General features: G+C 65.4%; 46 protein-coding genes, 2 tRNA genes and 1 pseudogene (3 of these 49 cut by a window edge). 22 read left to right on the forward strand and 27 right to left on the reverse strand.

Annotation, left to right across the window (positions count from 1 at the left end; genetic code table 11):
- On the reverse strand, positions 1-7 hold the beginning of the coding sequence (locus tag ATE64_RS05165; RefSeq protein WP_058454208.1) for an SDR family NAD(P)-dependent oxidoreductase. 749 nt of this gene lie to the left of the window's left edge; 7 of the gene's 756 nt are visible here — the first part of the coding sequence; the start codon lies at positions 5-7; its stop codon lies off the left edge, out of view.
- A protein-coding gene (locus tag ATE64_RS05170) for an AMP-binding protein (RefSeq protein WP_058454207.1) crosses the window boundary here: on the reverse strand, positions 1-2048 show its 5' portion. It extends 7 nt beyond the left edge of the window; only the first 2048 of its 2055 coding nucleotides appear in the window; it begins with the start codon at positions 2046-2048; the stop codon falls past the left edge of the window. The genes ATE64_RS05165 and ATE64_RS05170 overlap by 14 nt, the downstream gene beginning before the upstream one ends.
- Before the next feature lies 1 nt (position 2049).
- A complete protein-coding gene (locus ATE64_RS05175) occupies positions 2050-2601 on the reverse strand; it encodes a thermostable hemolysin (protein ID WP_058454206.1) in 552 nt (183 codons plus the stop codon).
- A gap of 220 nt (positions 2602-2821) precedes the next feature.
- Between ATE64_RS05175 and ATE64_RS05180 the strand changes: the two genes are divergently transcribed.
- Positions 2822-3361, forward strand: a complete 540-nt coding sequence (locus tag ATE64_RS05180; protein WP_058454205.1) for a phosphatase PAP2 family protein — start codon at positions 2822-2824, stop codon at positions 3359-3361.
- A 174-nt stretch (positions 3362-3535) separates the two neighbouring features.
- Here the strand turns inward: ATE64_RS05180 and ATE64_RS05185 are convergent, their stop codons facing one another.
- A complete protein-coding gene (locus ATE64_RS05185) occupies positions 3536-4702 on the reverse strand; it encodes a lactate 2-monooxygenase (RefSeq protein ID WP_058454394.1) in 1167 nt (388 codons plus the stop codon).
- A 292-nt stretch (positions 4703-4994) separates the two neighbouring features.
- On the opposite strand from ATE64_RS05185, the gene ATE64_RS05190 reads away from it, so the two are divergent.
- The 4 genes from ATE64_RS05190 to ATE64_RS05205 all read left to right on the forward strand — a co-directional run bounded on the left by ATE64_RS05190 (position 4995) and on the right by ATE64_RS05205 (position 10183).
- Positions 4995-5627, forward strand: coding sequence for a TetR/AcrR family transcriptional regulator (locus ATE64_RS05190; protein ID WP_231729038.1), 633 nt, complete (start codon positions 4995-4997; stop codon positions 5625-5627).
- A gap of 121 nt (positions 5628-5748) precedes the next feature.
- Positions 5749-8031: a TonB-dependent receptor gene (locus ATE64_RS05195; protein WP_058454204.1), complete on the forward strand. Its 2283-nt coding sequence runs from the start codon at positions 5749-5751 to the stop codon at positions 8029-8031.
- A 13-nt stretch (positions 8032-8044) separates the two neighbouring features.
- On the forward strand, positions 8045-8932 hold the full coding sequence (locus ATE64_RS05200) for an MBL fold metallo-hydrolase (RefSeq protein WP_058454203.1): 888 nt from the start codon (positions 8045-8047) through the stop codon (positions 8930-8932).
- Positions 8933-8950: 18 nt separating this feature from the next.
- Positions 8951-10183: a cytochrome P450 gene (locus ATE64_RS05205; protein ID WP_058454202.1), complete on the forward strand. Its 1233-nt coding sequence runs from the start codon at positions 8951-8953 to the stop codon at positions 10181-10183.
- A 4-nt stretch (positions 10184-10187) separates the two neighbouring features.
- Here ATE64_RS05205 and ATE64_RS05210 read toward each other — a convergent pair whose 3' ends face one another.
- The 4 genes from ATE64_RS05210 to ATE64_RS05225 form a co-directional block, all read right to left on the reverse strand.
- Complete coding sequence (locus ATE64_RS05210) at positions 10188-11162, reverse strand: NADPH:quinone oxidoreductase family protein (RefSeq protein ID WP_058454201.1); 975 nt, start codon at positions 11160-11162, stop codon at positions 10188-10190.
- Positions 11163-11180: 18 nt separating this feature from the next.
- Positions 11181-13139 (reverse strand): NAD(P)/FAD-dependent oxidoreductase, encoded by a 1959-nt coding sequence (locus ATE64_RS05215; RefSeq protein WP_058454200.1) that lies wholly within the window; start codon positions 13137-13139, stop codon positions 11181-11183.
- 73 nt (positions 13140-13212) lie between these two features.
- The gene (locus ATE64_RS05220) at positions 13213-14847 is read right to left on the reverse strand and encodes an AMP-binding protein (RefSeq protein WP_058454199.1); all 1635 of its coding nucleotides are present in this window, start codon (positions 14845-14847) and stop codon (positions 13213-13215) included.
- A gap of 47 nt (positions 14848-14894) precedes the next feature.
- Positions 14895-16073 (reverse strand): iron-containing alcohol dehydrogenase, encoded by a 1179-nt coding sequence (locus ATE64_RS05225; protein ID WP_058454198.1) that lies wholly within the window; start codon positions 16071-16073, stop codon positions 14895-14897.
- A 143-nt stretch (positions 16074-16216) separates the two neighbouring features.
- Between ATE64_RS05225 and ATE64_RS05230 the strand changes: the two genes are divergently transcribed.
- Positions 16217-17377, forward strand: coding sequence for a CaiB/BaiF CoA-transferase family protein (locus ATE64_RS05230; RefSeq protein ID WP_082657584.1), 1161 nt, complete (start codon positions 16217-16219; stop codon positions 17375-17377).
- A gap of 974 nt (positions 17378-18351) precedes the next feature.
- Here ATE64_RS05230 and ATE64_RS05235 read toward each other — a convergent pair.
- Entirely contained in the window at positions 18352-19860 is a 1509-nt protein-coding gene (locus tag ATE64_RS05235) for a site-specific integrase (protein WP_231729039.1), read from the reverse strand.
- On the opposite strand from ATE64_RS05235, the gene ATE64_RS22165 reads away from it, so the two are divergent.
- Positions 19859-20068, forward strand: coding sequence for a hypothetical protein (locus ATE64_RS22165; protein WP_231729040.1), 210 nt, complete (start codon positions 19859-19861; stop codon positions 20066-20068). The two genes, ATE64_RS05235 and ATE64_RS22165, sit on opposite strands and share 2 nt — an antisense overlap.
- On the opposite strand, the pseudogene ATE64_RS22390 reads toward ATE64_RS22165, so the two are convergent.
- The 7 genes and pseudogenes from ATE64_RS22390 to ATE64_RS05265 all read right to left on the reverse strand — a co-directional run.
- Positions 20030-20167: pseudogene (locus ATE64_RS22390) on the reverse strand (DUF6538 domain-containing protein); the annotation flags it as partial. The gene ATE64_RS22165 and the pseudogene ATE64_RS22390 overlap by 39 nt on opposite strands.
- Before the next feature lie 88 nt (positions 20168-20255).
- Positions 20256-20330 (reverse strand) — tRNA-Glu (locus tag ATE64_RS05240).
- Positions 20331-20396: 66 nt separating this feature from the next.
- Positions 20397-20472 (reverse strand) — tRNA-Glu (locus ATE64_RS05245).
- Between the two features lie 125 nt (positions 20473-20597).
- A complete protein-coding gene (gene recJ, locus ATE64_RS05250; RefSeq protein WP_058454197.1) occupies positions 20598-22364 on the reverse strand; it encodes a single-stranded-DNA-specific exonuclease RecJ in 1767 nt (588 codons plus the stop codon).
- The gene (locus tag ATE64_RS05255) at positions 22361-23875 is read right to left on the reverse strand and encodes a PH domain-containing protein (RefSeq protein ID WP_058454196.1); all 1515 of its coding nucleotides are present in this window, start codon (positions 23873-23875) and stop codon (positions 22361-22363) included. Before ATE64_RS05255 ends, recJ begins: the two co-directional genes overlap by 4 nt.
- Positions 23872-24399 (reverse strand): PH domain-containing protein, encoded by a 528-nt coding sequence (locus tag ATE64_RS05260; RefSeq protein ID WP_058454195.1) that lies wholly within the window; start codon positions 24397-24399, stop codon positions 23872-23874. The genes ATE64_RS05255 and ATE64_RS05260 overlap by 4 nt, the downstream gene beginning before the upstream one ends.
- A gap of 25 nt (positions 24400-24424) precedes the next feature.
- Positions 24425-26386: an alkyl sulfatase dimerization domain-containing protein gene (locus tag ATE64_RS05265; protein WP_058454194.1), complete on the reverse strand. Its 1962-nt coding sequence runs from the start codon at positions 26384-26386 to the stop codon at positions 24425-24427.
- Positions 26387-26448: 62 nt separating this feature from the next.
- On the opposite strand from ATE64_RS05265, the gene ATE64_RS05270 reads away from it, so the two are divergent.
- Positions 26449-26934 (forward strand): hypothetical protein, encoded by a 486-nt coding sequence (locus ATE64_RS05270; RefSeq protein ID WP_058454391.1) that lies wholly within the window; start codon positions 26449-26451, stop codon positions 26932-26934.
- A gap of 228 nt (positions 26935-27162) precedes the next feature.
- Here ATE64_RS05270 and ATE64_RS05275 read toward each other — a convergent pair whose 3' ends face one another.
- Positions 27163-27822 (reverse strand): YggS family pyridoxal phosphate-dependent enzyme, encoded by a 660-nt coding sequence (locus ATE64_RS05275; protein WP_058454193.1) that lies wholly within the window; start codon positions 27820-27822, stop codon positions 27163-27165.
- Between the two features lie 56 nt (positions 27823-27878).
- Here ATE64_RS05275 and ATE64_RS05280 point away from each other — a divergent pair, with 56 nt between their 5' ends.
- Positions 27879-28508, forward strand: coding sequence for a thiamine phosphate synthase (locus ATE64_RS05280; protein WP_058454192.1), 630 nt, complete (start codon positions 27879-27881; stop codon positions 28506-28508).
- On the opposite strand, the gene ATE64_RS05285 is transcribed toward ATE64_RS05280, so the two are convergent.
- Entirely contained in the window at positions 28481-29200 is a 720-nt protein-coding gene (locus ATE64_RS05285) for a hypothetical protein (RefSeq protein ID WP_058454191.1), read from the reverse strand. The genes ATE64_RS05280 and ATE64_RS05285 overlap by 28 nt on opposite strands.
- Positions 29201-29478: 278 nt before the next feature.
- Here ATE64_RS05285 and ATE64_RS05290 point away from each other — a divergent pair, with 278 nt between their 5' ends.
- From ATE64_RS05290 to holA, 4 genes are all read left to right on the forward strand, one after another.
- The gene (locus ATE64_RS05290; protein ID WP_058454190.1) at positions 29479-29940 is read left to right on the forward strand and encodes a DUF3576 domain-containing protein; all 462 of its coding nucleotides are present in this window, start codon (positions 29479-29481) and stop codon (positions 29938-29940) included.
- Positions 29941-29988: 48 nt separating this feature from the next.
- Positions 29989-32538, forward strand: coding sequence for a leucine--tRNA ligase (gene leuS / locus ATE64_RS05295; protein ID WP_058454189.1), 2550 nt, complete (start codon positions 29989-29991; stop codon positions 32536-32538).
- Positions 32538-33080 carry an LPS assembly lipoprotein LptE gene (gene lptE, locus ATE64_RS05300; RefSeq protein WP_082658283.1) on the forward strand — a complete coding sequence of 181 codons (543 nt, stop codon included), beginning with the start codon at positions 32538-32540 and terminating at the stop codon, positions 33078-33080. The genes leuS and lptE overlap by 1 nt, the downstream gene beginning before the upstream one ends.
- A gap of 151 nt (positions 33081-33231) precedes the next feature.
- Positions 33232-34263, forward strand: a complete 1032-nt coding sequence (holA, locus tag ATE64_RS05305) for a DNA polymerase III subunit delta (RefSeq protein ID WP_058454188.1) — start codon at positions 33232-33234, stop codon at positions 34261-34263.
- A 277-nt stretch (positions 34264-34540) separates the two neighbouring features.
- Here the strand turns inward: holA and ATE64_RS05310 are convergent, their stop codons facing one another.
- From ATE64_RS05310 to ATE64_RS05325, 4 genes are all read right to left on the reverse strand, one after another.
- Positions 34541-37330: a TonB-dependent receptor gene (locus ATE64_RS05310; RefSeq protein ID WP_082657585.1), complete on the reverse strand. Its 2790-nt coding sequence runs from the start codon at positions 37328-37330 to the stop codon at positions 34541-34543.
- Positions 37331-37488: 158 nt separating this feature from the next.
- A complete protein-coding gene (gene pdeM, locus ATE64_RS05315; RefSeq protein ID WP_058454187.1) occupies positions 37489-38199 on the reverse strand; it encodes a ligase-associated DNA damage response endonuclease PdeM in 711 nt (236 codons plus the stop codon).
- Positions 38200-38249: 50 nt separating this feature from the next.
- Positions 38250-39284: a retroviral-like aspartic protease family protein gene (locus ATE64_RS05320; RefSeq protein ID WP_058454186.1), complete on the reverse strand. Its 1035-nt coding sequence runs from the start codon at positions 39282-39284 to the stop codon at positions 38250-38252.
- Positions 39285-39379: 95 nt separating this feature from the next.
- A complete protein-coding gene (locus tag ATE64_RS05325) occupies positions 39380-41788 on the reverse strand; it encodes a ligase-associated DNA damage response DEXH box helicase (RefSeq protein WP_058454388.1) in 2409 nt (802 codons plus the stop codon).
- Between the two features lie 940 nt (positions 41789-42728).
- Here ATE64_RS05325 and ATE64_RS05335 point away from each other — a divergent pair.
- The 5 genes from ATE64_RS05335 (at position 42729) to ATE64_RS05355 (ending at position 46641) form a co-directional block, all read left to right on the forward strand.
- Entirely contained in the window at positions 42729-43628 is a 900-nt protein-coding gene (locus ATE64_RS05335) for an SPFH domain-containing protein (RefSeq protein WP_058454184.1), read from the forward strand.
- Between the two features lie 9 nt (positions 43629-43637).
- The gene (locus tag ATE64_RS05340) at positions 43638-43844 is read left to right on the forward strand and encodes a hypothetical protein (RefSeq protein ID WP_058454183.1); all 207 of its coding nucleotides are present in this window, start codon (positions 43638-43640) and stop codon (positions 43842-43844) included.
- 1 nt (position 43845) lies between these two features.
- Positions 43846-44088: a hypothetical protein gene (locus ATE64_RS05345; protein WP_058454182.1), complete on the forward strand. Its 243-nt coding sequence runs from the start codon at positions 43846-43848 to the stop codon at positions 44086-44088.
- A gap of 87 nt (positions 44089-44175) precedes the next feature.
- On the forward strand, positions 44176-44859 hold the full coding sequence (gene rpe / locus ATE64_RS05350; RefSeq protein WP_058454181.1) for a ribulose-phosphate 3-epimerase: 684 nt from the start codon (positions 44176-44178) through the stop codon (positions 44857-44859).
- Positions 44860-44862: 3 nt separating this feature from the next.
- Positions 44863-46641: a heparinase II/III family protein gene (locus ATE64_RS05355; RefSeq protein WP_058454180.1), complete on the forward strand. Its 1779-nt coding sequence runs from the start codon at positions 44863-44865 to the stop codon at positions 46639-46641.
- Positions 46642-46981: 340 nt separating this feature from the next.
- On the opposite strand, the gene ATE64_RS05360 is transcribed toward ATE64_RS05355, so the two are convergent.
- A complete protein-coding gene (locus ATE64_RS05360; protein WP_082657586.1) occupies positions 46982-49330 on the reverse strand; it encodes a TonB-dependent receptor in 2349 nt (782 codons plus the stop codon).
- Between the two features lie 185 nt (positions 49331-49515).
- On the opposite strand from ATE64_RS05360, the gene ATE64_RS05365 reads away from it, so the two are divergent.
- The 3 genes from ATE64_RS05365 to ATE64_RS05375 all read left to right on the forward strand — a co-directional run bounded on the left by ATE64_RS05365 (position 49516) and on the right by ATE64_RS05375 (position 53167).
- Positions 49516-50541 carry a phytase gene (locus ATE64_RS05365; protein ID WP_058454179.1) on the forward strand — a complete coding sequence of 342 codons (1026 nt, stop codon included), beginning with the start codon at positions 49516-49518 and terminating at the stop codon, positions 50539-50541.
- A gap of 197 nt (positions 50542-50738) precedes the next feature.
- A complete protein-coding gene (gene purH / locus ATE64_RS05370; RefSeq protein WP_058454178.1) occupies positions 50739-52331 on the forward strand; it encodes a bifunctional phosphoribosylaminoimidazolecarboxamide formyltransferase/IMP cyclohydrolase in 1593 nt (530 codons plus the stop codon).
- A gap of 182 nt (positions 52332-52513) precedes the next feature.
- Positions 52514-53167: a YqaA family protein gene (locus ATE64_RS05375; RefSeq protein WP_058454386.1), complete on the forward strand. Its 654-nt coding sequence runs from the start codon at positions 52514-52516 to the stop codon at positions 53165-53167.
- 3 nt (positions 53168-53170) lie between these two features.
- Here the strand turns inward: ATE64_RS05375 and ATE64_RS05380 are convergent, their stop codons facing one another.
- From ATE64_RS05380 to ATE64_RS05395, 4 genes are all read right to left on the reverse strand, one after another.
- On the reverse strand, positions 53171-53728 hold the full coding sequence (locus tag ATE64_RS05380) for a VOC family protein (RefSeq protein WP_058454177.1): 558 nt from the start codon (positions 53726-53728) through the stop codon (positions 53171-53173).
- Complete coding sequence (gene hppD, locus ATE64_RS05385; protein ID WP_058454176.1) at positions 53725-54813, reverse strand: 4-hydroxyphenylpyruvate dioxygenase; 1089 nt, start codon at positions 54811-54813, stop codon at positions 53725-53727. Before hppD ends, ATE64_RS05380 begins: the two co-directional genes overlap by 4 nt.
- Before the next feature lie 57 nt (positions 54814-54870).
- Complete coding sequence (locus ATE64_RS05390) at positions 54871-55389, reverse strand: hypothetical protein (RefSeq protein WP_058454175.1); 519 nt, start codon at positions 55387-55389, stop codon at positions 54871-54873.
- Between the two features lie 87 nt (positions 55390-55476).
- Entirely contained in the window at positions 55477-57360 is a 1884-nt protein-coding gene (locus tag ATE64_RS05395; RefSeq protein ID WP_058454385.1) for an ABC-F family ATP-binding cassette domain-containing protein, read from the reverse strand.
- 82 nt (positions 57361-57442) lie between these two features.
- On the opposite strand from ATE64_RS05395, the gene ATE64_RS05400 reads away from it, so the two are divergent.
- On the forward strand, positions 57443-57671 hold the 5' portion of the coding sequence (locus tag ATE64_RS05400) for a VOC family protein (protein WP_058454384.1). The gene runs 194 nt beyond the window's last position; 229 of the gene's 423 nt are visible here — the first part of the coding sequence; the start codon lies at positions 57443-57445; its stop codon lies beyond the right edge, outside the window.

Below are 57671 nucleotides of genomic sequence, written 5' to 3' on the forward strand. Positions count from 1 at the left end.
TGCGCATGCGCGGGCTCCAGTTCGATCGCAGCAAAGATGCCGCCGAACAGGCCGAATATCTCCTGCGCCATCGACAGGATGGCGTCGCGGTCCGCGGGATCGTCGAGCCCGTTCACCAGATTGGCGAAGAAGGTCATATGCTCCTGGTCAAGCGCACCGTGCGAGGTCAAATAGGTGAAGGCTTGCGGGGGAAGACCGAGCTTCTTGGCGACCGCCGCGGCCCCACGTGTCGCGAAGGCGACGCTGACGCTTTCGAGCACATAGACCATCCCGAAAAAGGCCATTGCATTGCCGTTCGCGATCCGGGCATAGGCGTGATCGACCATCGCCGCCGTGGCTGGTCCCGGCTTGCTGGCGCGCACAGCCTCGGCATCGCCGCCTGCTGCTGCGATGTCGGACAAGATCCATTCCTCATGCCCGGTTTCCTCGGCGATATAATCGTCGAGCGCGGCGACGATATCGGCGCGATCGGTCAGCCGTGCGCGCGCGGCCTGCATCAGAGGGACAGTGTGGCGAACATGGTGATAGGCCTGCTCCAGATAATCGAGATAGGCGCCGCGACTGATCGTGCCGTTGAGGCCCGCCTGTAATTGCGGAACTGCGAGGAAGCGCAGCCGTTCGCGGACGGTGCGCGCTTCTAGCTCGGTGAAGAAAAGGGGCGGACCATTCAAATAGGCGGCGGCGATTGCAGCGCGGCGCAGGCGGCCATTGCCCGTCAGTTGTCCGTTCATCGGCGTGAAGTGCGCGGCCTCGCGCCACGCGCTTATCTGGGCATAAGCGGGCAGCTTCTCATTTGCTCGTGCGACCGCTGCCGCGAGATCGGCGTCGGGATGGCTTGGCACCAGCAATGCGGCCGGCGTCGGCAACCCGTCGCCATAAACCATCGCCTGCATGACTTCGGGCTGCTCGACCAGCGCGGCCTCGACCCATTCCGGCGAAATATTGCGGCCGAAACTGGTGATGATCAGGTTCGATTTACGACCCTCGATATGCAGTCGGCCATCGCTGTCGATGGAACCGATATCGCCGGTTTGGAGCGGCGATCCGGGCGCTTCGCCGCCCACCGCGCCAAGGCAGACCGGGCCGTCAAGGATGATTTCGCCATCGTCGGCGACCCGTACGGTCATGTGGGGCAGGCAACGGCCGACCGAAGACGGATCGTCGTCGCCTGCGTCCTGAAGAGAGACGACCGACGCGCATTCGGTCAGGCCATAGCCCTGCCGGACGGGCAGGCCTAGCCGACGGGCGCGGTCCATCAAGGGGATCGATGTCCGCGCACCGCCGACCGCGACGAGCGTCAGTAGCGGCAGGCGAAGGCCCGTCGTCTCCATGACGCGAACCAGTCCCTCAAGATATTCGGGAACGAGGATCAGCGAGGTGATGCGCTGTTCGGCGATGATCGTCGCCGCCTTGACGAAATCGGGGCGAAAGGGATCGGCGAAGCCGATCATTGCCTGCGGCGGACAGACATAGCAGCCGCCTGCGAGCAGCGTCGGGAAGAAGCCGGCAACGGTCTCCAAAAGAATACCGGGCGGCAAGAGCGCGAGATGCCGCCCCGCATGTTCGGCGCCCACAGCTGCGACGATCGATTGCGCCACGGTGAGCATATGATCGGCGGAGAGGCAGATGCCCTTCGGCGTGCCCGTCGATCCCGAGGTGAAGGTGATCCGCGCCGTCCCGCTTGGCAGCGGGACGGACGCGGACCTGCGGGACCGGGCCGTTCCCAAGGGGCTTTGTATCGGGTCGGGATCGGCGCCGCAGAGGGCGATGGCGTGGCGCGATTGCTCGCGGGTGAAAAAGGCTGGCAACGACAGCACCGGGATCTTCGCTCGGAGCAGGGCGAGTTCGACGATTGACGTTTCCGCGCCGTGATCGCTTTGTAACGCGACTGCGCGGTCGGTCTCAAACCGAGCCATCATAGCGAGCGACCGCTCGCCCAACTCAGCCCACAAGGCGCCGTAAGTGATCGGAGCACCATCGAGTGCATCGAGTGCAATGCGCTGAGGATCGGCTGCGGCGTGGGCGGCAATGGCTTGGAATAACGGCATGTCAGGCAACCTCACGGCGAAATCGGCGGTCGAGAAAGGCGTTGATGGCGTGCTGACCGTCCGAAATGACGCCGGTGCAAATCCGGGGATCCTGATCGAAATAGCCGCCCCAGTCGGCCGCCGCTGGTCCGAGCCGGTCGGGACACGCTTCGGCGATATCGACGATCGGTACGCCGATGCGCCGGAACATGTGCCGCAAAGGACGCGTCAGGGTGGCGACCGCAACCTCGCCGAGCGCCGACAGGTCGTTCGCCGCGGCGCCCCACAGCAGGATCATCGCCTGCGGGCTGACTGCAGCGAAATTGCCGATCTCGATGATCTCGGTCCGCGCGACGGGGCGCGAATGAGCCGCGCTCACCAGTGCTTCGACCGGCTGATCCAGATAGACTTCTAGAAAGAGCGGATCGGTCCCGGCGCGGGCATAGCCAAGCGCTGCCGTCGATTCCCGCTCGGTACGGCAACTGATATAGGCGGCAAAGTTCGGCGAAAGGTTGGCCCCGAAGGCTTCGCGATAGCGGTGGCCGATCATCTGCAATTCTGCGTGGTGCGACATGCATATCTCCTTGCACTCACACGAACGACGCCGCCGCGCCGCCACCTCCACAGTCGGAAAAATGCAATCGCGGAAAAAAGTATCAGCGCGCGCTACCCTGCGCGGCGTGGTCGCAAGTCCTTGCTTTGCATATCCGCCGGTCTAATATCGCGCTTGGCAGTCAAGGGGCTTTGCTTGCCGTTTACGGGCCCCTTTGGTCCTCGAAACGAGGGATATTGCTATGCATAAATTACTGACTTTCGTCGGCGCTGCGACTTTGTTGTCGATCGCCACGCCAGCCCATGCCAGCGACAAGAGCTGGGACGATGCCGGTTCGATCGCGCGCGACGCGCTCGTCGTCGCAGCGTTCGGCGTACCCGCCGTGCAGGGCGATTGGGACGGCGCATTGCAGGCTGGCGGCAGCGTCGTCGTCGCTGGGGGCCTGTCCTATGGGCTCAAGGAAGCGTTTCCGGAGCGTCGCCCCGACGGGAGCGACAACAAGAGCTTCCCGTCGGGACACACGTCGGTGTCCTTTGCCGCAGCGGCGACGTTGCAGAATCGATACGGCTGGAAGGTAGGCGTACCCGCGCAATTGGTCGCAGCCTTCGTCGGTCTGAGCCGTGTCGAGGCGAACAAGCATCATGTCCATGATGTGCTGGTCGGTGCAGCGATCGGAGAAGCTTCCGGTTTCCTCATTACGCGCAAGGCCAATGATCGCATCGAGCTATTTCCTTGGGGTGACACCAAGAGCGGCGGCATCGCGCTAACGATGCGGTTCTGAAGCGCCTTAGAGGCATCGATAGTATCGCAATGATTTGTTGTCCTCGGCAGCGAACGCTTGCCTGCAAACGTCCGCTTTCGCTAATTCTCGATCCAAAGCCGACTGTCTCCTTGCGGCCACAAGCGCCATCACTCCGAAATTAATGGCCGTGGACGCAGAGCGGCCGCGAAGTTATCATTCCGCGGTTCGCTGCACTCCCGTCTCTCTCACCGCCCTGATGGTGGGATAGCCATTGACCGCCATGAGCAAGTCGGCTTCCGCGAGGATCGACCGGAGTACATGCGCGGCGCCATTCGCGCCGCCAATCGCAAGGCCATAGGCGTAGGGGCGACCGATCCCGACGGCCTTCGCTCCGAGCGCGAGCGCCTTCACGACGTCGCTCCCCGACCGGACGCCGCTGTCGAACAAGACCGGCGTATCGCCGGCGGCCTTTACCACGTCGGGCAGCATGTCGATCGCCGCAATGCCGCCATTGGCCTGCCTGCCGCCGTGGTTGGAGCAATAGATGGCGTCGATGCCATGGTCGACGGCCTTTCTGGCGTCGTCGGGGTGGCAGATGCCCTTCAAAACGATCGGCAAGCGGGTGATAGACTTGAACCAGCCGATGTCGCTCCAGGTCAGCACCTTGCCGAAATGTGTCGCCCAGGCTTGAACGGCAGCGGCGATGTCCTCTTCGGGCGGGCGCGCCAGCAACGATCGGAAGACCGGGTCCGAAAAATAATTCTCGAGCACCTTGCCGCGAAGCTGCGGAAAATTGGCTGAGTTGAGATCGCGCGGCCGCCATCCCGTGACCCACGTATCCAGCGTGATGACCAAAGCCTTGTAACCCGCGGCTTCGGCGCGGCGGATCAGACTCTCGGCCAGATCCGCATTCTTCGGGGTATAGAGCTGGAAGAATCCGGGCGTCTCGCCCGCCGCCTTTGCTACCTCTTCGAGCGGACTGTTCGACAGCGTCGACGCGCAAAATGGCACCCCGGTCAAGGCCGATGCCTTTGCCACCGCGATGTCGCCGCGGCGATCCTGTGTCATTTCGCCGTTCACGCCGATCGGCGCCATGAAAATCGGGGAGGGTAACTTCATCCCGAACAGATCGACTGACAGGTCTCGCGTCGTACAATCGACAAGCATCCGCGGCACCATGCCCCAGTGATGGAAGGCGTCGACGTTCGAGCGCTGCGTATGTTCGTCGCCGCATCCGCCTTGCACATAGTTCAGTATCGAGGGCGAAAGGGCATGTTCCGCGCGCTGTTCCAGTGTCGCGAAATCGACCGGATAATCGGGAAGGATCCCGCGCAGCCCGTCTTGATAGATCTGCGTTTGAAGATCGCCATAATGGCCCATCATTCCGTCTCCCTGTTTCGTCGGCGCAGCTTCGCGCGCGCCGACCCTCCGCTCGTCTCTTTGACCGATGCGGCCTCTTTTTGCACCGATTCACTGGGGCGCTCGATGCCGATTGGCGCACATTTCCGCTGACGGTCCAGGAAAGTTACCAGCATCATGTAAAAACTACTAGCAGGTAGATATTTTTTGCGGCATATGTCTTCCGACGGTCCGCCATCGACAGAATGGCGCCGCGGAGGGAGATATTGGTGTCACTATCCGGCTGCCTTGGGTCGATGCTATGACGGTGGCCGTGCCTGGTGATTCCCTGATCCGTCCGCGCCCCTCCGGTGCTTCGCTCAAGTCCGAGTTCGTTGCCTTCAAGGTCAACCGAATCGTCGAGGCGGCGAGCCGTCTTTTCTACGAGCGCGGCTACAGCAGTTGCACCCTCGACAATGTCGCGAGCCAGTTGAGCGTCACCAAGCCCTTCCTATATTCCTATTTCCGGAACAAGGAGGCGATCCTCGCGGCGATCTGCGAGGTCGGAATCAGCGAGGCGCTGGGGGTGCTGGAAGACGTCCTGGCGCATGAGCATGACAGCCATCGGGCGCGGCTTGCCGAAGTGGTCCGCAAGGTCGGACGGATTGTCATCGACCGGCAGGAATATGTGGTCGTCTATCAGCGCGAGATGAAGCATCTGAGCGCTGACGACTACAAGCGGATCCTGCGCCTTCGTCACAGTTTCGACCACCAGATCGGCGAAATGATCCGCGAAGGCGTCGCCAGCGGCGAGTTTCGCGAGGATATCGACCCATTCATCGCGGTCTGGATCGGCGGCCTCATCAGCTGGATTCCAACCTGGTACTCGTCCAGCGGCCAGCGGTCGGCCGAAGAAGTGATCGAATATCTCGTCCAGGCCGCGCTGCGGCTTGCGGGCGCGGAATAGCGTAAGAAGGATCTGGAAAAAGGCAGGAAGTGAGCGGGCAAACACTGCCCGACTGGTAAATCAGCAATTGAAGTACTGACGGGTAGAAAATTATAAGCCCGGTAGATCAGGGAGAGAAACGATGAATTTGACGTTCAAGCATCTGCTGTCGGCGACCGCCATGGCATCGCTCGCTGTCGCATCGCCGGTTTATGCCCAAGCGGCGAACCCGGATGACGCGGCGGACGGCAATGACGAAAATGCCATCATCGTGACCGCGACCAAGTCGGGAAAATCGCTCGAAGATACTGGGGCGGCGATTTCGGTGCTGGGCGCGGACGATGTCGGGGCGGGCGGCATCGAGGACGCCGGCGATCTTGCCGCCGCGGTGCCGAACGTGTCCGTCGGCGACCAGTTCGGCGTCAACCGCACCTTCATTCGCGGGATCGGCCTTACCAGCATCGATCTGGGCGCCGACGGCGCGGTCGCCTTCCTGCAGAACGGGGCGATCATCAGCCGCCCGGCTGCGCAGCTCAGCGGCTTTTACGACGTCCAGCAGATCGAAGTGCTGCGCGGGCCGCAGGGGACGACCTACGGACGCGGCGCGACCGGCGGCGTGATCAATATCGTCACCGCGCGGCCGACCCCCGAGTTCAAGGGGTTTGGCCGTGCGACCTATGGCAATTACGAGGCGCGCACGCTGGAAGCGGCACTTGGCGGGCCGATCGCCGGCGAAAGCCTGATGTTCCGCGTCGCGGGCAAATATGAAAGGCGCGACGGCTATGGCACCAATTTGTTTACCGGAAACCCGGTGGACGACCGCGACGCCTATGCTGTTCGCGGCTCGCTGCTCGCCAAATTGTCGCCCGACTTCGAACTGCTGGTTGTCGCCGATCACTTCAAGGAAGACGACAACAATTACGCGTTTCACTTTTTCGGTACGACCGTCGTTCCGGAGGCCGCACTGGCGTCGTCGCTGCTCGGCGGGAAGACGATCTATGATTATTATGCAGCGCGCGGCGAGAAGCCCGATCTGCGGAACATCTATTCCGACGAAGACGCCGTCAACAAGCGCAACGGTTCGAGCGTCCAGGGCATCGTGACTTGGGACTCGGGCGATTTCTCGCTGGTTTCGACGACCGCCTATCGCAAGTTCAAGCGCTTCAACCGCGACGACCTCGACGTCAGCGATATCAACGCTTTCGGCCAGAACAACTATACCGAAGACAGCAAGTCGTTCAGCCAGGAAGTCAACTTCACCTATAAGGTCGGGGGCCTTTCCCTGCTCGGCGGCGCGACCTATTTCGACGAAAAGCTGTTTGGCGAAGTCCGTGTACCGACGGTCAATCTGGCATCCTATTTCAACATCGTGCTCGGCACCAATCTGCCCGCCGACCTTTTCGACAATGGCAATTACCTGCAACGCGGCACGGTGAAGACCAAGGCTGCGGGCGCCTATCTGGAGGCCGCGTACGAAATCCTGCCCGACCTCACGCTCACGGCGGGCGCGCGTTACAATTGGGAAAAGCGCAGCGGCGTCGGGCGCTTCACCTTCGAGGCGCAGGGGCTCGACATTCCGACCGACAAGAGCGGCAGCTGGGACGCGATCACGCCGAAGTTCGCGATCGAGTATCGCACACCGGGCGGAACCCTTTTCTATGGCAAGGTGACGCGCGGCTTCAAATCGGGCGTCGTCAACATCGGCAGCGTCAACTCGGTCATCGATCCCGAATATGTGTGGAGTTATGAAGCCGGTTTCCGCGGCGAAACCGCCGACCGCAAATTCGGCTTCGCCGGCGCGGTCTTCTATTACGACTATACCAATCTACAGGTCGGCTTCGTCAACGCGAACAGCATTGTCGAGACGATCAACGCAGCGTCGGCGCGCAACTACGGCGTCGAGCTCGAGACGACGTTCCGCCCCGGAGACAACACCACGATCCGCGTCTACGGCACCTACCTCAACGCCAAGTACAAGGATTTCTGCAACGGCTATTATGCCGCGGGCAATCCGAGCCGGCCGCAGTATCCCGCCTGCGCGACCGACCCGGCGCTCGTCGATCTATCGGGCAACCGCCTGGCGAACGCGCCCAAATATACGGTCGCGGCCTTCGTCGATCAGCGTTTCGACTTGGGCAGCACAGGATTCCTCGACTTGTCGGCCGATATCAATCTGCAGGACGAAGTCTTCTTTACCGAGTTCAATAACAATGACGCGCGGCAAGAGGCCTTTGCGATGGTCAATGCCAGCATCACCTATCGCTCGCCCGACGAGCGATGGTCGGTGGCGCTGTGGGGCAAGAATCTCACCGACAAATATGCGCTGGCGAACACGATCATTACCGCGCCGCTCTACAGCTTCGTGTCGGTCGGATCGCTGCGGCCACCGCGGACCTATGGCGTAACCCTCGGCGTCGACTTCTGACGGGAGGGGCAGCATGAACGCAGCTTTTAGCATCGGCAGGCACAAGGTCTATCGACTCGAGGAGTGGCAGGGCGGGTTCAGCCCGCCCGAAGCGCTCTTTGCCGAATATGAAGAGGCTGCCTTCAACGAACATGCCGAGGATTTCGAGCCCGCCTTCTTTCGCGACGGGTTGATCTACGGCTACCTCCAAAGCTGGCTTATCGACACAGGAACCGAGCGGATCATCGTCGATACCGGGGCGGGCAATGACAAGGACCGCCCCGGTATCCCGATCTTCGGCCAGCTGGCGACCCCGTTTCTGGCGGGTATCGAGGCCGCGGGGTTCGCGCCGGGCGACATCGACAAGGTCTTCTGCACCCACCTGCACGTCGACCATGTCGGTTGGAACACCGAATGGCGTGACGGGAGCTGGCGGCCGACCTTTCCCAAGGCCCGCTATTATTTCCCGCGCGCCGACGAGGAGGCGTGGAACCCGGCAAAGGCGTGCTATGCAACGCTCGCCGGAGCCGGGGTGAACGCCAATGTCTTTGAGGACAGCGTGCAGCCGATCCTCGACGCAGGCCTTGCCGAACTGATCGACGATGGCGCCACCATCGCACCGGGTATGCGCGCCTGGACCTTCCCGGGGCACACACCGGGGCATATGGTGCTGGAGGTCGAGAACGACGGCGATGTGGCGCTGTTTACGGGCGACATATTGCACCACCCGATGCAGGTCGTCCGGCCCGACTGGAACAGCGTCTATTGCGAGGATCGGGCTGTGGCGGCCGACACGCGGCGTCGCATACTCGAACGCGCCAGCGCGAAGCGGGCCCGCATCGTGCCGGCGCATTTCGGCGCGCCACATTCGGTTTTCGTCGCACGCGGCGACGACGGAGCTTTCGTGCCGCGCTTCGGCTAGCTTCTGGGAGACGCCCCCGTGACCGATGTCCTCGTACCTTCCTTCTCTCCAGACGACGTGGCGCTGAAAGCCGATCCGTACATCGCCTTTGCGCGCCTGCGCGAACACGACCCGATCCACCGCTCCGACCTAGGCTATTGGGTTGTCAGCCGTCACGAGGATGTGCGGTCGGTGCTGATGAACCGCGAGGATTTCGGTCAGGGCGATTTTGTCGAGAATATCCGCCTCTTCTATGGCCCCGAATTCGATGTGCTGGGGCAGCGCGGCTATAAATGGTTGTCCGAGGTGTTCCTGATGCAGGACCCGCCGCATCACACGCGGGTGCGCGGGCTGGTAACCGGAGCGCTGACGGCGAAGCGGGTTCGCGCGATGGAGCCGCGCATCCGCGAGATCACCGACCGGCTGATCGACGGGTTCCTAGCCGATGGTCGTGGCGATCTGATCGCGCGTTTTGCCTATGAACTTCCGGTGCGGGTGATGTGCGACATGCTCGGCATCGATCCCGAAGACGACCGTCTGAACGCCGTCATCAACGCCATCGCACAGAGCTTCATCGTGTTCGAAGCGCGCGCGCTGACCGCCGAAGAGCTGGCGACCGCAAACAGCCATATTGCGGTGTTGCAGCAGTTTTTCGAGACGTTGTTCGACGAGCGGAAGGCGGCGCCGCAGGACGATCTGGCGACCGCGCTTGTCCAGGCTGGCGGCGCCGAAGATGCGCTGTCGCACGATGAACTGGTGACGGTCGCGATCGGACTGTTCGGCGCCGGGTTCGAGACGACGGCGCATATGATCGGCAATGGGCTGCTCTGCTTCAGCCGTTTTCCCGATCAATGGCAGCGTCTGGTGGCCGATCCGCAGGGGTTCGCCGCGGGCACGGTCGACGAGGTGCTGCGTTACGAAAGCTCGCTCGTCGCCACCTATCGCACAGCGCTGCAATCAACCGAGGTTCGTGGTCGGTCGGTGGCGAAGGGCGAGAAGGTGCTGACCCTGATCGGGGCGGGAAACCGCGATCCGCGGGTGTTCGACAACCCCGACCGCTTCGATATCGGACGCGAGAATGCGGCCCGGCACCTGAGCTTCGGCGGCGGGATTCATTTCTGCGTGGGCGCGGAGCTCGCCCGGCTCGAGGGACGGGTCGCATTCGAGCGGCTGGCAACGCGGCTGCCGGGGCTCCGCGTCGACATCGAGGCGCCGGCATGGCGCGACGGGTTCCTGTTCCGCGGCATGAGCGCGCTGCCCGCGCGCTGGTGACGCGTCAGGGCGTGACGACGATCTTGCCGATACGCGTCGCCGACGCCAGGCTTTCGAACGCGGCTGGCGCATCGGCAAGAACAAATCTCCGCTCGATCACCGCCTTGATCCGCTTGCGCTGGGCGAGCCCGAAGATGGTCTCCAATATCGTCCGCACCCGCGCCGGATCGCTTTCGCCAAGATAGCGGGCGTCGACACCCGCCAGTTCGCCCGACTTCAGCAGCGGCAGGTTGGCGGGAAGCCGCGGGATGCCGTCGGCCGAAGCAAATCCGACCACCAAGTGGCGCCCGTGTTTGGCAAGCGACCGGAAACAGGCCTCGAACAGCGGGCCACCGACGGGATCGAACACGCGGTCGACCCCGGCAGGATGGCGGGTCTTTAGCTGTGCGCGCCAGTCTGGATCGCGATAATCGAGCACCAGATCCGCCCCGAGCGTCGCCACATGGCGCATCTTGGCCTCGCCCGAGGCGAGACCGACGACGATGCCGCCGCTGGCGTGGGCGAGCTGGACCGCCGCAGATCCGACGCCGCCCGATGCGCCGGTAACGAGCAGCGACTGGCCGGGCTGGTAGCCGCCGCGATCGAAAAGACCATAATAGGCGGTGAGAAAATCCAGGAGCAGCGCGGACGCGTTCGCGGCTTCGAGGGCGCCCGGCACAGCCACGCTGCTCGCCGCGCTGACGATCGCCTGTTCGGCGAGGCCGCCGCCGAACTGCCAGCTGGCGATACGCTGGCCCGGCGCAAATCCTGTTACGCCGTCGCCGACCGCTTCGACGCGCCCGACGATCTCTCCGCCGGGGACGAAGGGAAGCGGCGGCTGCACTTGATAGAGTCCGCGCATCAGCAGTGCGTCGACGAACCCCAGCGAAGTCGCTTCGACGCGCAGCAGGATTTCGCCCGCTTGCGGCGCGCCGATCGGCCGGTCCTCGAGCTCGAAATCCTCGACAGCGCCGAGGCGATGACCCTGAAAGGCTTTCATCGGCAGCGACCCTGCCGCCTATCCCGCTTTGGCGAGGGCAGGGCGGTCGCCATCCTTGGTGCCGAACTCGAGATCGTCGGCTTTCGGCGATCGCGTCATCCGCCAGAAGGCGTCGTTGCGCCACGGCGTGATCGCGATCACGCGGCCCTTGGCGTTGCGATACCAGTTCTCGGTGCCGGGGTGGGTCCACACCAGCTTCTCATGCGCCTCGTCGATCCGGCGGCGATAGTCCTGATAGACGCTGTCCTTTACCTCGACCGTATTAGCACCCCGCGCGGCGCTGGCCAGCACGACTTCGCCGGCAAAATGCATCTGGTTTTCGATATTGCGGATCATGCTGCCGCCGTGACCCGACCCGACGTTGGGGCCGAGCAGAATAAACAGATTGGGAAATCCCGGCACTAGCGTGCCAAGATAGGCGGCCGCGTCGTCGTCGCCCCACAGGTCGCGCAAGACGGCGCCGCCGCGTCCGATCACCTCATAGGAGCCAAGCACGCGCGTCGTCTGAAACCCGGTCGCCAGAATGATGACGTCGGCCTCGACCTCGATCCCCGATGACGAGATCAGCCGGTTGCCTTCGACGCGCGCCAGATGTTCGGGAATCAGCCGGACATTCGGCTTGCGCAGCGTCCGATACCAGCCATTGTCGAGCAGCATCCGCTTGGCGAAGGGCGGATAGTCGGGCAGCACGTCACCGATCAGTTCGGGGCGGTCAGCCAGCTGCTCATGGACATAGCGGGTGAAATGGCGGCGGTGGCCGTCGTTGATCGCGTTCACCGCGCGCTCGGGGTGCGGCCATTCGGGATCGCGGTGCAGGGTGCCGTGCACGCGGTCGTTGAAGGTCCACGACAGGCGCTGTTCCAGCCACGCCCGGTACAGCGGCACAGCCTGCATCAAATAGCGCACGCCATCGGGAACCGCCTTGCGGAATTGCGGGAACGGCGCCGCCCATTGTTTCGACCGCGCGAACAGGGTGAGCGTTGCCGCGGTGTCGGCGACCGCCGGGGCGACCTGCATCCCCGACGCGCCATTGCCCACCACCGCGACGCGCTTGCCGGAAAGATCGGCGTTCTCGGGCCAGCGGCTCGTATGGATGACCTCGCCTGCAAAGGAATCGAGGCCGTCGATCTGCGGATACTTCGGGATGTTGAGAATGCCGACAGCGCTGAACAAATAGTCGGCGCGGTGCGTCGTCGTGGTGCCGTCGGGCTTTGCCACCGACACTTCCCACTGACCGGCGTCGTCGATCCAGCGTGCCGATTCGACCTTCGAATTGAACTGGGCGCGCGCGGGCAAGCCATATTCGCGCGCGGTATCGAGAAGATAGGCTTCGATCTCGTCGCGCAGCGGGAAATATTGCGACCAGTCGTTCGGGCGGCACGAGAAGGTGTAGGTCAGCGACGGGGTGTCGACCCCGCATCCCGGATAGCGATTTTCGAACCAGGTGCCGCCGAAATCCTCGTTCTTTTCGAACAGGACATAATTGATGCCCAGCCGCTGCAGCTCCATTCCGGCGCAAATGCCCGAAATGCCGCCCCCGATTACGATCGCCGATTTCGTCTTGAGCGAAGGGGGTATTTCGCGCGGCGCAGGCGCAACCATCATCCCGGCCGCGACAATATCGCCATATTCCGCCGGCACATGTTCGGCCATCGCGACGCTCAGCATCGTTGCGAGATGGGCATTGTCAGGGCGAGGCAGGGCCAGCGGCTTGCCTTTCAGCCAGTCCTCGATCGCCTGGCGCGCCTGGTTGCGGATCTCGCGCTGGATGTCGTCGGGCAACTGGCCACTGTCATTGTCGTCCAGCCCGGGCGCGCGGCGCGGGCGATAGGGTTCCTCCAGCCATTTGGCGTCACCCGTCATCTGGTGGAGGAGCATGAGCAGCGACGGGATATTTCCCTGGTCGACCCCCGCCGCCAGAAGCGGCCAGTCGATCTGGTCCGCGGCGATCGGCCGGTCGGGTATCGGATCAGTCATGTCTTCAATATCCTGGAACGAGCGATGAAAAGGGGAGCGTATGGAATTTTTCTGGCCGGCGGGTTTTCGCTCATCATAGCGCAAAGCTCTCGCGGCGAACCCTGAGCCCCGCGGCTTCGCGGTCCCAGGTATCGCCGGTAACGCCTTCGCGGCGCAGATCGGTCTTGAGCACTTTGGCCGACGGCGTCTTGGGTAATTCGTCCAGCACGCGGAAATAGCGCGGGACCATGAAATAGGGCATGGTTTCGATCAGATATTCGGCGAGCGCGCGGCAGTTGACCGACCGGCCGGGAACGGGCGCGACGACGACCATGACCTCGTCCTCCGAATATTCGCTCGGCACCGCGATCGCGGCGGCTTCGCGCACGTCGGGGTGACGGCAGACCTCGGCCTCGACCTCGAAGGACGAGATATTTTCGCCGCGGCGGCGGATCGCATCCTTCACCCGGTCGACGAAATAATAATAGCCGTCCTCGTCGCGGCGAAAGGCGTCGCCGGTGTGGAACCAGCCGTTGCGCCACGCGGCGGCGGTGGCCTCGGGGTTGGCGTTGTAGCCGCTGTTCATCGCCCAGGGGCGGTCGGTGCGCACGAGCATCTCGCCGATTTCGCCGACCGCGACCTCGCAATCATTGCCATCGACCAGCCGCACTTCGACGCCGGGACGGACACGGCCGCAGGTGCCGATCTTTGCGGGATTGGCCTCCGATACGACCGGCGACGAAATCTCGGTCATGTTGAAGATCGTGTAGATGTCGATGCCGAACCGCTCGGTAAAGGCGGGCGCGTCGCCGGTCAGCGGCACCATGAAGGCCTTTTTGACGCCATGATCGCGGTCCTGCGCGGATGCAGGCGCCTTCAGCAGGAAGGTGGCCATGACGCCGAGCAGAAACACGACCGTCGCGCCAGTGCGTTTGGCGACCGCCCAGAACTCGTCGGTCGAAAAATTGTCGATCATCGCCACCGACGCGCCGCGGGCCAGCATCACGAACGGCGGACCCATCCCGCCGATGTGAAAGATCGGTGCGACGCACATATAGCGGTCGTCCTCGCCGACCATCGGCCAGCTTTCGGGCCCGGCGTTCGAAAACATGTGAAGATAGGACGACAGGACGCCCTTCGACGGGCCGGTCGTGCCGGACGTATAGATGATCGACTGAATGTCCCAGGGCTCGATCGGCCGTTCGAGCGGTATGTCCTCCGACGGATCGCCGATCACGTCGTCGAACCGCACAGTTGGCAGAGGCACCTCTGCCACCGCATTCGCGGTGGTGACGACCAGAAGCTCGACTCCGGCAAGGTCGACCTCGGCCAGGCGCGGGATCAGGTCGGGATGGACCAGCAACATGCGCGCCGACGAGTTCGCGAGCACATGCTCGAGCAGTCCGCCGCGGTACGCGGTGTTGAACGGCACGAACACCGCGCCGAGATAGTTGATCGCATAAAAGGCGACGAGCGCATCGGGTCCGTTCGGCAGCCACACCGCCACATGCTCGCCCTGCCGGACGCCGAGCTTGCGGAGGCCCGCCGCCTTGGCGCGAACGCGGGCCCGGATTTCGGAGAAACTCCATTCGGACCCGTCGGCAAATACGATGTGCGCCTTGTCCGGCCGCTCGGCTGCCCAGCGGTCGAGAAGATAGCGCAGGACGCATTCGTCGCGATTGGGAATGCGCGGATCCTGAAAATCTCTTGCTCGCTCGGTGTTCGGCATGGCGGATCCTGTTGCTTCGGTCGCTGTGGGCGGGGTTGCCGGCATAATCATGCTGCGCGGCGAAGGATTTCGAGGATATCGGCGGCCGAGGTGACGGGCCGCGGATTCGTGCGGCCCCAGATGTCGAGCAGCGTGTAGTCGGCCACCTGCTGAAAGCGCGATTCGTCGACGCCGACATCGCTCAGCCGCCGCGGCATCCCCAGCCCCGAGATGAAGGCGTCGAGCGCCGCCGAAGCGCTCGTATGGTCGCCGCCGAGTACCGCAAGAGTGCGCTCTTGGCGGCTGGTGTCATGTTCGGCGTTCCACGCCAGAACATAGGGCGACATGACGCAGGAGGTGTAGCCGTGCGGGACGTCGCAGGTGCCGCCCAGAATATGGCCGATCGCGTGGCTGGCGCCCATTGGAACGCCGCCGATGATGCTGATCATCGACTGCCAGGCGCCGATCTGGCATTTCAGGCGGCCTTCCAGATCGCCCGGGTCGGCCTTCACGCGAGGCAGGCCCTCGACGAGCAGTCGCAGCGCACTTTCGGCGAGTCCGTCGGCAAAATCGTTCGACTGGTACGACGACAGGGTCTCGACCGCATGGTCGACCGAGCGAACCCCCGTCGAAAGCCAGAGCCATTCGGGCGTGTGCCGGGTGATGGCGGGATCGAGCACGACCATGACCGGCGCCATGTTGCGATGCTCATAACCCTGCTTGTGCTGTGTCACTTCGTCGGTTGAACCCGACAGTGCGTTGAACTCGCCGCCGGATAGGGTCGTGGGCACGCAGATGACCGGAATGTCGGGGCCGACCCTGATCGGATTGATCACCTCGCCTGCGTCGGTGACATAGGTGCGAAGCGGTTCGAACGCCTCGACGCTTCGTACATCATGCTTGATGAGCAGCGCGACGATCTTGGCGCTGTCGGTGGCCGAACCGCCGCCGACCGACACAATCAGATCCGCGCCCGCAGCCCGCGCCGCTTCTGCCGCCTTCAGGACATCGGCGCGCGGTGCATGCGGGGCAATCCCGCTAAAGGTCGCCGCATGCCGCGCGCCCAGTGCCACCTCGATCTTTCCGATTTCATCGGTGTGTTCGCGCAGCGTCGTCGATGCCAGCAGGAAGACCTTGCTGCATCCCATCTTTTCGGCCTGGTCGGCAATCGCCTCCGCCGTCGGGACGCCCATCGTAACCCGCTCGGTCCGGGTAAAACGCAATTCGCTCGGGGTGATGTCGGACATGGACTCGCTCTCCTCTGATCGTCCGGTCTGTGCCGCCTCGTGAATCAGATAGTGACAGGACTAGGAGATACTGGCTAGTATATTTTTCAACCGATGAGAATATTCTGTGCCGTGCGCCGGACGCGATGGGGAGACAATTCCATATGAGTGAACAGGAAAACAGCGCATTGCCGCCGGCCGCGAATATCCGCATTCTCGAATTTTCGGGGCTCGGTCCCACCCCTTTTGGCGCGATGCTGCTCGCCGACCTTGGCGCGGACATCTTGCGGATCGAACGTTTCGGCGCCGGGCGTCCGCTGGGGGGCGATCCGCAATATGATTTCCTCTATCGAAATCGCCCCTCGGTTGCGATCGATCTAAAGTCTCCGGATGGCCTCGCGCTCGTGCGGGATCTGGCGACACGTGCCGACGTTGTTATCGAAGGCTATCGGCCAGGGGCGATGGAGCGGCTGGGCTTGGGACCGGACATGCTCTGCGCAGCGAATGAACGGCTGATCTACGCGCGCATGAGCGGGTGGGGTCAGACGGGGCCGCTCGCGTCACGCGCCGGACACGACATCAACTATCTTGCTTTGACCGGTGCGCTTTATCCGATCGGACCAACCGATGCTCCCCCCGTGCCGCCGATAAACCTCGTAGGAAATTTTGGTGGCGGCGGAACATTTCTAGCGATGGGGGTGCTCGCCGCGCTTCTCGAACGCCAGCGCTCGGGCAAGGGTCAGGTTCTCGACGTCGCGATGGTCGATGGCATTTCGATCCTGCTGACCCAGATGGCGGGATGGATGCAGATGGGCCTTTGGAGCCAGGGGCGCAGCGACAACCTCCTCGACGGCAGCGCCTATTTCTATCGCTGCTATGAAACCGCTGATGGCCGTCACATGGCGGTCGGGGCACTGGAGCGCGAATTCCACGATGCGTTTGTCGCTGGCCTGGGACAGGATCCGCTCAGATTTACCGACTATCTCGATCCGGCCGTATGGCCTGACCGCAGTCGCCAAATCGAGCCGATATTCCGTGCGCGATCGCTGGGCGAGTGGTGCGAAGTTTTCGACCAGCTGGACGCTTGTGTGTCTCCGGTACTGACCTACCGGGAAGCGGCAGCACATCCCGCGCATCGAGCACGCGGCGTTCACGCCCATTGCGGTCCGTCGTTGCAGCCAGCGCCCGCCCCAAGATTTGCTAGGTCGCCAAGCCGGGCACCCGATCCGCTGGTTTCGAAGCCTGATATTTCCAAGAGCTTGATGGACTGGGCTGTGACCGAAAATGAGATTTTGCTACTGCGAAAAAATGCGGTTCTCCGATAGCGCTTTGGTCTTTCGCAACAGAAGAGATCAGACCGGTCCGGACTGGCCACTGCAATCAAAATCCGGTTTCGCGGGAAGCTGTCCCTTGGAGCGCCCTTTTGCTTCCCCTCCGAAAACGTCGGCTATTGTAGAAAACGCTTCTAAAAGCGGCCTGACCGCAACCGGCCAGTCCCAGCGGTTGCACTGGCCAGCGGCGCTCAGGTAGCCGTCGTGCCCGGAATGGAGGGGAGGAGCTGCCACCAGCGATAACTGAGCTCCGGATCAGGTACAATTACGCGGATGATTTGGCGTCAATCAGCCTTCGAACCTTGTTCACGAGCCCGTCGACAAGCAGGACGATAACCATTCCAACCAAAATCCAATACAGATCCCATCGTGTTTGCTCCGAAACCTGAGAGGAGAGGATCGTCCCGGACGCCACCACAACCATGAAATAAGTCATTGCAAATTTATAAGTCCAATCATCCATAGCTGCCCCCCAATTTAACCGATCGCACGTTAGCCGAGGTCGATCTTGTGGTCGAGTGACGCCCTCGAGTTTGATGCCGGTCTATTGTCGTCATTTCATCGGGTGTGAAATTAAGCGGCGGATATGGGTGGAAAGCCGACTGAGGCGCGGCTAGTGTCGCCGGATGGTCGATGCGACGTTTTGTTCGAGCGAGCCTTATAGGCGTCGGACATGGCTTCGACAGCACTTACCCTTTTGGGCGTTAGGGTTGGCGCCTAAGGGCGCAGATTGCGAACATTCTGGCGGCATTCACGAATGGTATAAACATGATGACAAGCATTCAGCATGTTTTCATTGCCGGGCAAAGATTGAAGGGCGGCGCTGGTAGATCACGGCTGCAATCGGTCGAGTGCTGCCATCCCCGCTCCATCGGCTTCGAATGTCGGCTTCTCTAGATTCTCCACCTAGAAGCTGCCAGTCCGAAACCGGCCAGCTCGAGCCGAATAGAAGCCGGACAGCGGTTCGCTTATTTGGCAGCGACATTAATCGGATCCCAATCGATGAAAAGGAACCGAACTCGCTTTAAGTGGGCTGCAAGATTGCCAATCGCCCGTCCCAAACCGTAGCCTCCGCCAACATCTGCAGGCGAATGCCCCATAAGCTGGTCGTGCGCGTCCTTGGGAATATTGGCGTCGCGGCACAGATCCTTATAGCTGTGACGGAAACTATAAAACACGGGGCGCGGGTGATCGCCGACGGCATTGTCGATCAGGCGGTTGGCGCGGCGGCTCGCCTCCTTGGTCTTTACACCGAGTGAATCAGCCACGAGGTCGGGGAAAAGCCGGACTGCCCCGCTCGACCGCATCCTTTGGACGTAGTCGAGAAATCCGAGCGCTATCAGTTTGGGATGGAGCGGTATCACGCGAATAGAACCGTCGGTCTTCACCCGCTTACGTTCGTCAATCTCGTCCATGACATAGTCCGTGACGTCGATATAAGGGATCCCTTGCTCGCACTTGATGTCCGCGAGCAAGATCTGACCAAGTTCCTCAATTCGAGCGCCCGTGCAGAGGCCGAGCAGGAACAACCAGCGCAGAGTCGAATCGGAAACCTTTGACTTGCTCAGAGGGTAAGACCAAGGTGTTGTGAACAGCTCGGCCGCAAACAGCTGAGCGAGTTCGTCCTTGGTAAATGGGCGCCGTGTGCTCTTTTTTGTGTATCCTTCGACTTTAATACCGGCGCCGGTGTTCGCAGGGATGAAGCGCTCCTGGAAAGCGAACCCCAGGAGAGCCTGAAGCGCCCCGAGATATTTTTTGATCGATTGCGGCGATATGCGATCTATGCCCGACCCCTCGGCATAGAGCGCATGTATATCGACGAACTCCATCATCCGATGGACCCGCGGCATACTTTTCGGCAGCCCTGCCACGGCGTCCCGAAATTCGAACAGATCGTTGGGCGTGATCTCGCCGATGCCGACGTCGCCGATATAACTCTTGAAATAGCGCACGGCCGTTTTCGTCGCCGCCTGCGCCTTGGGCGTCGGCTTCCGCGCCGCGATCCATTTGGACTCGAGGGCGTCGAGCTTCATGTCCGGCTGAAGGCGGCTCGAATTTGCGCGGCGCCGGGCCGAGGGGGTTACCGGAACTTGTTCGCGGACTTGCGCCGAACCCAGCGCATCAGCCAATGCATCGGCGAGGGGCTCGTCAATCCCGCGATTCGTATCCTCAGGAAGTTTTAGTTCACGCTTTATTTTTGCGACGGCGAAGCTGAGCAGGGGACGCCAACGGCGGCGCGGTGCCCGTTTCTGAAAACTGAACCACAGCTCGCCAGGGTCTCGATGGACCGAAGCATGGATAGCCTCGATTCGAGCGAGTGTTTCGGGGGAAAACTCATCGTCGCTATCACTTCCCGCCAACTTCTTGCGATAAGCAATCCAGTCGGCGGAACTCATGTCTTGTGCGGTGGCCCGATGGTCTCCCGATTGATCCGCGACGGCGTCGTCGAGCTCCTTGAGGACGAAGGCGACATCCATGCCGCCGCTCGCAAACCCCGGTAGCGGACCGGGCGGTGAGGAGGCGGTCGACCAGGACACGCGCCTCATCGGAAGTGAAGGATCCTGGAACACCGTTTGCGAGCGCGTCGCGAAATTGTTCGCACTTCTGCTCATATTCACCATTGGCAATCGCCAGCTTGCGTTCTGCATCGCGCTGATCGGCTGTGCCGAGGCTCACCTTGTATAGTTGGCCGCAAGCGAAGGCGCTTTGCAACGGCAGCGGGATACGGCGGCGAAGATAAAGAATACCGCTGCGCGGGTCGCGCCAGAGTCCCTTCGGATTCATGATTGTTCGTCCTTTGTGTACTCATTTGGTGTACCCACCGAGTCACTAACGAACAGAAAACCGAGACTTCTGCGCCTTTCCGGCGATTTGGTGACCCCTACGGGAATCGAACCCGTGTTTCAGCCGTGAGAGGGCCGCGTCCTGACCGCTAGACGAAGGGGCCTTGTCGGTCGGATGTATCGGGAGAGAAAGGGCCGACCGCCCGGCTGCATCCTGCCCGTCTGTACCGTGGTGACCCCTACGGGACTCGAACCCGTGTTTTCGCCGTGAAAGGGCGACGTCCTAGACCGCTAGACGAAGGGGCCGTCAAATCGGTGAAGCGGGGCCTTAGACGGGCGTTTCCGTGCGGTCAAGCGCGCACGCAAATTTATTGCGCCATCGCCGGTCGTCCCGTCGTCGGTCGCCCCCCAACGCTGGCGGGAGCCAGCCGTCAGTCGGCCCACGCGGCATCCTCGAGGTGGAGTTCGGCGGCGGGGCGGCTGCCCCAGTCGTCGCGTTTGGCGCGCCCCGCGAGCCACAATTTGCGCCCGCGCGCGTTCAGCAGCGTCTGCCCCAGCTCGGTCTCGGCGGCGCGAAAGGCGATCGCCTTGAACCGCGCGCCATCCTCTCCCGCGACGATCAGGCGGAGATGATCGGTGCCGACGATCCCCGATTCGACGATTCGCACCGGTCCCGTCGCGACGCGCGGCGCGGGCCAGCCGGCGCCATATGGCCCGGCGCTTTCGATCGCGTCGCACCACAAGGGATTGATCCCGCGCGGCGCGAGCACCGCGTCGATCAGCAGCGACTTGTCGCCGCTCGCGCGCTCGACGTCCGCCGCCAATCGCTCGTTCAGGAAGGCGCCGAGCGCGTCGACCTTGTTCTTTTCGACGGTCAGCCCCGCCGCCATGGCATGGCCGCCACCCGCGACGAGCAGCCCCGTCTCCTTCGCGGCGAGGATTGCGGCGCCGAGGTCGACGCCCGAGATCGAGCGTCCCGAACCCTTGCCGACGCCATCCTCATCGACTGCAATGACGATCGCCGGGCGGTGCAGCCTTTCCTTGAGCCGCCCCGCGACGATGCCGATTACCCCCGGGTGCCAGCCGTCGCCCGCGACGATCGCGACGGGGGCATTGGCGCAGGCTGCGCTCGCCTCGATCGCCTGGTCGAGCACCGCCGCCTCGATCGCGCGGCGTTCCTCGTTGAGGCGGCCCAGTTCCTGCGCGATATCGGCCGCCTCCTGCGGATCGTTCGTCGTCAGCAGCCGGACGCCAAGGTCCGACTTTCCGACCCGCCCGCCGGCGTTGATGCGCGGCCCCAGCGCAAAGCCCATGTCGCTCGCGGTCGGCGGCCTGGTCAACCGCGCTGCGTCCATCAGCGCGGCCATGCCGATATTGGCGCGCTTCGCCATCACCTTCAGCCCCTGCGTCACCAGCGCGCGGTTGAAACCGGTCAATCGCGCAACGTCGGCGACCGTACCGAGCGCGACAAGGTCGAGCAGCTCGATCAGCTGCGGCTCGGCGCGGCTGCCGAAATGGCCGCGTGCGCGCAGGGTGCGCAGCAACGCCGCGCCGAGCAGGAAGGCAACCCCGACCGCGGCGAGATTGCCGTGGATCGCCGCGTCGGGTTCCTCGTCGAGCCGGTTCGGGTTCACCACCGCAAAGGCTTGCGGAAGCGTCGTCGCGCACTGGTGATGGTCGACGACGATCACTTCGACACCTGCCGCGCGGGCCTCGGCGATCGCGTCGAACGCCTGTGCGCCGCAATCGACGGTGACGATCAGCTTCGATCCCGCCTCGCCGATCCTGACCAGGGCGGCGCCCGACGGACCATATCCCTCCATCAGCCGGTCGGGGATATAGGCGCCCACCGGCACGTCGAGCGCGCGGAGCAGGCGGACGAGCAGCGCCGCCGAGGTCGCTCCGTCGACGTCATAGTCGCCGAAGATCGTCACCGCCTCCTGGCGCTCGACCGCATCGGCGAGCCGCGCGGCGGCGGCGTCCATGTCGCGGAACAGCGACGGGTCGGGCATGAATCCGCGCAGGGTCGGGGTGCGCTGGCGCTCGATATCGTCGCGCGGCACCCCGCGCGCCATCAGCAATTGGGTGACGAGATCGTCGGGGGCGAGGCTTTCGCCGCCCATTTCGGCGCTCGTGCGCCGCCAGTGCCAGGGCTGTCCGCTGATCGAGTGGGTGATGCCAAGCGCGGCTTCGGTCATTGCCGCAGCCCTGCCGTCAGGATGCGCGCGCGCAAATCCTGCGCGACGCCGAGCGGGATCGCCGGAATCTCGTGGCTGGCAAGGCTGCTTCCGCCCGGCACCCCGAAAACAAGCGTCGCGAGGCCGAAGGGGCGGAGGATGAAGTCGGTCTTGAGGTCGACGCTCTGCACCGACGCGTGCGGCAGCAAGGTCATCTTCGGCTTCCACCAGCCGCGGCGGATCGCGACCTGGTCGCCGATATCGGCCCACAGATGATAGCGCGCCGCCCAGAAGGCGATCAGCGCGATCAGCGGCGCAGCGACGATACCGAGCCAGCCGACCGCATTGCCGAGCGAGAGGGCGACGATGCCGCCGATCGTGGTGGCGGTCGCGCCGATGACCGGGCCGAGCGCGACGATATGGTGGCTGTGCTGCCACGCCTGCGCGGCGTCGGGGCGGCGGATCGCGACCTCGTCCAGCACCGGGTCGATCTCCTCGATCCGGCCGAAGGGAACGACCTGATGGTCGCGTTCCTTCTCGCCGTCGCTCGCAAGGCTTTGCAGGCGCAGTTCGTGCCAGCCGAAGCGTTTGCGCAGCCAGCCGGTGACAAGGATCGCTGCCTGCACGCGCTTCACCGGCACCGCGACGTCGGTGCGCGTCGTCAGGCCGCGCGTGCGGCGGAGCGCGCGCGGCTCGCGCGTCAGGCGGAAACCCCAGTTGGCGAACACCATCGTCGCGATGCCGCTCGCGAAACCGATGAACAGCAGCGAGATCGCGGCGCCGATCCCGGCGATCCAGCGGTGCGCGAGCAGCCAGCTGTCGAGCCCGTAGCGCCCCGCGACGTCGATCCAGTCGGCGGGATTGAAGATGTTGAAATCGAACGGCAGCAGATTGTCGAAGAATTGCATGCCGCCGCCGACGACTGCGAGCGCGGCGAGCGAGAAGTTGAACAGCCCGGCGACGAGCAGCCGGCGGGGCCCCATCGCGAAGAGCAGCCGGTCCTCGGCGAGCGCGGGGGCTGGGTCAGGCGCATCCGCCGTCGGTGCTGCGACGGGCGCGCTGCGATGCGCGCGGATCGTCGTGCGCAGCGCCTGCGCGGCGTCGAGCCCGATGGCGTCGAGATGGGCGTCATTCTCCTTGCCGCCCGCGCCGGTCTCGAACCCGACCTTGGCGATGCCGAGCGCGCGCGACACCAACCCCTGTTCGATGCTGACGTCCTGGATGCGGTCGAAGGGGATGGTGCGATGCTGGCGAGAAAGAACGCCGCTTTCGATCACCACCGCGTCGTCGCCGACGATGAAGCGAAATCGCATCCATTGCAGACAGGCGGCGGCGAACGCGATCAGCAGATAGGCGAGGATTGCGGGGACAATCCAGACCCAGTTGCCGGTGAAGCCAAGCGCCGCGACTGCGGGCAGAAACTGCAGCGAGCGCGGCCCGATCCGGACAAGCGCGAGGGCCAGCGTCGCCGGGTGCAGCCGCTGCCAATGCGGCTCGTCGGCGGCCGCGGGAAGGGCGGCGGCGTCGCTCATGCGAAGTCGGTCTGGATATGCCGGCGGATCGTCTCGCGCATCGCAGCGGCAAGGTCGCTGCGCAGGCCGGGCAGGGTGACGGTGCTGTTGTGCGTGCCCGAGGTGTGGACGACGAGGTGCGAGAGGCCGAACCAGCGCTCAACCGGCCCCTGCCCGACGTCGATATGCTGGACGCGGACGAAGGGAACGATCGTGTCGGTGCGGAACAGCCAGCCGCGCGCGACGCGGAGTTGCCCCTCGCCGATCCTGTAGCCCCAGCGCGAAACGCGGCGCGCGGGAAAGGTGACGATCGCGATCGCCGCAAACAGCCACGCGGCGACGCTGACGAGCCCGGTCGGCCCGCCGATCCGCGGCATCACGAGCAGGTCGAACACCGTGGCGCCGATCGCGAGCGGCAGCATGTTGAGCGCGGTAGTGATGCGCAGGACATGGCCATAGGCAAGATCGACCGGACCCAGCCCCTCGCTCGCGTTGAGCGCGTCGGGCGCGAAGGGGTCGGTGGGCGCGGCAGCGGTGTCGGTCATGATCCTCCGTTAGTCGGTTGGCGTGTCAGGGCACAACTATATTGAAGCGCGGGTCCTGCGGCGGGTGCAGCGCGAACCACGACAGGAGCGCCATCCGGTCGCCGTCGATCTTGATCGCGCCCGACTGCATCAGCGCCGGGAATTGTGCTTGCCCCAGCATCACGTCGTCGAGCGTCCCCCGGTCGATGGTGATCGTCGCGGTCGGCGCCGGGTCGGTGACGCCATAGCGCGGGAACTCGACCCCGCCGCCGACGACCACCGCGACCGCTTCCTTGCTGTCGGGCAGAATGAACTGGAAGGTGCCTTTGAGGGCGGCCCCCTTCGCCGCGTCGAAACGCGTCGCGAGCGCGTCGAAGAAGACGCCCGTCGGGATCGCGCTAACAAAGCTGCGGCTCTGCCCGTTGCCCGAAATGCTTTCGACCGCATTGCCGCGCAGGCTCGCCGCGGCGGCGAGATAATAGTTCCGCCAGGCGCCCGATTCGGCCTGGTACCCCATCTGGTCATAGGCCGAGGCGAGCGCCGCGCGCGCCTCCTTGTTGTCGGGCTGCGCAAAGACGAGCTTGTTGAGCAGCTCTGCCGCCCAGCGATAATCGCCCGCCTTGATCGCGTCCTTCCCCGCGGCGAGCAATTTGTCCGCCCCGCCGGCGAGCGCGACATATTTCGGCGCCGACTGCTCGGGCGGCAGTGGGTTGAAATTCGCCGGATTGCCGTCCCACCAGCCGAAATAGCGCTGGTACGTCGCCTTCATGTCGTGGTTGAGCGTCCCGTAATAGCCGCGTGTCCCGAAATCCTTGCCCTGTACCGGCGCCTCGGCGGTCTGGTCGGCGAGCTCGTGCAAGGTCGCGCCCTTGTTCGCGAGGAACAGTGTCCGGTCGTGGACATAGCGATAGGCGTCGCGCTGGTTCGCCAGCAGCTCGCTGACCTCGCCCGTCCCCCAGGTCGGCCAATGATGCGATCCCATCGCGACCTCGGCGCTGCCGCCCCATTTCAGGAGCATCGCGTCGATCACCTTCGACCAGCGCAGCGCATCGCGCACCTGCGCGCCACGGAGCGTCAGGATATTGTGCAGATTGTGGGTCACGACCTCGGTCGTGTGCAGCGCCTTGTAAGCAGGAATGTAAAAGACGAACTCGGCTGGCGCCTCGGTACCGCCCGCGTCCATGAAGTCGAACGCCAGTCCGTCGATCGTCAGCGTTCCGCCCTTGTCCGACACCGTCTCGGTCGGCTCCATATAGCCGATCGTCCCCGACGACAGCTTCGGCCCCAGCCCGGTATCGACCTGCCCCCGCTCGCCCGGCGCCAGGATCGACCCGAACATGTAGAGCGCGCGCCGCCCCATCGCGGTGCCCGCTAGGACGTTCTCCGACGTCGCTTCTTCGGAGAAGCCGTGCGGCGCGATGATCCGCACCTTGCCAGCCTTCACCTCTTCCGGTGTGACGATCCCGCCGACCCCGCCGAAATGGTCGCTATGGCTGTGGCTGAAGATCACCGCCCTGATCGGCAGCACCTTGTCCTTCGCCTCGACCGTATCGGCGAACAGCTTCCACCCCGCGGCGGCCGTTTCTTCGGACAGCAGGGGATCGACGACGATCCAGCCGCTCTTGCCGCGGATGATCGTCATCACCGAAATATCGTAGCCGCGGATCTGCCAGATCTTGCCCGGCACGACCTCGAACAATCCGTGCACCGCGTCGAGCCGCGCCTGCCGCCACAGCGACGGGTTCACCGTGTCGGGCGCGTCCTTCGATTGCAGAAATTCATAGGGCCGCCGGTCCCAAACCGTTTTGCCTTGCTTGTCGAGAATCACCCCGCCCGGAATCTCGGCGAGCTTGCCGCGCCGCACATTGGCTTCGTCGCGCGGGTCGTCGAGCGGCAGGCGCCTCGCGATCTCGGCCTGCGCGGTGCGCGTGGCGTCGCTCGCGGCATCCTGCGCGATCGCGGCGAACGGTATAGCGCTGGCAAGCAGCACGGCGGTCAGTCGGCGCATGTTATCCTCCCCTGTTTCGGGGCAGCTTGCGCCGTGCCGCCGGGCTTGGCAAGCATCGCGGCATGACCGACGCGCCGCACCTGCTGATCGCCTGGCACAGCCGCACCGGCGGCAGCGAAGCGCTTGCGCGCGCGGCCGCCGATGGGGCGGGGAGCGCGTCGCTCATCGCGGCGAACCGGGTCGTACCGGACGATCTGCTCGCGGCGGGCGGCTATCTCTTTGTCGGTCCAGAAAATCTTGCGGCACTGTCGGGCGCGATGAAGGAGATGCTCGACCGTTGCTATTATCCCTGCCTCGGCAGGCTCGAAGGGCGCCCCTATGCGACGATCATCTGCGCCGGCTCCGACGGCGAGGGTGCCCAGCGCCAGCTCGACCGCATCGCGACTGGCTGGCGGCTCAGACGCGTCGCCGATCCGATGATCGTGAACACCGATGCGCAGACGCCCGAAGCCATCCTCGCCCCCAAGACGATCCCCGCGAACCGCCTCGCCGAAGCGCGCGATCTTGGCGCCGCACTGGCGGAGGGGCTGGCGTCGGGGATTTTCTAAAGCACGCGGCATCGGCACTCCCAACTGTACTGTTAACATAATACAGTCTGCGGACGGTGTCGATATGCACTTGAAGGGCGGTTTTGGGGTGGGAAGCGGTCGTTCTCTTCGTTCGTCACGCCGGGTTTGACCCGGGGTCCACTCACGCAGCGCTGAAGGAATGGATCCCGGATCGAGTCCGGGACGACGATGAAAGATATGCCGGGTGCCAGCCGATTCGCGCCAACCTCAACGCGCGCCGAACAGCGCCGTGCCGACGCGGACATGCGTCGCGCCCAGCATCACCGCGGTTTCATAATCGCCGCTCATCCCCATCGAGCGAAGCGGAAGGCCATGGCGTTCGGCGAGTTCGTCGAGCAATGCGAAATAGGGCGCGGGTTCTTGCGTTGCGGGCGGGATCGCCATCAGGCCGTCGATCTTGAGCCCCGCGTCGCGCGCCTCGGCGAGCAAGGCCGGCAGGTAGGAAACGGCGCAGCCGCCCTTCTGCTCCTCGTCGCCGATATTGACCTGCACGAAGAGTTGCGGTTGCTTGCCCGCCTTGGCGCAGGCCTTGGCGAGCGCCTGGACCAGCGACGAGCGGTCGACCGAATGGATCGCGTCGAACAGCGCCACCGCTTCCTCGGCTTTGTTCGACTGCAGCTGACCGATCAGATGCAGCACGACGTCGGGGGTCTCGGCGCGCAGCGCGGGCCATTTGGCCGCCGCTTCCTGCACGCGATTCTCGCCGAAATGATGCTGGCCCGCGGCGATCAGCGGGCGGATCGCCTCGGCCTCGTGCGTCTTCGACACCGCGATCAGTTCGATCCCGGCGGGCTCCCGCTGCGCGCGCTTCGCCGCACCCACGATATTCGCCCGTACTTCGGCCAGCCTGTCAGCAGCGTCGCTCATATTCGATCCTCGATCGGCGCGTTGCGCGCGCCCGCGACGCGCCTATAGGAAGGGCGATGGTCGGACGCCACCCCTCCCGCCCCCGAAACCTGCCTGCGACATGGCTGTTCAGCGACGAGCGGCTCGCGGCCGGGATGCGCGCGCTGGCAGCGATCGTGCCGCCCGGCAGCGGGATCGTCGTGCGCCACGACGCGCTGCCGGCGGGATTGCGCTGGCGGCTTGTCCGGCGGCTCCTGCGCATTGCGCGGACCCGCAAGCTGATGGTCCTGCTCGCGGGATCGCCCGCGCTTGCGCGGCGGTGGGGCGCCGACGGCGTTCATCTCCGCCAGCCGATGGCCCGGCGCGCGCGGCAGGCGCACCGCCTCGGCCTGGTCGTCACCATGCCGGTTCACGATGCGGGCGAGGCGCGCGCGGCGCGGCGCGCGGCCGCGCATGGAGCCTTCATTTCTCCGCTCTACCCGACGCGGTCCCATGCCGGAGCCCCCGCGCTGGGCCGCTTCGCCTGGCTGCGACTGGCGCGGCTCGCGGGCGGGAAAGCCATCGCGCTCGGCGGAATGACATCCGCCCGCGCGCGCGCGCTCCAGCGCGCAAGCGGCATCAAACCCGGCTGGGCAGCAATCGATGCGTGGGATGAGAAAGCGGCGAAACGCCGGAGACGTCAGAAGCGGAACGCCGTGCCGACATAGACCGCCTGGCTGTCGCGGCGCGCGTCGGTCAGCGGCTGCGCGCGGTCGTCTGTGCGATAGCGGACGCCGGCCGTCACATCGATATTCTTGGTCAGGCGATAGCTGCTGACGACATCGACATTCTGGTCGTCGCCGGGCGCGGTGACGCGGTCGGTCGCGCCGGCGGGATCGCTCGGCCGGCTGAGGACGCGCGTCGCGAAGCGCGATTTCTTCTCGGCGAGCTGTTCGGGTTCGCGCGCGACCGGCAGATTCTTGAGGTCGATGCCGCGCGGCAGCGCCGGGGTGACGAATTTCTGGAAGCCGACCGACGCGCCAAGGTCATAGGCGACGGGCGCGACCGCGATCGGCGCCTTGGCGCGGCCGGCGGTCAGCGCGGCGGTGCGCGCGGCGCTCGACGTGTCGTCGCGGCTGCGGATCACGACGGTGATCGCCCGGTTCCGGCGGCCCTCGTCGGTCAAGGCAGGGGTGAAGCTGAAGCTGCTGCGCGCTTCGGCCGACATCTTGGCGTAGCGCGCGATCAGCCGCGGGTCGCCCGAAGCCGGGGTGAACTGGCCGAGCAGCGTTTCCGAAAGCTGGGTGTCGCGGATGCGGTCGGCGCGGGTCATCGCCGCGAGCGCAGGCGGAAGCGCGACCGAAATCGCCGCGGCGGCGACCAGCCCAGACTTCCAGAGATGTCGCGATGTCCGCGCCATTAAACTGCGACTCCAACCCCAATCGAATCCCCAGATAGGCCTGCGGCCCCAATATTTCCAGTGATTCGCGAACGAATGATCCCGCCCTTCCGGCTTTTCGCCGAAGCTGTTGCGTTGACACCACAGTGCGACGCTTTGATGACCGCGCGATGAATGGCGGAAAAGAGGCGATTGCCGCGCTTGCGGCACGGGAACAAGGGCGATAGAGACGCTTGCAAATTCCGCACGCGTCCGTGCCCCGATCGGGGAGGCGACGCCCAAATATAAGGTGTTCCGGCATGTTCCAGCTTCCCGCCCCTGCCACGTTCGGCCGTCGTCCGGCCGCGCTGGCGCTGCTCGGGCTCGCCGCGCTCGGCCTGTCGGCCTGCGCCGGCAAGGAAAAGCCGAAGGCCGACCTCGCCGCGTCGCAGGTGACGACGATCGGCGTGAACTCCTATCTGTGGCGCGCGTCGCTCGACGCGCTGTCGTTCATGCCGCTGCTCCAAGCCGACTCGTCGGGCGGGGTGATCATCACCGACTGGTACGCGAATCCGTCGAACCCTGGCGAGCGGATGAAGGTCACCGTGTCGATCCTCGACCGCGACCTGCGCGCCGATGCGCTGCGTGTCGCGGCGTCGCGCCAGGTGTCGCAGGGCGGCGCCTGGGTCGACGCGCCGGTGCAGGCGGCGACGGTGCAGAAGCTCGAGGAAATCATCCTTACCCGTGCCCGCGACCTCCGCCGCTCGGCCATCGAAGGCTAATTCCCGGCGCGGATGCGCGCCGACTGACATCAATGGGGTAACTGACCAATGACCCGCGAAACGCGCTTTGGCGCTCTCGCCGCCGATGCCCGCTGGCAGGCCGCCTGGGACGCCGCGAACAGCTTCGTCACCACCGACAGCGCCGACAAGCCGAAAGCCTATATCCTCGAAATGTTCCCCTATCCCTCGGGGCGCATCCACATGGGGCATGTGCGCAATTATGCGATGGGCGACGTGCTCGCGCGCTTCAAGCGGATGACCGGCCACGACGTGCTCCACCCGATGGGCTGGGATGCGTTCGGGATGCCCGCGGAAAATGCGGCGATGGAAAAGGGCGTCGCGCCGGGCGGCTGGACGCGCGACAATATCGCGTCGATGCGCGCGCAGCTGAAGCGCCTCGGCCTCGCGATCGACTGGAGCCGCGAGCTCGCGACCTGCGAGCCTGACTATTACGGGCAGGAACAGGCGCTGTTCCTCGACATGCACGCCGCGGGGCTCGTCACGCGCAAGGAAAGCTACGTCAACTGGGACCCCGTCGACATGACCGTGCTCGCGAACGAGCAGGTGATCGACGGCCGCGGCTGGCGCTCGGGCGCGCTCGTCGAGAAGAAGAAACTGTCGCAGTGGTTCCTGAAGATCACCGACTTTGCCGACGAACTGCTCGAAGGGCTGAAGGGCCTCGACCAGTGGCCCGACAAGGTGCGGCTGATGCAGGAAAACTGGATCGGCAAGTCGCAGGGGCTCGAATTCAGCTTCCGCATGGCCGGCGGCGCGCCGGGTTTCGACGTCTTCACGACGCGCCCCGACACGCTCTATGGCGCGAGCTTCGCGGCGATCTCGCCCGACCACCCGCTCGCCGAGAAGCTGGCCAAGGATTCGCCCGAACTGGACGCGTTCATCGAGCTATGCCGGCGTCAGGGCACCGCCGCCGAACAGCTCGACACCGCAGAGAAGATGGGCTTCGACACCGGCCTGTCGGTCGCGCATCCGCTCGATCCCAACTGGCATTTGCCCGTCTGGGTCGTGAACTATGTCCTGATGGACTATGGCACCGGGGCGATCTTCGGCTGCCCGGCGCACGACCAGCGCGACCTCGATTTCGCGCGCAAATATGAGCTGCCGGTCCACCGCGTGATCGCCGACGGCGAACACACCGCGCAGCATTTCACCGGCGACGAGGCCTACACGGGCCCCGGCAAGCTCGTGAACAGCCATTTCCTCGACGGGATGACGATCGAGGAAGCCAAAGCCGCGATCATCGCGCGCGCGGAGCATGAGGGCTGGGGCAAGGGCACGACCGTGTGGCGCCTGCGCGACTGGGGTGTTTCGCGCCAGCGCTATTGGGGCACGCCGATCCCCTTCATCCATTGCGACGCCTGCGGGCTGGTGCCGGTGCCGAAGAGCCAGCTTCCGGTCGTGCTGCCCGAGGACGCCGATTTCTCGGTTCCCGGCAATCCGCTCGACCGCCATCCGACGTGGAAGCATGTCGCCTGTCCGAGCTGCGGCGGCGAGGCGGTACGCGAGACCGACACGCTCGACACCTTCGTCGATTCGAGCTGGTATTTCCTGCGCTTCGCCTCTGCGCCCGCGGACAAGCCCTTCGACCCCGATGTCATCCGCCGCTGGCTGCCGGTCGACCAGTATATCGGCGGCATCGAACATGCGATTCTCCACCTGCTCTACGCGCGCTTCTGGACCCGCGCGCTCAAGAAGCTGGGGATGATCGAGATCGCCGAACCCTTCGCCAGCCTGTTCACGCAGGGGATGGTGACGCACGAAACCTACAGCCGCGACCAGGGCGAGGGCCATGCGCCGGTCTTCTTCACCCCCGACGAGATCGTCCGCACCGCCGACGGCGCGACGCTGGCGGCCGATGGCGCGCCGGTCGATGTCGGCCGCGTGATCAAGATGTCGAAGTCGAAGAAGAATGTCGTCGATCCCGACGCTATCCTCGACCAATATGGCGCCGACGCCGCGCGCTGGTTCATGCTCTCGGACAGCCCGCCCGAGCGCGACCTGCCGTGGAGCGAGGCCGGGATCGAGGGCGCATGGCGCTTCGTCCAGCGGCTGTGGCGTATTTTCGGCGAGACCGAAAATGCCGGCGACGGCGGCGAGGACAAGGGGCTGGCGCGCAAGCTGCATCAGACGATCGCCGGCGTGGCAGCCGATATCGAGGCGCTCGGCTTCAACAAGGCGGTCGCGAAGATCCACGCGCTCGCGAACGAGATCGAGAAGGCACCGCCCTCGGCGACCCGCGCCGAGGCGTGCCGGACGCTGATCCTGCTCGTCGCGCCGATGATGCCGCACCTTGCCGAAGAGGCGTGGGCGGCGCTGCCGGAGGGCCAGCGCACGACCGCGATGATCGCCGACGCCGCATGGCCCGCCGCCGATCCCGCGCTGCTCGTCGACGACGAGGTGACGATCGCGATCCAGGTCGCCGGCAAGCTGCGCGACACGATGACGCTCGCGAAGGGGATCGACAAGGGCGCCGCCGAAGCCGCGGCGCTCGCGCGCCCGCGCATCGTCGAACTGCTTGGGGGGACCGCGCCGAAGAAGGTGATTGTGGTCCCCGACCGTTTGGTGAATATCGTTCCCTGATGCGCAGCCTTCTCGTCTCCGCCCTTGTCGTAGCCTCGCTCGCCGTTGGCGGCTGCGGGCTGCGCCCGCTCTATGCGAACGGCAGCAAGGGGGCGGTGGCGCAGGTGCTCGCCGACGTCGATGTCGCCCCGATCGAGGGACATTCGGGCTGGCTCGTCCGCAACGCGCTCCGCGACCGGTTGCAGGCGACGCAGGGCGGGCATGGCGCGGGCAAACGGCTGCGGCTCGACGTGCGGCTCGAGGATTCGATCACCGGCTTCGGCGTCCGTGCCGACGATGCCGTGACGCGCGAGCGGCGGACGCTGCGCGCGCGCTACCAGCTCGTCAACGCCGCGTCGGGCGAGGTGTTGCTCGACGCGACCGCGGCGCAAGACTCGGGAATCGATGTCGTCGGCAGCGAATATGCGACGATCGCCGCCGAATCGACCGCGCTCGAACGGCTCGCCTCGGGCGTCGCCGACCAGATCGTCGCACGGCTCGCGGTGTTCGCGAACCGTGGCGGCGGCGAGTCCGCCGACCCGCCGGCGGCGCCCGGCGGCTAGGCAGATCAGGGATTAATCCGCTTTCCCGAGCGAAGACGAGGGACTATGCCGAGCGAAGTCGAGGCCGTGCGTTCCGGTTCTTGTCTCGCTCGAACGAGCCCCTCGTCTTCGCTCGGGGATGCGGATAAACTGAGGATTGCCCGGTAATTCCATGAAGAGCGTCAAGCCTGCCGACTTCGAACGCCAGACCCGCCTCGATCCCGCGGTTCGCTTCGCCCTCCTCACCGGTCCCGACGAGGCGACGATGGGCGCGGTGGCGCAGCATCTGATCGGGCTGGCGGGGAAGGCCGCCGAACGGCTCGACCTCACCGGCGCGCAGCTTTCGCAGGATCCGTCGCTGCTCGCCGCAGAGGCGGCGTCGATGTCGCTTTTTTCGCCCGCACGCGTGATCCGGCTCGAAATCTCCGGCAGCGGCGACGACAGCCTTGCCGCGGTCGAGGCGCTGCTCGCGGCCGAGACCGTCATCAACCCGGTGATCGCGACCGGCGCATCGATCACCGCCAAGTCGAAGCTGGTCAAGCTGGTCGAGGGATCGGACCATGCGGTGGCCGCGATCTGCTACCAGCCCGACCGCCGCGCGCTGATCGGCATCGCGATGGCGGCGGCGCAGGAGCAGGGGCTGCGGCTCGCCAATGCCGAAGCGCAATTGCTCGTCGACCTCGTTTCGGGCGACCAGGCGCTGATGCGCCGCGAGATCGAGAAGATCGCGCTCTATCTCGACGCCGCGCCCGACCGGCAGCGGCAGGTGACCCCCGCCGACATCGCCGCGCTCGGCGCTGCGACGCACGAGGAGGATGTCAGCGCGTGCATCAACGTCGCGCTCGGCGGCAAGGTGCGCGATCTGCCCGAGATGCTGAGCACCGCGGCGGCGGTCGGCGTCGCCGAGATCCGCATCATCCGTGCACTCGGCATCCGCGCGATGCAGCTGGCGCGGCTGCGGGCAGAGGTTGATGCCGGCGCCCACCCCGCGACCGTAGTCGCGGCGAAGAGCAGCGGCGTCTTCTGGAAAGAGCGCGACGCGGTGACCGCGCAGCTCCACATCTGGGATTCGGTCCGCATCGCGCGGCTGATGACGCGGCTGCTCGATTGCGAGCGCGCGCTCAAATCCTCGGGCACCGCGGGCGCGGCGCTGTTCCGCAAGCTGATGACCGACATCGCGCACCAGGCGGCTAGGGCGCGCTGATTTTCCTCACGCGAAGGCGCGAACAAGAAAATCTCACACAAAGACACAAAGAGGTCGAGTTGTCTCTGCGAACGCAGCGGATGACGCAACGTCGCTTCTAATTCGGCCGGACGAAGTCCGGTGTTGTTGCAACAAGTGGCTGCCCAGTGTTGCTTGCGATCTGGACTGCCCTCTTTGTGTCTTTGTGTGAGAAATTTCTATCTTCTTCGCGTGAGACAAAAAGAAACCGCCCGCTCGCGCAAGCGAACGGGCGGTTCCCGTAACCCTATCTACGCGATCAGAATTTGCCGCGCAGCGTCACGCCATAGGTCCGCGGTTCGGCGAGGAACTGCGAGAAGAGCTGGCGGCCGCCCGGATATTGCGGGTCGGCGAATGCGGTGCCGGTCGAGGTGCCGCCTTCCTGGAACGGCGAGTTGAACGCCACCTGCGCATATTGCTTGTTGAAGATATTCTGGCCCCAGAATTCGATGCCCCACTTCTCGTCCGGGCCGCGCAGGCCGATGCGGGCGTTGAAGATCGCATAGCCATCCTGTCCCTTCTGCGGGAACAGGTCGGAGCCGGTGTTATAGTCGCTGGTCATGCGGCCATCGATATAGACGAGGCCGGTGAGCCCGCTGCTGCCGATATCGGGCGTCCAGGCGATGCTGCTCGTCGCGACCAGTTCGGGCGCGTTCGACAGGTTGTCGCCCGGGAGCAGGCGCAGCGCCTGATCGAGCGGGGCGCCCGAATTGTTGCCGACCAGATTGCTCCTGTACTTGGTTCGGGCATAGGTCAGGCCCGCGGTCATGCGGAAGCTGCGTGCGGGAACCAGCGAGGCCTCGAGTTCGAAGCCCTGCGAGCGCACGCCGTAACCCACGTCGTCCGACGGACAGGCGCCCGTGGTTGCCGCCGCCGCATTATAGTTCGGCGCGCCGGTGAACTTGCTCTGGTCGCGATCGCCGCCGTTCAGGCTGCTCGAACAGCCGTTGATGTTCTGGACGAGGAAGACCGTGCCGTTGAACGTGTTGAGCTGGAAGCTCGAGAAGTCCGACCGGAAGAAGGTCAGGCCGGCGCTGAACGGGCCGCTCGAATATTTGGCGCCCAGTTCGTAGCTGTTCACCTTCTCAGGGTCGAACTGCAGGTTGCCGACCAGTCCCTGCGCGCCGCCCGCGGCCGCCGCGAAGGGCAGGATCGGCGATTTCAGCGCCGACCGGTCAAGGTTGAAGCCGCCCGCCTTGTAGCCGCGCGAGTAGCTCGCATAGACCAACAGGTCGTCGACCGGCTTGAACGACAGGATCGCGGTGCCGGTAAACTCGTCTTCGCTACGCTTGTCGTTGATCGACACATTGTTGAGTTCGGCGGTCGAATTGCCCTGACAGCTGAGGCCGATCAGTGCGCCGGCGAGCGCGCGCGCGGTCGCGTTCGTGCTCGACAGATCGTCGAGAACGAGTCCCTGCACCGTGGTGCAAACCGTGTTGTCGTTGGTGAAGGTCGCCGAGAACTTCTTCTTGTCGTTCGTGTACCGCAGCCCGAACGTGAAATCGAGCGTGTCGGTGATGTGGAAGATATTGTGCGTGAAGAGCGCCCAATTCTCGCCATTCTGACGATAGACGTCGTTGATGCTGCCGCGGTCGTTGAGACCGTCGAGCGCGTTGAAGGCGGCGAGGATGTCAGGCCCCGATGCGCCGCTGGCGCCCGCGATCGTCGCGGGTCCGACGCCCGGAATCACGCAAAGCGGGTTGGTCGGCGAATAGAGGCCGGCGAGGCCGCCGCCCGAGATGATGCGGCAGTTCGCGAAGCGGCCATATTGGTTGCCGAAGCGCAGGTTGTCGCGCACGCGCAGCTTTTCGTTGGCATAGAAGCCGCCGACCAGCCAGTCGAGCTTGCCGTCGAACGCCTCGCCCTGCAGGCGCAGTTCCTGCGTGAAGGTGTGGAACTGGCGATAGGCGTCGTCGCTCGGCGCGCGATAGAGGATGTCGACCGCGCCATAGTCGAGGTCGCCCGCCTGGCTGGAGCGATATTCGCGGTAGGCGGTGATCGAGGTCAGCGTCGCGCCGCCGAGATCATAGTCGATCTGGCCCGAGAAGCCGTAATCCTTGGTCTTGCCTGCAAAGCTGCGTCCCGGGGTGACCGAGATATTGCGGCTATAGCCCTGGTTGAACGCCGCGAGCGGCTGGCCGAGGTCGGCGAGCACGCGCACGATATTGTTCGTCGTCGCGCTCGCGGGAACGCCGGGATTGTTGAGGTTGCCGATAAAGGGATTGACCGACTGGCTGACATAGGTCGCGGCGCAGCATTCCTCGTCGCGATAGGTATAGTCGGCGATCAGCCGGACCGACAGCGCATCGGTCGGCTCGAACAAGAGCTGGCCGCGCAGGAAATAGCGGTCGCGGTTGTTGATGTCGCGATTGTTGTTGGTGTCGTTGTAGAAGCCGTCGCGCTTCACCCACACGCCGTCGAGGCGCGCGGCCAGCGTGTCGCCGAGCGGGCCGGTGACGCTCCCCGCCAGGCGCCAATAGTCATAATTGCCGTAGGTGATCTCGCCATTGGCGCCGAAGTTGAAGTCGGGCTTCTTCGAATAGATGCTGATCAGGCCCGCCGACGAGTTGCGGCCGCCGAGCGTGCCCTGCGGGCCACGCTGGACCTCGATGCGCTCGATTTCGCCAAGTTCGTTGAGGCCGATGCCCGAACGCGAGCGATAGACGCCGTCGATGAACACCGGGACCGAGCTTTCGAGGCCGGGGTTGTCGCCGACCGTGCCGATGCCGCGGATACGCGCCGAGCCGTTCGCTTCCGAACCGGTCGACGAGACGAGCAGCGACGGGGCGACCTGGTTGAGCTGGCGGATGTCGTTCGCGCCGCTGTTCTGCAGCGCTTCGGCGCTGACGGCCGAAATCGCAACCGGCACGTCGGACAGCAGCTGGGCACGGCCCTGTGCGGTGACGACGATCGGCGCATCTGCGCTGTCATCGGTGGTGTCGGTGGCATCCTGCGCAAAGGCGGGGACCGAAACAGCCGCTACGGCGATCGATACGCCGAGCGCGCTGCTGCGCAACCAGCGCGCGGCACGAAGGGAAGAAGATTTCATTGCGGGCACTCCTCTCAACATTTCATTATTTTTGTTGCCCGCCGAACATATCGAAATTGACCCGCCGATCCAGCCGGAGGCCTGCATTTGCGTCGTTTTTCGGGGGGTGATGCTTTTTGGTCACAGGCGGGGCAGTGGCGCGCCACACGCTGGACGGGTCAGCGGTGCGCGGCGATCCGGCTTTCCGTAACGTCATTATCGCCCGCGCCGCGGCAGGGAATCGACAGCAAGCGCCCGCGGGCGACGAGCATCGCGCGATAGGGTCCGAGGAAATTGCGGGCGATTGCAGGATCTTCGGCCGCTAGGCCGCCGGTCAGGCTGCCGAAGGCGGGCAGGATCAACCGCTGCGCGTCGCCCGCAAAACAGGGGCGCGATACGGGGCGCCCGCGCAGGGTCAGCCGCAGCTTCGGGTGGAAATGCCCCGAGATTTCGGGCCGGGTTTCCTGTGCCTCGCTCTGGTGGCGAAAGACGATCCCGTCTGTCACCAGTTCGTCGGCGACCTCGCCGCCCCACGCGCCACCCGAAAGACCGTCGTGATTGCCCGCGATCCAGACGAGCTTCGTCGCCGCCGCATGGCGGAGCAGCCGCCCGGCGACCGCGGGCGCGATGCGCGCGGCGGCGTCGCGGTCGTGGAAACTGTCGCCAAGGCACCACAGCTGGCGCGCGCCGGTTTCAGCGACCAGCCTGGCCAGCCGGTCGAGCGTGTCGTGGCTGTCGTAAGGGGGCAGCGGCTGGCCGTGCGCGGCGTACCAGCTCGCCTTTTCGAGGTGCAGGTCCGCGACGATCAGTGCGCCGTGCCGCGGCCAGAACAGGGCGCGGTCGGCGAGCATCTGAAAGCTTTGGCCAGCAAAATCGAAAGCGACGGACATCGCCCCGCTATGGCCCCGCTGGCGCCCGCGGGCAACTCCCCAGTCCGCGGCTAGCTTCCGCGCACCGCCATATTCGCGGCAAAGCGAAGTTTCGTGTCGCGGCTCGCGCCGTCGGGCAGGTCGAAGACGACGCGCTTGTTCGGGAAGTCGATCTCGACCCTGTCGAACAGCGCGAGGCTGTCCATCCCCAGCAGCAGCGCGGGCCGGTCCTCCAGCCCGAGCGCGCGAAAGGCCTGGCTGTCGGCGAAGCTCACCGGCAGGTCGTTGACGTCCATGCCGGTGATCACGATCCGCTTGATCGCCGTGCGCAACGCGGGCACCGCCTCGCCCGACACGGCGTCGAGGGTCGACTCGATGAGCGGCAGCCGGTTCGCGCGGCGGCTCATCACCAGCTTTTGCAGCGCAAGGTTGCCGACGCTCGTCTGCGCGCCGGTGTCGACGATCACGTCGATGCGCTTTCCGTCGAGCCGCGCGTCGGACAGGATCAGCCGCCCGGCCGAATTGCGCGCCATCACGACGATCGCATCGTCGTCGCGGATAAGCGGCCGCGACTGCTTGCGCGTCTCGAGGATCTGCATGCTCTGCTTGCGGAAATCGATCAGGATTCGCCGTTCCTCGAGCATGTCGACGCCGATCAGCCCCGCGGCGCCGATGTGGCGCCCCGAAAAGGCGGGGGCATCGACGGCGGCGAGATGAAGGTCGGCCATCTGCAGCGCGGCGATGCGGTAGCTCGCCACCGTCGCGGACCCGCCGATCGTCGCGAGGCGCAGCTTCTCGCCCTCGACGAGCTTCAGCCGCTCGGCGAGCTCGCGCGCGATCACCGTGCGCTCGGCGCCGGTGTCGACGAGAAAGGAAAAGGGCCCCTGACCGCCGACCATGACCTGCACCGCCATCCGCCGCGTCGCGTCGAGGTCGAAGGGCTGGACGATCGGGGTCACCACGACCGGCGGATCGATTGCTGCGCCGGGTGGCACCGCGGGCGCGGCGGCCGGTTCGGCCGGGGCTGGCGTGGGCGACGCGCCGGCCAGCAACGGCGCGGCGAGCAAAAGCGCCCAAGGGACGGACCGCTTCGAAACTTGGGTCATCGCAGGCATCCTCGCTATGTTTTGCGCCAATCTACGCCTCCTTGCCTTTCGCGGCAAGCGAAACGCCGGTTACGATGCCGGGCCGGATCGGGGCGCTAATCGGCGCGCATCGCCGCCTCGGCCAGCGTGTCGGCCAGCTCGCCGAGCAGCGCGTCGTCGAGATCCGATGCCGCGACATTCTCGCGCCCGATCAGCACCAGCACCGGGATCGCGAGCGGGCTGATCCGGTCGAGCCGCTGGTGCACCATCGTCCCCGCCGCGCGGTCGAGCAGGTCGCCGAGCCGCGCGACGTCGGTCAGCCGCTCGCGCGCGTCGGCCCAGGCGGCTTCGAGCAAGAGATGGTCGGGTTCGTATTTGCGCAGGACGTCGAAGATCAGGTCGGTCGAGAAGGTGACCTGCTTGCCCGTCTTGCGCTTGCCCGGATGCTGGCGTTCGATGAGGCCCCCGATCACCGCGACCTCGCGGAACGCACGTTTCAAAAGGTGCGAGCTTTCGACCCATTCGATGAATTCTTCGGACAATATTTCGGCGTCGAACAGATTTTCGGGATGATCGACCGGGCGCAGCGACCAGATGGCGAGCGCATAGTCGGAGGCGACGAAACCCAGCGGCTGCAAGCCCGCCCGCTCCATCCGCTTGGTGATCAGCATCCCGAGCGACTGGTGCGCGTTCCAGCCCTCGAACGGATAGCAGACAAGATAATGATGCCCCTCGTGCGGGAAGGTCTCGACGAGCAGTTCGCCGGGGCGCGGCAGCACCGACCGCAGCTGCTGCATCTCCAGCCAGAAGCGCACATCCTCGGGAAAGCGCCGCCAGCTTGCCGGATCGGCGAGGAAGCCGCGCACCCGCTCGGCGAGCCGCGTCGACAGCGCCATGCGCGCGCCGACATAGCTCGGGATGCGCGCGGGCCGCGTCGTCGCGCGAACAAGCAGATCGGTGTCGCGGATCGCCTCGACCTCGAGGCTGAGGCCTGCGAAGGCAAAGGTGTCGCCGGTCACGAGCGTGCTCGCGAAATATTCCTCGACGCTGCCCAATCTGCGCCCGTTCTTGAAGCGCACGTCGAGCGTGGGGGCATCGACGATGATCCCGGCGTTGAGCCTGTGTTGCGCGGCAAGGCGCGGGTGCGCGATCCGCCAGCCGCCGTGTCCGTCGGGCGCAAGGCGACGGAACCGGTCGTAGCTTTTGAGCGCATAGCCCCCGTCGCGCACGAAACCGAGCAGGCGGCCGAAGGTCTCGGCATCGACCCAGCGATAGGGCGCCGCGCTGCGGATCTCGGCGAGCAATGCCTCCTCCCTGAACGGCGCTGCGCAGGCGAGCGCCATGACATGCTGCGCGAGCACGTCGAGCGCGCCGGGGCGGAAGCGGTCGGCGTCGCGCTCGCCCGCCTCGACCGCGTCCAATGCCGCGCGCGCTTCCAGATATTCGAAGCGGTTGCCGGGCACGATCAGCGCCCGGCTCGGCTCGTCGAGCCGGTGGTTCGCGCGCCCGATGCGCTGGAGCAGCCGCGACGATCCCTTGGGCGCTCCCATCTGGATCACGCAATCGACGTCGCCCCAGTCGAGCCCGAGGTCGAGGCTCGACGTTGCGACGAGCGCGCGCAGCCGTCCTTCGGCCATCGCTGCTTCGGCGCGCTGGCGCGCCTCCCGGTCGAGGCTGCCGTGGTGGATCGCGATCGGCAGCGACAGATCGTTGACCTTCCACAACTCCTGAAAGATCAGCTCAGCGAGCCCGCGCGTGTTGCAGAAGATGATCGTCGTGCGGTTCGCGGCGACGACGTCCATCACCTGATGCACCGCCCAGCGCCCCGAATGCCCCGCCCACGGCACCGCGCCCGCGGGCAGCAGGATGTCGATGTCGGGATCGGCGCCCGCCTCACCCTCGACCAGCGTAACCTTCCCGGCATCGGCATCGGGCGCCAGCCAGCCCGCATATTGCACCGGATCGGCGATCGTCGCCGACAGCCCGACGCGGCGCAGATCGGGTGCGATGTGCTGGAGCCGTGCGAGCGCCAGGCTCAGCAAATCGCCGCGCTTGCCGGGCGCGAAGGCATGGATTTCGTCGATCACCACCGTCTTCAGGTCCGCGAACATCGCGAAGCTGTCGGGATAGGAGAGCAGCAGCGACAAAGATTCGGGCGTCGTCAGCAGGATGTTCGGCGGCCGGCTGCGCTGGCGCGCCTTCTTGTCCGAACTCGTATCGCCGCTGCGACTCTCGACGCTGATGTCGAGCTCCATCTCGGCGATCGGGGCGGTGAGATTGCGCTCGACGTCGGCGGCGAGCGCCTTCAGCGGCGACACGTACAGCGTGTGCAGCCGGTCGGAAGGATGGTCGGCCAGATCGACGAGGCTCGGCAGAAACCCCGACAAGGTCTTGCCCGCGCCCGTCGCGGCGACAAGAAGCGCGTGCTCGCCCCGCTGCGCCGCCGCGAGCATGTCGGCCTGATGCCGCCGAAGTCGCCACCCGCGCGCGGCGAACCAGTCGGCAAAGGGGGCGGGGAGGGACATGAGTTGAACGTGGGGCGGGATGGAGGGGCGTGCAATGCTTTCTTGATCGTCGGCCATCGACCGATTGCGGACCTCCTCGGCTAGATGTAATTTCGCTCGACTTGGAGGGCACTATGAGTCCGGGTTATTTGCTTGCATTCGCTTTTTTTACGTCAACGACTGACCAAAGCGTCATAGACCTGTTGATGCGGGAACGCGAAGTGCCGCAGGATCTATACTATCTAGCGCAACGACCGAGCGGGATCATGTTCTGTGATAAGCGGCTAAAGGCCCGACAAACCCGCAGGTTCGAGGGAAGATACGGCCTCCGGCTCAAGAAGGTGATCGCAGCTAAGATAGCAAAGGATGGCTTCGGATGGGCACCCGACGACATCGTTGTGCTGCCTTGCGAAGTCACAACGAAACAGGCAGCTGACAAGTTGCTTTTGAACTTCGACATTGAACTCCGTCGGTTCGAAGCGCGCTACGGCCTAAGTAGTGAAGTCCGCTAACCACCCCAATTTAGACATTCCCTCTTCGTCATCCCGGACTTGATCCGGGATCCATCGCGGCGTTGAAGTCGTGGACCCCGGATCAAGTCCGGGGTGACGAATGTCTGGAAACCACCCCAAAGCAGACACCGCCCTCAAATAGGCCTTTCCTACATTGTCGGGCCATGCCAGCCTTCTTCCCGCTCTTTCGCTCGGTCGACAAAGGCGGTCGGGCTTGCGGCCGCGGCACGGCGTGCGGGATGGTTCGGCGATCCTGCCGGCCCAAAACGGGGATGCATAAGGCTGAACTTTCCTGAACTTTGAAAATCCGGGCCGCGGCGAAGAAGCAAGGCATGACCGATATCCGCTCTGAAACGGGCATGCGAAGGGCCCCGTGAATCGCGATTGACCACCACCGAAAACGATATAAATATGATATCATCTTTATATCGACTGATTCGGAGGGAAACATGGTCGAGAGTGCAACGCCGGCGCTGAACCGCAGCCGCGAGACGCGGGCCGCGACGCAGAGCGGTTATCTGATGCTGCTGGTCTGGCTGCTGCTCGCGGGCGTCGCCGCCTGGGCGGTCGTCACCAACATCAACGGCGTCGAGGCCGCCTGGAAATGGGGCGTGCTGATCGCAGCGGCGATCGCGGGCACGGTGATCCTCTGCGGCTTCTATCTGATCAACCCCAACGAGGCGGCGGCGATCCAGCTGTTCGGCGCCTACAAGGGCACCGACCGCGAGGAGGGCCTCCGCTGGGTCCTTCCTTGGCTGACTCGCAAGAAGATCGCGGTGCGCGCGAACAACGTCATATCCGACAAGATCAAGGTCAACGACCTGCGCGGCAACCCGATCGAAATGGCGGCGCAGGTCGTGTGGCGCGTCACCGACACCGCGCAGGCGCTGTTCGACGTCGAGGATTACAAGGAATTCGTGATGGCGCAGATCGAGGCCGCGGTGCGCTCGATCGGCTCGCGCTATCCCTATGACGACATCGAGCATCAGGAAATCACCTTGCGGGGCAATCACGACGAGGTCGGGATCGAGCTCAGGAAGGCGCTGATCGAGCGGCTCGAGGTTGCGGGGATCACCGTCGACGAATGCGGGCTGACGCACCTCGCCTATGCGCAGGAGATCGCTGGCGCGATGCTCCGCCGTCAGCAGGCCGAGGCCGTCATCGCCGCCCGCAAAAAGCTGGTCGAGGGCGCGGTGACGATGGTCGAGATGGCGCTCCAGCACCTGTCCGAGAAAAACGTCGTCGACCTCGACGACGAGCGCAAGGCGGCGATGGTGTCGAACCTGATGGTCGTCCTCTGCGGCGAGCGCGACACCCAGCCCGTCGTCAACACCGGGTCGCTCTACTGAGTTCGTCCGGTGGCTGCGTCGTCCAAGAAAGCCTTTGCCCTCCGTCTCGATCCGGCGCTCTACGCCGCGATCGAGCGGCTGGCCGCGGCCGAGCTGCGCAGCGCCAATGCCGAGATCGAAATATTGCTGCGCGAGGCGCTCACGCGCCGCGGCGTCGGCGTCAAACGGTCGCAAGCCCCGAAACGCGGCCGACCGCCGAAGACGGAGGAGAGCTGACATGCTGCATCTTTTGCGGGGCGATCGCCCATGGTTCCGCCCGAAGCGCCGCGGCTACGGCACCGGCCTGCCGATCGCCTGGCAGGGGTGGGTGATGCTGCTCGTCCATATCGCGCTGATCACCGGCGTGACGGTATTGCTGCGCGACCGGCCGTGGATGATGACGATCGCGGTCGTACTCGCGGCACTCGCCCCGATGCCTCTCTACAGGGCCAAAACCGAGGGCGGCTGGCGCTGGCGCTAGACCTCCGCAAGTTTATTTGTGGACACCGCGCGCTGGCGGCGCCCCCGCGCTTGCCCCGCCACTTCTAGACGGTTAAGGCCGGTCCCCATGACCGCCGCCCCCACGAGCACAGAAGCGCCTCCCGTCCGCATCGCCCCGTCGATCCTCAGCGCCGATTTCGCGCGGCTGGGCGAAGAGGTCCGCGCGATCGAGGAAGCGGGCGCCGACTGGGTGCATATCGATGTGATGGACGGCCATTTTGTGCCGAATCTGACGATCGGCCCGATGGTCGTGAAGGCGCTGCGCCCGCATTCGACCCTGCCCTTCGACGTCCATCTGATGATCTCGCCCGTCGATCACTTCCTCGACGCCTTTGCCGCCGCGGGCGCCGACATCATCACCGTCCATCCCGAAGCCGGACCGCACATCCACCGCAGCGTCCAGCACATCAAGTCGCTCGGCAAGCAGGCAGGGGTCTCGCTCAATCCCGCAACGCCCGCGAAGATGCTCGACTATCTGATCGACGATATCGACCTTGTCCTGATCATGAGCGTCAATCCGGGCTTTGGCGGCCAGAGCTTCATTTCCAGCCAGCTCCGCAAGATCGAGGCGGTGCGCAAGATGATCGACAAATCGGGCCGCGACATCCGGCTCGAGGTCGACGGCGGCATCGACGTCGCGACCGCGCCGCAGGCGATCGCCGCGGGCGCCGATGTCCTCGTCGCCGGCACCGCGACCTTCAAGGGCGGGCCCGACGCCTACGCCGACAATATCCGCCGCCTGCGCGGCTGATCGATGGAGGGGAGACCATTGACCTCTGCCCCGTCCAGCCCGATTCCCGACGCCGGCGAAGACGCGCCGCCCATCGACGACAGCATCGAACCGGGCAAGCGGCTGATCCGCCTGCCCGACGACAAGGGGCTGTCGCTTGGCGACCGGGTTGCCAACTACGTCACTCGCCTCACCTGGCGCACCCCGCTGCACGCCTTCCGCCTCAAGGGCCGCTTTCCCCTGAAGCTGCTCGGCGTCCCCGCCGATCCCGTGCCCGGCGACATGCGCGCGGGGACCGCGATCCGCGCCGGCCATTTCCTCCATCGCGGACTGAAGCTCTCGCTCGGCAATCTCGACTTCGCCGCGCTCGACGTTTCGCCGCCCTTCGCCGACTATCTGCACAGCTTCGCCTGGCTGCGTGACCTCGCGGCCACCGGCACCCGCGCCGACGGCGCCCCGATCGCCGAGGCGGTCGTGCGCCACTGGCTCGCCGTCCATGGCGAGGCGGTGAGCGAGCCCGCCTGGAAAGCCGACAACACCGGCTGGCGCATCCTCTTCTGGGCCGCGCACGCGCCGCTGATCCTGTCGTCGAGCGACCTCGTCTATCGCTCGGCGGTGCTCAACCATCTCGCGCGCGCCGCGCGCCATCTCGACCGTGTCGCCGACAAGACGCGTCCCGGCACCGGACAGCTCGTCGCGTGGATCGGCATCGTCGCCGCCTCGCTCCTCATGCCCGGCGGCGAGCCGCGGCAGGTGTTCGGCGAGGCGGGGCTGCGCAAGGTCATCGAGACCAGCTTCTACGCCGACGGCGGCAACATCGCGCGCGCGCCGCAGGCGCAGCTCGACGCGATCATGGCGCTGTCGATGCTCGCGCGCATCTACGACATGCGCCGCATGGAGGTCCCGCCCTTCCTGCAGGAGGCGCTTGCCCGCACCGTTCCGGCGCTGCTCGGCCTCGTCCACGCCGATGGCGGCATGGGTAGCTGGCAGGGCAGCGGTGCGACCTCGGCGCTCAACATCCAATATGTCGTCGCCGCAAGCGGGGTGCGCACGCGTCCCCTCAAGCAGGCCCGCGACTGGGGCTATCAACGGATGGTCGCCAACCGCGTCGTCCTGCTCGCCGACGCCGCGCCGCCGCCGATCGCCCGCGTGACCGAGGCGGGCTGCGCCTCGACCCTTGCCTTCGAGCTCAGCGACGGCGACGAACGCATTGTCGTCAATTGCGGCGGCGCCGCGCTGACCGGCGCGACGATCCCCGCCGACCTCGCGCGCGGCCTGCGCACCACCGCGGCGCATTCGACGCTGACGATCGGCGACACCAATTCGACCGCGATCCTTGCGAGCGGCCTGCTCGGCCGCGGGGTGACCGAGGTCGAGCTCGACCGGCGCGAGACGCCGCAGGGCAGCCGGCTCGAGATGAGCCACGACGGCTATGCGCGCCGCCACGGGCTGATCCACCGCCGCCTCCTGATCCTGTCGCCGAACGGGCGCGAGCTGCGCGGCGAAGACATGCTGCTCCCGGCCCCGCGTACCCGGCGCAAGGGCGACAAGCCCTATACGCTGCGCTTCCACCTCGGCCGCAACATCTCGGCCAGCCTGACCGCCGACAAGCTCGGCGCGCTGCTGCGCATCAGCGGCGGGCCGCTGTGGCAGTTCCGCACCTCCGAAGGCACGCTCGACGTCGAGGAGAGCCTATGGGTCGACGGCGACGGCCGCCCGCACCCGACCGAACAGCTCGTCGTCACCGGCATCGCGCCGGCGGGCGGCGCGAGCATCGGCTGGATCTTCAAGCATATCGGATAGGGAATCGCGTCGGCGATCGGCCGATAGCGGCCTTGGTGATTCCCGGCGAAAGCCGGGATCCAGACAACGAGCGCTGCGCTTGCTTCATGGGCCCCGGCTTTCGCCGGGGTGCACATTACAACTGCAAGCGACCGGTAGTCGCCGCACGTTTTCCTATTTTGTCATCCCCGCGAAAGCGGGGACCCAGAGCGTGCGTGGGCTGGTCCCACACTGGGTTCCCGCTTTCGCGGGAATGACAAGGGTGGAGTGCTAACGTCCGCTCCCCACCCCCAAGCAGACAATCGGCCCATTCGAATCCTGCGGCCGACGCCCCGCAAGCGAGCGCCGGCCGCCGGACCTTCTAGAAAGCGTAGCGCGCCATCAGCTGGAACACCGGCCCGGCCTTCTCGCGCTCCAGTTCATATTCGTCGAAGTTGCGATCGACCTGATCCTCGACCGTCGTGAACTTGTTGAAGCGTTCGCGCTTCGCGCCGTTCAGCAGGTTCTGCCCGACGGCGCGGATCGTGAAGCTCTTCCCGAAGCGCTTTTCGACGAAGATTTCGAGGTCGGCGCCATAGGTGGTGAACACCTCCTCGCCGACGGTGCGGTCGAACGCCCCGCCCTGCTTGCGATAGGTCGCGCCGAACGCCGCGCCGATCGATTTGATGTCCTGGATCAGGCCGAAGTTATAGACATATTTGCTCTGGCCGTTGAAGCGGCGCTTGCCGAATTCGTCGGTGATCTTGCTGTCGAGCCACGAGACGTTGCCGAAGATGCCGGTGTCGGGCAATCCGACGAAGCCGAGGTCGGTCGACAGGTCGAATTCGACGCCATAAACCTTGCCGTCGCCGATGTTCTGCGGCTGATAGACAAAGGTGCCCGGCCCTTCCGATCCCTCTTCGCCGGTGTTGGTGAGCTCGATCAGGTCGTTTACCTTGCGGTAGAAAAAGTTGATCCCCGCGATGCCCGAACGGCCGAGACGCTGTTCGTAGCCGACATCGAAACCCCAGGCGGTTTCGGGATCGAGCAGCGGGTTGCCGAGGAGATCGTTGTCACCCAGCTCGGCTTCGAGCGTGGCGGGCGAGAGAAAATTGAACTCGGGGCGGCGGCTCGTCCGCGCCGCCGATGCGATGATGCGGCCGCGCGGACCGACGTCGATCTTGACCGATGCCGAGGGAAGCAGCTTCTCATAGTCGTTGGTGAAGCGCTGCAGCGCCGCGGGCACGGTCAGGTCGTCGATGGTGAGGTCGGTCGTCTCGTAGCGAACCCCGGCCTCCCACTTCACGCCCGGCATGTCGCCTTCGACAAGGACGAAACCGTCGAGGCGCTTTTCCTCGATCATGTTCACGCCGCCCACCGCGGGCACGAAGGCGCCGAAGGTGCGGACGAATTCGGTCGGGTTGCGCGCGAACTGGTCATAGCCCTGACGGTCGGCGGCGGTCAGATTGTAGCGGTCGCGCGGCGCCTCGGTGATCGACGTGTCGCGGTCCTTGTCCTGCCAGAAGCCGCCGAAAACCAGCTTCGCGGTGTCGCCCAGCTCGACCTCATGCTCGAGCCGCACCGAAAACTCCTTGTCGGTGATGCCGGTGCGCGTCTGGTCGCCGGTAAAGCGCGGCAGCGTGCGATCGAATTCGACCTCATATTCGGTCTCGAAGCGATCCTCGTCGAAATAGGCGTACCCGACCTTCAGGCTCGTCTCGCCCGCCGACCAGCGATGCGCGAGCTTGCCGTTCACGCTGTAATTGTCCTGATTGATCTTTGCGATATTGGCGTTGTCGACGGTCAGATTGCCCGGCGGCGTCGCGCGGACCGGACCGTTGACGGCGGTCGGATCATTATATTCGAAGCTGCGCTCGTCTTCGGTGCGGTCGGTATGAACATAGAAGCCGTTCACCGAGAAATCGGTGGTATCGCCCTTGATGTCATACGTCGCGTTGAACGAATAGTCCTTGCCGTCGCGCGTGTCGCGCTGGTCTTCGCGGTTGTCGAAATCGTCGGTCGCGAAATCGGGGTTGTTCTCGGGCGAATCGCCATAGCGCAGCGACAGCTTCTTCTTCGGGTTGTGGCGACCCTGGAAATTGCCGCCGAGCAGGAAGCGGCCGGGGCCGAGCGCGCCGCCGACCACACCGCCGAGGCTGGGTTCGAGTTCATTGTCGTCGAACAGCAGCCCGCCCGCCCGGAGATAGCCGCCGTCGAGCTCGTAACCGTCGCGCAGCTTGATGTTGAGCGTGCCCGCCACCGCGTCCCCGGTCCGGCGCGCCGACGACGAGCGGACGATCTCGACGCGGTCGATCAGTTCGGCGGGGATGCGGTCGAGGAAGAAGCTGCGGTCGGCGTTCGACCCCGGCACCTTCTCCCCGTTGATCAGGATCTGCGTGTAGCCCGGCGGCAGGCCGCGCAGCCGCGCGCCGTCGCTTTCGATGACGTCGGAGAGGAAGGTCACCGACGGCACCCGCTTCAGCGCGTCGCCCGCGGTCAGCGGCTCGAAGCGCTGGAAAAACTCGCTGTCATAAGAAACGACCGGCTCGGCCCCACTCTCGCTGCGGTTGCGATAGCCGATACCGCCGAGAACGACGATTTCCTGCGACGTCGTAATCGTCCCATCCTCGTTCTGGACCGGCGCGGCATCCTGCGCAGCGGCGGGGCTGGCAACGAGCGCAGCGACGATCGCGAGCGTTGCGGCGGAATGCAGGCGGAAAGGTCGAATCATGGATGGGGCCCCCTTGTTTGCGTTGCAGGGGCCTCTAGGGGCGGGGTGTGACAGTTTGCGGCGACAAAGATGACGCTTCGATGACGCTTAAGTGACCGAGATATTGTGGGATTGACGCGCTGCCGCTTTACTGGAACGGGGCGCGGCCTAGGCGCTTTCGGCGCACAGCAACAGGGGGAAATCGCGTGGCCCGAACCGATCGTTGGAAGCTGCTGACTTTGCTCGCCTTTACATCGACGTTGACCGCGTGCGCCGGAATGCAGGCACCCGCCATCTCCGGGCTGCCGCCGGTGCAGGTCGCCGCGGGCGGCGAGACCGCGCCGGTCGGAACGGGCAAAGCCGACGCGGCCGACGATCCGGCGATCTGGATCGATCCCGCGAACCCCAACCGCGCGCTGATCGTCGCGACCGACAAGAAGGCCGGGCTTCACGTCTATGACCTGGCGGGCAAGGACATCGCCTTCGCGCAGGCGGGGCTCGTCAACAATGTCGACGTCGCGGGCAACATCATCGTCGCAAGCGACCGCAACGACGGGGTAAACGCGCATCTCGCGCTGTTCCGCCTCGACGCCGACAAGCCCGCGATCGTCTCGCTCGGCCGCGCCGCGGCGGGCGTGGGCGAGGCCTATGGCCTTTGCCTGAAGAAGAGCGCGCCGGGCGAACCGATCACCGCCGCGCTGATCGTCAAGGACGGCACGGTGCGCGTCGGCACGCTGACCGTCGAGGGCACGCCGACCTTTGCGGTCCGGTGGGAGTACAAGATCCCGACCCAGTCCGAAGGCTGCGTCTTCGACTGCGACACGCTTTACGTGGGCGAGGAAGACGCCGGCATCTGGCAACTCGTGCAAAGCGGTACCACCGCCACCGCGCGCCTCGTCGCGCCGGTCGACAACCAGCGCCTGGTCGCCGACGTCGAGGGTCTGGCGACGATCGATCACAAGGGCCAGCGCTACCTCATCGCGTCGAGCCAGGGCGACAACGCCTATGCGGTCTTCAAGCTGCCGGGGATGGACTATGTCGGCCGCTTTGCGGTCGCCGCGGGCCAGTATGGCGCGACGAGCGAGACCGACGGGATCGAGGCGGTCGCGGGCACTTTCGGCCCCGCCTATCCCGATGGCATCTTCCTCGCGCAGGACGGCGACAACGCCCCCAAGGCGCAGAATTTCAAGCTTGTGCGCTGGGACCGGATCGCGGCGGCGCTCGGGCTGTAGCTTCGGACGACACGGACTCTGTGCGCCTCTACGAAGGCAGGGGCGCATCTCCGGTGGGTGCAAGGTAGAACTGGCCGGAGAAGGGTCGCCCCTTCGCCGGGACACGATGCGTTTATCGGCCAACGCGGCTTGCGATAGCGGGCGCACCCGCCTAGGGCGTCCGCGTCTTTCCTGTCTCGCAAAGGCCGCCTCTTCCCATGACCGATCTGATTCCCGTCCGCCGCGCGCTTCTCTCCGTCAGCGACAAGGCGGGGCTCGCCGAGCTTGGAGCTGCGCTGGTCAAGCACGGCGTCGATCTGGTCTCGACCGGCGGCACTGCAAAGGCGCTGCGCGAGGCGGGTCACACCGTCCTCGACGTCTCCGACCTCACGGGCTTTCCCGAGATGATGGACGGCCGCGTCAAGACGCTGCACCCGACGGTTCACGGCGGCATCCTCGCTGTCCGCGACGATGCGGCGCATGTCGCCTCTATGGAGGCGCATGGGATCGGCGGCATCGACCTCGTCGTGGTCAACCTCTACCCCTTCCTCCAGACGGTGACGAGCGGCGCCGACCGCGATACGATCATCGAGAATATCGACATCGGCGGCCCCGCGATGGTGCGCTCGTCGGCGAAGAACCATGCCTTCGTCGGCATCGTCACCGAGCCCGAGGATTATGCCGCGGTCATCGCCGAGATGGACGCCAATGGCGGCGCGACGACGCTCGCGCTGCGCAAGCGCCTCGCTGCGACCGCTTTCGCGCACACCGCAACCTATGACAGCATGATCGCGCAATGGTTCGCCTTTGCCGATCAGGGCAAATTCTTTCCCGACACGCTGCCGCTGACCACCAGGCTCGCGAGCGAACTGCGCTATGGCGAGAACCCGCACCAGAAGGCCGCGCTCTACCTCCCCGTCGGCCCCGCAGCGCGCGGCATCGCACAGGCCGAACAGGTGCAGGGCAAGGAGCTTTCCTACAACAACATCAACGACGCCGACGCCGCGCTCGAGCTTGTGGCCGAATTCCGCGACGCCGATCCGACCTGCGTCATCGTCAAGCACGCCAATCCCTGCGGCGTCGCGACCGCGGCGACGATCGCCGAGGCCTATGACGCCGCGCTGAAATGCGACGATGTCTCGGCGTTCGGCGGGATCATCGCGGTCAACCGGCCGCTCGACGGCGCGACCGCCGAAGCGATCAGCGGGATTTTCACCGAGGTCGTCTGCGCGCCCGACGCCGACGCCGATGCGCGCGCGGTGTTCGCGAAGAAGAAGAATCTCCGCCTGCTGCTGACGGGCGAACTGCCCGATCCGGCGCGCGGCGGACTGATGATGAAGACGATCGCCGGCGGGTGGCTCGCCCAGAGCCGCGACAATGGCCGCATCACCCGCGCCGACCTCAAAATCGTCACCGACCGCGCGCCGACCGAGGAAGAACTTGCCGACGCGCTCTTCGCGTGGACCGTCGCCAAGCATGTGAAGTCGAACGCGATCGTCTATGCCAAGGGCGGCTCGACCGCGGGCATCGGCGCGGGGCAGATGAACCGCCGCGACAGCGCGCGCATCGCCGCGGTCAAGGCGCGCGAAGCCGCGGAAAGCCATGGCTGGGCGCAGCCGCGCACCGTCGGCAGCGCGGTCGCGAGCGATGCCTTCTTCCCCTTCGCCGACGGCCTGCTCGCGGCGGTCGAGGCTGGCGCGACCTGCGTGATCCAGCCGGGCGGCTCGATCCGCGACGACGAAGTGATCGCGGCGGCGAACGAGGCGGGGCTGGCGATGGTGTTCACCGGGATGCGGCACTTCCGCCACTGATGTGCCTGTTCCCCGGCGAAAGCCGGGGTCCATGTCGTTCGGTGCCGCATGGATCCCGGCTTTTGCCGGGAAGCAGCTTCGGCGCGTCTCGACTTCGCGCGACACGAACGGCATAGGGAGGCGGTGGTCATCCTGACCCGACGACAAGGACCTGCATGACCGCCACCGCCCATCGCCCCGGCCTGATCCAGCGGCTCTACATCTGGACGATGGAGAAATCGGCGCATCCGCACGCCGAATATTGGCTGGCGCTGGTGTCGTTCGTCGAGGCCAGCTTCTTCCCGATCCCGCCGCACCCGCTGCTCGGGCTGATGTGCCTCGCGAACCCGAGGAAGGCGGTGCGCTACGCGATCATCTGCACGCTCGCGTCGGTCGCGGGCGGGATGCTCGGCTATTCGATCGGCTATTTCCTCTATGAAAGCGTCGGGCTGTGGCTGCTCGGGGTGCTCGGGCTCACCGACGCCTTTCCGCCGGCCGCCTGTTATCTGCGCGAATTCGGCGCCGAGATCATCCTGATCAAGGGCGCGACGCCGATCCCGTTCAAGCTGCTGACGATCACCGCCGGCTTCATCCACATGAATTTCTGGACTTTCCTGTGGGCGAGCCTCGCCAGCCGGGCTTTTTCGTTCATGCTCGTCGGAATCCTGTTCCGGCTGTTCGGGGCACCGATCAAGGCGTTCATCGACAAATATCTGATCTGGGTCACCGGCGCCTTCCTCGTCGCCGTGGTCGCGGGTTTCCTCGCGATCGGCGCGCTGTCGGGCGACGGCAAGGCCAAGGAAGCCGACAAGTGCAGCGGCGCGACCTTGGAGGGTATCGGGCTCGACCGGAAGTAAGGCCTATTCGTTCGCCGCCTGGTGCAGCCAATCCGCGTGGCGCGGAGCCTTCTTGGTCAGGCTCCATTCCTCGAGCATCAGCGGCGCGACGCGCTTCAGCTCGGCATATTGCTCGTCGGTGCCGATGTCGCACGCGAGTTCCACCCGGTGCCCGTTGGGGTCGAAGAAGTAGATCGACTTGAAGATGCCGTGGTGCGTCGGCCCCAGCACGTCGATGCCGTTCGCGGTCAGATGCGCTTTCGCCGCGACCAGTTCGTCATAGCTGCCGACCTTGAACGCCAGATGCTGGACCCACTTCGGCGTATTCTCGTCGCGCCCCATGTCGGGCTGGTTCGGCAGCTCGAAAAAGGCCAGGATGTTGCCGTTACCCGCGTCGAGGAAGACGTGCATGTACGGGTCATATTCGCCCGTCGAAGGCACATGATCCTCGGCAAAGGCGGTGGTATAGGTCATGCCGAGCATGGCCTCGTACCACTCGACCGTCTCCTTCGCGTCCTTGCAGCGATAGGCGGCGTGGTGGACGCCGCCCAGTTTGATCGGGCTTTTGGTCGGACTCGTCATTCGGCGGGTTCCTCGACGTTGAGCGCGCCGCGACGGATCTGGTCCATTTCCATCGATTTGAACAGCGCGGTGAAATTGCCCTCGCCGAAACCCTCGTCCTTCTTGCGCTGGATGAATTCGAAGAAGACCGGGCCGATGACGGTCTGGCCGAAGATCTGGAGGAGCAGGCGCGGGTCGCCGTCCTGGGTCGATCCGTCGAGCAGGATGCCGCGCGACTGGAGTTCCTCGACCGGCTCGCCATGACCCGGCAGGCGGTCGGCCAGCATCTCGTAATAGGTCGCGGGGGGTGCCGGAGCGAACGGGTTGCCGAGGGCCTTGAGCTTGTCCCACGCCGCGTAAAGGTCGTCGCACGCGAACGCGATATGCTGGATGCCCTCGCCATTATAGGCGCGCAGATATTCCTCGATCTGGCCGCCGCCGCCCGCGCCCTCTTCGTTGAGCGGGATGCGGATCTTGCCGTCGGGGGCGGTCATCGCCTTCGAGGTCAGGCCGGTATATTCGCCCTTGATGTCGAAATAACGGATTTCGCGGAAGCCCGCGATGCGCTCATAGAAGGCGGCCCAATGCGCCATGCGGCCGCCGTAAACATTGTGGGTCAGGTGATCGATCACCTTCAGCCCGGCGCCCTCGGGATGACGATCGACACCCTCCTCATAGACGAAATCAATGTCGTAAATGCTGAGGTCGTCGCCATACCGGTCGATGAGGTAGATGATCGAGCCGCCGATGCCGCGAATCGCGGGCAGGCGAAGCTCCATCGGTCCGGTCTTGCCCTCAACGGGCTCGGCGCCCCGCGCGATGGCTTCTTCATAGGCCTTTGCGGCGTCGCGCACGCGCCAGCCCATGCCGCATGCCGACGGACCATGTTCGGCGGCGAAATAGGCTGCGGGCGATTTCGGCTCGTAATTGGCGATCAGATTGATGCCGCCCTGCCGCCACAGCTGGACATCCTTGGAGCGGTGGCGCGCGATCAGCGTGAAGCCCATGCGTTCGAAAACGGGCTCGAGAATGCCCTTCTCGGGCGCCGAGAATTCGACGAACTCGAAGCCATCGAGGCCCAGCGGGTTTTCGAACAGGTCGGCCATGGTCAGTCCCTCATATAGTTTCAATTGAAACTATTATCGCCATATCGCCCCGGCAAGTCAAGGCTGGGCCGATGCCGGCCCATCATAGGTGAAGCCACCTCGCTGCCTCACACGCGGGCCGATCTGGGCGGCCTGCCCGATCCGTATCTGGACCTGGTAATAATATTTGTCGGTCGGCTTTCCACTGTCATCGAAAAAGGCGATCTTCACCCGCTGCGCGACGCCACGCACCATGATTGTCCGGCCCTTGAAGCGTTTCTCCGCCGCCGCCAGCCCCTCGCCTTCGGCGAGCTCTGCCATCACCGCTGCGGGGATTGCGATGGTAAGGCAGTTGCGGTCGCGATAATCGGTTTCGGAATTGAGGTAGTAGATACCCTTCTGCTCGCCAACCGCTTTCACTTCCATCCGGAAGGTGCCGGCGATCCCGGCTTTCGGCGCCAGATAGGAGGCATAGGTCACCGCCTCGACCGGCGAGATGCAATCGTCGCTGCAAGTGATCGGCCGCGGCGCAGTCGTCACCGGGGGCGGAACCTTGGCGACGGGATTGGCGGCCAGCAACAGGGTCGCAAGAAACATCGGGGCTCTTCCTCCATGATTCGATCCCGGAACGGACCGTCATCGTCGTCCGTCCCGCGATCCAGAGCAATCCCCCAAAGGATCCGATCAGGCCGCCGCCGTCTCGATCGCCTCGAGCGCTTCCATCCATGCCGCCTCGACGCCTTCCAGCTCAGACGCGAGCTTGCCGCGGCGCTGCGACAGGTCGCCCATCGTCAGCTTCGCGAGCGCGGGTTCGGCACTCGCGGGGTCGAACATCGCGCGGTCGATCGCGCTGATCTGCTGCGCGAGCTTTGCGGCGCGCGCCTCATGGTCCTTCGCGGTCTTGCGCAGCACCGCCTGCGCCTCGCGAGCCTTCGCGGCTTCCTGCCGCGCAGACTTGGCGTCCTTCGATCTGGTGGCGGGCTTCGCATCGTCGTTCGCGGCGCTCTTGCCGAGGATGTAGGCGACATAATCGTCCATGCTGCCGTCGAAATCGCGCGCGGTGCCATTGTCGACGAGTACCAGCCGGTCGGCGCTAAGCTCGAGCATGTGCCGGTCGTGGCTGACGATCAGCACCGCGCCGTCGAAGCCGTTGAGCGCCTGCACCAGCGCCTCGCGCGCATCGACGTCGAGGTGGTTGGTCGGCTCGTCGAGGATCAGGAGGTGCGGCGCCTCGCGCGTGATCAGCGCGAGCGCGAGCCGCGCGCGTTCGCCGCCCGACAGCTTGCCGACTTCCGTCGTCGCCTTGTTGCCGGTGAAGCCGAAGCGCCCCAATTGCGCGCGCACCGCGCCCGGGGTCTTGCCCGCCATCACGCGCGTCATATGGCCGAGCGGCGTGTCCGAGCCGTCGAGTTCCTCGACCTGATATTGGGTGAAATAGCCGACGCGCATCTTGCCGGCGAAGGCCATCGCGCCATCCTCGGGCTTCAATTGCGCCGCGAGCAGGCGCGCGAGCGTCGTCTTGCCATTGCCGTTGCGGCCGAGCAGCGCGATGCGGTCGTCGGGATCGATGCGGAGGTTGAGGCGCGAGAGCACCGGATTACCCGGCGCATAGCCGACGCTCGCGAGGTCGAGCGTGATCAGCGGCGGCTTCAGCTCGTCGCCGGGGCTCGGGAAGTCGAAGACGAGGCTCGGGTCCTCGGCGATCGACGCGATCGGCTGCATCCGGGCAAGCTGCTTCGCACGCGACTGCGCCTGTTTCGCGGTCGAGGCGCGCGCGCTGTTGCGCGCGACATAGTCCTGCAGCTTCGCACGCTGCGCGTCCTGCGCGGCCTTCGCCGCCGCTAGCTGCGCCGCGCGCTCGGCGCGCTGGCGCTCGAACGCGTCATAGCCGCCGGCGTAGAGCGTCACCTTGCCGCCTTCGAGATGCAGGATATGGTCGACGACATTGTTGAGCAGGTCGCGCTCGTGGCTGATCACGACGAGCTGCCCCGGATAGGCGCGCAGAAAGCTTTCGAGCCACATCGTCGCTTCGAGATCGAGGTGGTTCGACGGCTCGTCGAGCAGCAGCAGGTCGGGGTTCGAGAAGAGCAAGGCGGCGAGCGCGACGCGCATCTTCCAGCCGCCCGAAAAGCTGTCGAGCGGCTGGCCTTGCATCTCCTCGTCGAAGCCGAGCCCGATCAGGATACGCGCGGCGCGTGCCGGCGCGGTATAGGCGTCGATCGCGATCAGCCGCTCGTGGATATCGGCGAGCTTGTCGGGATCGGTTTCGATTTCCGAGGCGGCCAATAATTCGGCGCGCTCGGTGTCGGCGGCGAGCACGGTCTCGAACGGCGTCGCCGTCCCGCTCGGCGCTTCCTGCGCGATATAGCCGACGCGCGTGCGGCGCGGCATTTCGATGCCGCCCTCGTCGGCTTCGAGTTGGCCGATCATCACCTTCATCAGCGTCGACTTGCCCGCGCCGTTGCGCCCGATCAGCCCGACGCGGCTCTTCGGCGGCAGGCTCGCGCTCGCGCGGTCGAGGATGGTGCGCCCGCCGAGGCGCACGGTTAGGCCGTTGATCGTCAGCATGGGCGCGGCGCCTAGCATGATGCGCCCGAAAGCCCAAGCCCGACGCTGGCATTTCGGCGCACGGCACGCCACAAGCGACCGCATGAGCAACCTCGCCCCCTTCCACATCGCCTTTCCCGTCGAAGATCTCGCCGCCGCGCGCCATTTCTACGGCACGGTGATGGGCTGCCCCGAGGGGCGCAGCGCCGCGGACTGGATCGACTTCAACCTCTATGGCCACCAGATCGTCGCGCACCGCGTCGAACGGCGCGCGGCGGTCGCGGGGCACAATCCGGTCGACGGGCATGAGGTGCCGGTGCCGCATTTCGGGG

Source organism: Sphingopyxis sp. H073, assembly GCF_001468395.1.
In the GTDB taxonomy this organism is placed as follows: Bacteria; Pseudomonadota; Alphaproteobacteria; order Sphingomonadales; family Sphingomonadaceae; genus Sphingopyxis.

What these genes read in the sequence shown, in the direction of transcription:
- ATE64_RS05175 (WP_058454206.1), bottom strand. Translation starts at nt 2,601, where the DNA reads ATGTCGCACCACGCAGAATTGCAGATGATCGGCCACCGCTATCGCGAA.
- ATE64_RS05215 (WP_058454200.1), bottom strand. Translation starts at nt 13,139, where the DNA reads ATGACTGATCCGATACCCGACCGGCCGATCGCCGCGGACCAGATCGAC.
- ATE64_RS05290 (WP_058454190.1), top strand. Translation starts at nt 29,479, where the DNA reads ATGTTCCAGCTTCCCGCCCCTGCCACGTTCGGCCGTCGTCCGGCCGCG.
- rpe (WP_058454181.1), top strand. Translation starts at nt 44,176, where the DNA reads ATGACCGCCGCCCCCACGAGCACAGAAGCGCCTCCCGTCCGCATCGCC.
- ATE64_RS05360 (WP_082657586.1), bottom strand. Translation starts at nt 49,330, where the DNA reads ATGATTCGACCTTTCCGCCTGCATTCCGCCGCAACGCTCGCGATCGTC.
- ATE64_RS05285 (WP_058454191.1), bottom strand. Translation starts at nt 29,200, where the DNA reads ATGGCGCGGACATCGCGACATCTCTGGAAGTCTGGGCTGGTCGCCGCC.
- ATE64_RS05345 (WP_058454182.1), top strand. Translation starts at nt 43,846, where the DNA reads ATGCTGCATCTTTTGCGGGGCGATCGCCCATGGTTCCGCCCGAAGCGC.
- ATE64_RS05220 (WP_058454199.1), bottom strand. Translation starts at nt 14,847, where the DNA reads ATGCCGAACACCGAGCGAGCAAGAGATTTTCAGGATCCGCGCATTCCC.
- ATE64_RS05210 (WP_058454201.1), bottom strand. Translation starts at nt 11,162, where the DNA reads ATGAAAGCCTTTCAGGGTCATCGCCTCGGCGCTGTCGAGGATTTCGAG.
- ATE64_RS05275 (WP_058454193.1), bottom strand. Translation starts at nt 27,822, where the DNA reads ATGAGCGACGCTGCTGACAGGCTGGCCGAAGTACGGGCGAATATCGTG.
- ATE64_RS05230 (WP_082657584.1), top strand. Translation starts at nt 16,217, where the DNA reads ATGAGTGAACAGGAAAACAGCGCATTGCCGCCGGCCGCGAATATCCGC.
- ATE64_RS05395 (WP_058454385.1), bottom strand. Translation starts at nt 57,360, where the DNA reads ATGCTGACGATCAACGGCCTAACCGTGCGCCTCGGCGGGCGCACCATC.
- ATE64_RS05325 (WP_058454388.1), bottom strand. Translation starts at nt 41,788, where the DNA reads ATGTCCCTCCCCGCCCCCTTTGCCGACTGGTTCGCCGCGCGCGGGTGG.
- ATE64_RS05390 (WP_058454175.1), bottom strand. Translation starts at nt 55,389, where the DNA reads ATGTTTCTTGCGACCCTGTTGCTGGCCGCCAATCCCGTCGCCAAGGTT.
- pdeM (WP_058454187.1), bottom strand. Translation starts at nt 38,199, where the DNA reads ATGTCCGTCGCTTTCGATTTTGCTGGCCAAAGCTTTCAGATGCTCGCC.
- ATE64_RS05185 (WP_058454394.1), bottom strand. Translation starts at nt 4,702, where the DNA reads ATGGGCCATTATGGCGATCTTCAAACGCAGATCTATCAAGACGGGCTG.
- ATE64_RS05180 (WP_058454205.1), top strand. Translation starts at nt 2,822, where the DNA reads ATGCATAAATTACTGACTTTCGTCGGCGCTGCGACTTTGTTGTCGATC.
- ATE64_RS05310 (WP_082657585.1), bottom strand. Translation starts at nt 37,330, where the DNA reads ATGAAATCTTCTTCCCTTCGTGCCGCGCGCTGGTTGCGCAGCAGCGCG.
- ATE64_RS05255 (WP_058454196.1), bottom strand. Translation starts at nt 23,875, where the DNA reads ATGAGCGACGCCGCCGCCCTTCCCGCGGCCGCCGACGAGCCGCATTGG.
- purH (WP_058454178.1), top strand. Translation starts at nt 50,739, where the DNA reads ATGACCGATCTGATTCCCGTCCGCCGCGCGCTTCTCTCCGTCAGCGAC.
- ATE64_RS05235 (WP_231729039.1), bottom strand. Translation starts at nt 19,860, where the DNA reads ATGGATGTCGCCTTCGTCCTCAAGGAGCTCGACGACGCCGTCGCGGAT.
- leuS (WP_058454189.1), top strand. Translation starts at nt 29,989, where the DNA reads ATGACCCGCGAAACGCGCTTTGGCGCTCTCGCCGCCGATGCCCGCTGG.
- hppD (WP_058454176.1), bottom strand. Translation starts at nt 54,813, where the DNA reads ATGGCCGACCTGTTCGAAAACCCGCTGGGCCTCGATGGCTTCGAGTTC.
- lptE (WP_082658283.1), top strand. Translation starts at nt 32,538, where the DNA reads ATGCGCAGCCTTCTCGTCTCCGCCCTTGTCGTAGCCTCGCTCGCCGTT.
- ATE64_RS05270 (WP_058454391.1), top strand. Translation starts at nt 26,449, where the DNA reads ATGACCGACGCGCCGCACCTGCTGATCGCCTGGCACAGCCGCACCGGC.
- ATE64_RS05260 (WP_058454195.1), bottom strand. Translation starts at nt 24,399, where the DNA reads ATGACCGACACCGCTGCCGCGCCCACCGACCCCTTCGCGCCCGACGCG.
- holA (WP_058454188.1), top strand. Translation starts at nt 33,232, where the DNA reads ATGAAGAGCGTCAAGCCTGCCGACTTCGAACGCCAGACCCGCCTCGAT.
- ATE64_RS05200 (WP_058454203.1), top strand. Translation starts at nt 8,045, where the DNA reads ATGAACGCAGCTTTTAGCATCGGCAGGCACAAGGTCTATCGACTCGAG.
- ATE64_RS05380 (WP_058454177.1), bottom strand. Translation starts at nt 53,728, where the DNA reads ATGACGAGTCCGACCAAAAGCCCGATCAAACTGGGCGGCGTCCACCAC.
- ATE64_RS05280 (WP_058454192.1), top strand. Translation starts at nt 27,879, where the DNA reads ATGGTCGGACGCCACCCCTCCCGCCCCCGAAACCTGCCTGCGACATGG.
- ATE64_RS05355 (WP_058454180.1), top strand. Translation starts at nt 44,863, where the DNA reads ATGGAGGGGAGACCATTGACCTCTGCCCCGTCCAGCCCGATTCCCGAC.
- ATE64_RS22165 (WP_231729040.1), top strand. Translation starts at nt 19,859, where the DNA reads ATGCCGCCGCTCGCAAACCCCGGTAGCGGACCGGGCGGTGAGGAGGCG.
- ATE64_RS05320 (WP_058454186.1), bottom strand. Translation starts at nt 39,284, where the DNA reads ATGACCCAAGTTTCGAAGCGGTCCGTCCCTTGGGCGCTTTTGCTCGCC.
- recJ (WP_058454197.1), bottom strand. Translation starts at nt 22,364, where the DNA reads ATGACCGAAGCCGCGCTTGGCATCACCCACTCGATCAGCGGACAGCCC.
- ATE64_RS05265 (WP_058454194.1), bottom strand. Translation starts at nt 26,386, where the DNA reads ATGCGCCGACTGACCGCCGTGCTGCTTGCCAGCGCTATACCGTTCGCC.
- ATE64_RS05335 (WP_058454184.1), top strand. Translation starts at nt 42,729, where the DNA reads ATGGTCGAGAGTGCAACGCCGGCGCTGAACCGCAGCCGCGAGACGCGG.
- ATE64_RS05195 (WP_058454204.1), top strand. Translation starts at nt 5,749, where the DNA reads ATGAATTTGACGTTCAAGCATCTGCTGTCGGCGACCGCCATGGCATCG.
- ATE64_RS05225 (WP_058454198.1), bottom strand. Translation starts at nt 16,073, where the DNA reads ATGTCCGACATCACCCCGAGCGAATTGCGTTTTACCCGGACCGAGCGG.